Source organism: Pantoea sp. RIT-PI-b, from assembly GCF_001187905.1.
Classification (GTDB): Bacteria; Pseudomonadota; Gammaproteobacteria; order Enterobacterales; family Enterobacteriaceae; genus Pantoea; species Pantoea nemavictus.
Window position 1 is genome coordinate 1 of record NZ_LGIS01000019.1, and the last position, 49170, is coordinate 49170.

Annotated in this window: 44 protein-coding genes and 2 tRNA genes; 26 read left to right on the forward strand and 20 right to left on the reverse strand. The window is 56.5% G+C overall.

The window, feature by feature from the left end; genetic code table 11:
- Positions 1-49: 49 nt before the first annotated feature.
- Both AC790_RS12340 and AC790_RS12345 read left to right on the forward strand, forming a co-directional pair.
- Positions 50-126, forward strand: a tRNA-Asp gene (locus tag AC790_RS12340).
- Between the two features lie 8 nt (positions 127-134).
- Positions 135-210 (forward strand) — tRNA-Trp (locus tag AC790_RS12345).
- 106 nt (positions 211-316) lie between these two features.
- On the opposite strand, the gene hdfR is transcribed toward AC790_RS12345, so the two are convergent.
- A complete protein-coding gene (gene hdfR, locus AC790_RS12350; RefSeq protein ID WP_007888807.1) occupies positions 317-1138 on the reverse strand; it encodes an HTH-type transcriptional regulator HdfR in 822 nt (273 codons plus the stop codon).
- A gap of 121 nt (positions 1139-1259) precedes the next feature.
- On the opposite strand from hdfR, the gene AC790_RS12355 reads away from it, so the two are divergent.
- On the forward strand, positions 1260-1598 hold the full coding sequence (locus tag AC790_RS12355) for a DUF413 domain-containing protein (RefSeq protein ID WP_007888811.1): 339 nt from the start codon (positions 1260-1262) through the stop codon (positions 1596-1598).
- A 30-nt stretch (positions 1599-1628) separates the two neighbouring features.
- On the opposite strand, the gene AC790_RS12360 is transcribed toward AC790_RS12355, so the two are convergent.
- The gene (locus AC790_RS12360; protein WP_007888812.1) at positions 1629-3149 is read right to left on the reverse strand and encodes a YifB family Mg chelatase-like AAA ATPase; all 1521 of its coding nucleotides are present in this window, start codon (positions 3147-3149) and stop codon (positions 1629-1631) included.
- A 328-nt stretch (positions 3150-3477) separates the two neighbouring features.
- Between AC790_RS12360 and ilvL the strand changes: the two genes are divergently transcribed.
- From ilvL to ilvA, 6 genes are all read left to right on the forward strand, one after another.
- Positions 3478-3576, forward strand: coding sequence for an ilv operon leader peptide (gene ilvL, locus AC790_RS24210; RefSeq protein ID WP_071531048.1), 99 nt, complete (start codon positions 3478-3480; stop codon positions 3574-3576).
- A gap of 149 nt (positions 3577-3725) precedes the next feature.
- Positions 3726-5372, forward strand: a complete 1647-nt coding sequence (gene ilvG / locus AC790_RS12365; RefSeq protein WP_049851972.1) for an acetolactate synthase 2 catalytic subunit — start codon at positions 3726-3728, stop codon at positions 5370-5372.
- Complete coding sequence (gene ilvM, locus AC790_RS12370; protein ID WP_007888814.1) at positions 5369-5626, forward strand: acetolactate synthase 2 small subunit; 258 nt, start codon at positions 5369-5371, stop codon at positions 5624-5626. The genes ilvG and ilvM overlap by 4 nt, the downstream gene beginning before the upstream one ends.
- Before the next feature lie 19 nt (positions 5627-5645).
- Positions 5646-6575 carry a branched-chain amino acid transaminase gene (locus AC790_RS12375; RefSeq protein WP_007888821.1) on the forward strand — a complete coding sequence of 310 codons (930 nt, stop codon included), beginning with the start codon at positions 5646-5648 and terminating at the stop codon, positions 6573-6575.
- Between the two features lie 62 nt (positions 6576-6637).
- Entirely contained in the window at positions 6638-8488 is a 1851-nt protein-coding gene (ilvD, locus tag AC790_RS12380) for a dihydroxy-acid dehydratase (protein ID WP_049851973.1), read from the forward strand.
- A 3-nt stretch (positions 8489-8491) separates the two neighbouring features.
- Entirely contained in the window at positions 8492-10039 is a 1548-nt protein-coding gene (ilvA, locus tag AC790_RS12385; protein WP_007888823.1) for a threonine ammonia-lyase, biosynthetic, read from the forward strand.
- Here ilvA and ilvY read toward each other — a convergent pair whose 3' ends face one another.
- Complete coding sequence (gene ilvY, locus AC790_RS12390) at positions 10040-10921, reverse strand: HTH-type transcriptional activator IlvY (protein ID WP_007888824.1); 882 nt, start codon at positions 10919-10921, stop codon at positions 10040-10042.
- Positions 10922-11082: 161 nt separating this feature from the next.
- Between ilvY and ilvC the strand changes: the two genes are divergently transcribed.
- A complete protein-coding gene (ilvC, locus tag AC790_RS12395) occupies positions 11083-12558 on the forward strand; it encodes a ketol-acid reductoisomerase (protein WP_007888825.1) in 1476 nt (491 codons plus the stop codon).
- Positions 12559-12813: 255 nt separating this feature from the next.
- Here ilvC and AC790_RS12400 read toward each other — a convergent pair whose 3' ends face one another.
- From AC790_RS12400 to AC790_RS12410, 3 genes are all read right to left on the reverse strand, one after another.
- Entirely contained in the window at positions 12814-14148 is a 1335-nt protein-coding gene (locus tag AC790_RS12400; protein ID WP_049851974.1) for an MFS transporter, read from the reverse strand.
- A 289-nt stretch (positions 14149-14437) separates the two neighbouring features.
- Positions 14438-15445: an inner membrane protein YhjD gene (yhjD, locus tag AC790_RS12405; RefSeq protein WP_007888827.1), complete on the reverse strand. Its 1008-nt coding sequence runs from the start codon at positions 15443-15445 to the stop codon at positions 14438-14440.
- A 45-nt stretch (positions 15446-15490) separates the two neighbouring features.
- Positions 15491-16390 carry a LysR family transcriptional regulator gene (locus AC790_RS12410; RefSeq protein ID WP_007888829.1) on the reverse strand — a complete coding sequence of 300 codons (900 nt, stop codon included), beginning with the start codon at positions 16388-16390 and terminating at the stop codon, positions 15491-15493.
- A gap of 115 nt (positions 16391-16505) precedes the next feature.
- On the opposite strand from AC790_RS12410, the gene AC790_RS12415 reads away from it, so the two are divergent.
- Positions 16506-17264 carry an SDR family NAD(P)-dependent oxidoreductase gene (locus AC790_RS12415; protein ID WP_049851975.1) on the forward strand — a complete coding sequence of 253 codons (759 nt, stop codon included), beginning with the start codon at positions 16506-16508 and terminating at the stop codon, positions 17262-17264.
- Between the two features lie 69 nt (positions 17265-17333).
- Here AC790_RS12415 and AC790_RS12420 read toward each other — a convergent pair whose 3' ends face one another.
- Positions 17334-18182 carry a PhzF family phenazine biosynthesis protein gene (locus AC790_RS12420; protein ID WP_049851976.1) on the reverse strand — a complete coding sequence of 283 codons (849 nt, stop codon included), beginning with the start codon at positions 18180-18182 and terminating at the stop codon, positions 17334-17336.
- A 113-nt stretch (positions 18183-18295) separates the two neighbouring features.
- On the opposite strand from AC790_RS12420, the gene AC790_RS12425 reads away from it, so the two are divergent.
- Positions 18296-18919 (forward strand): glutathione S-transferase family protein, encoded by a 624-nt coding sequence (locus AC790_RS12425; RefSeq protein WP_007891926.1) that lies wholly within the window; start codon positions 18296-18298, stop codon positions 18917-18919.
- On the opposite strand, the gene AC790_RS12430 is transcribed toward AC790_RS12425, so the two are convergent.
- Positions 18886-20376, reverse strand: a complete 1491-nt coding sequence (locus AC790_RS12430; RefSeq protein ID WP_007891925.1) for a PLP-dependent aminotransferase family protein — start codon at positions 20374-20376, stop codon at positions 18886-18888. The two genes, AC790_RS12425 and AC790_RS12430, sit on opposite strands and share 34 nt — an antisense overlap.
- Before the next feature lie 136 nt (positions 20377-20512).
- Here AC790_RS12430 and AC790_RS12435 point away from each other — a divergent pair, with 136 nt between their 5' ends.
- Entirely contained in the window at positions 20513-21100 is a 588-nt protein-coding gene (locus tag AC790_RS12435) for a LysE family translocator (protein WP_007891924.1), read from the forward strand.
- A gap of 65 nt (positions 21101-21165) precedes the next feature.
- On the opposite strand, the gene AC790_RS12440 is transcribed toward AC790_RS12435, so the two are convergent.
- The 4 genes from AC790_RS12440 to AC790_RS12455 all read right to left on the reverse strand — a co-directional run bounded on the left by AC790_RS12440 (position 21166) and on the right by AC790_RS12455 (position 24350).
- A complete protein-coding gene (locus tag AC790_RS12440; RefSeq protein WP_049851977.1) occupies positions 21166-21531 on the reverse strand; it encodes a type II toxin-antitoxin system HigA family antitoxin in 366 nt (121 codons plus the stop codon).
- The gene (locus AC790_RS12445) at positions 21531-21833 is read right to left on the reverse strand and encodes a type II toxin-antitoxin system HigB family toxin (RefSeq protein WP_036621935.1); all 303 of its coding nucleotides are present in this window, start codon (positions 21831-21833) and stop codon (positions 21531-21533) included. The genes AC790_RS12440 and AC790_RS12445 overlap by 1 nt, the downstream gene beginning before the upstream one ends.
- Before the next feature lie 131 nt (positions 21834-21964).
- Positions 21965-23575, reverse strand: coding sequence for a malate dehydrogenase (quinone) (mqo, locus tag AC790_RS12450; RefSeq protein ID WP_007891899.1), 1611 nt, complete (start codon positions 23573-23575; stop codon positions 21965-21967).
- A gap of 535 nt (positions 23576-24110) precedes the next feature.
- Complete coding sequence (locus AC790_RS12455) at positions 24111-24350, reverse strand: DUF1158 domain-containing protein (RefSeq protein WP_007891898.1); 240 nt, start codon at positions 24348-24350, stop codon at positions 24111-24113.
- A 285-nt stretch (positions 24351-24635) separates the two neighbouring features.
- Between AC790_RS12455 and mntP the strand changes: the two genes are divergently transcribed.
- The 10 genes from mntP (at position 24636) to AC790_RS12505 (ending at position 36210) form a co-directional block, all read left to right on the forward strand.
- Entirely contained in the window at positions 24636-25208 is a 573-nt protein-coding gene (gene mntP / locus AC790_RS12460; protein WP_007891897.1) for a manganese efflux pump MntP, read from the forward strand.
- A gap of 520 nt (positions 25209-25728) precedes the next feature.
- A complete protein-coding gene (gene dgcN, locus AC790_RS12465) occupies positions 25729-26736 on the forward strand; it encodes an N-acetyltransferase DgcN (RefSeq protein WP_007891896.1) in 1008 nt (335 codons plus the stop codon).
- Between the two features lies 1 nt (position 26737).
- A complete protein-coding gene (gene dgcA / locus AC790_RS12470) occupies positions 26738-27703 on the forward strand; it encodes an N-acetyl-D-Glu racemase DgcA (protein WP_049851978.1) in 966 nt (321 codons plus the stop codon).
- Between the two features lie 18 nt (positions 27704-27721).
- Positions 27722-29584 (forward strand): ABC transporter ATP-binding protein, encoded by a 1863-nt coding sequence (locus AC790_RS12475; protein WP_049851979.1) that lies wholly within the window; start codon positions 27722-27724, stop codon positions 29582-29584.
- A 21-nt stretch (positions 29585-29605) separates the two neighbouring features.
- Positions 29606-31147 carry a glutathione ABC transporter substrate-binding protein gene (locus tag AC790_RS12480; protein ID WP_049851980.1) on the forward strand — a complete coding sequence of 514 codons (1542 nt, stop codon included), beginning with the start codon at positions 29606-29608 and terminating at the stop codon, positions 31145-31147.
- Positions 31148-31422: 275 nt separating this feature from the next.
- Entirely contained in the window at positions 31423-32352 is a 930-nt protein-coding gene (locus AC790_RS12485; RefSeq protein ID WP_007891892.1) for an ABC transporter permease, read from the forward strand.
- The gene (locus tag AC790_RS12490) at positions 32352-33236 is read left to right on the forward strand and encodes an ABC transporter permease subunit (RefSeq protein WP_007891891.1); all 885 of its coding nucleotides are present in this window, start codon (positions 32352-32354) and stop codon (positions 33234-33236) included. Before AC790_RS12485 ends, AC790_RS12490 begins: the two co-directional genes overlap by 1 nt.
- A 2-nt stretch (positions 33237-33238) precedes the next feature.
- Positions 33239-34297, forward strand: a complete 1059-nt coding sequence (locus AC790_RS12495; protein WP_049851981.1) for a P1 family peptidase — start codon at positions 33239-33241, stop codon at positions 34295-34297.
- 103 nt (positions 34298-34400) lie between these two features.
- The gene (locus tag AC790_RS12500; protein WP_049851982.1) at positions 34401-35222 is read left to right on the forward strand and encodes a M55 family metallopeptidase; all 822 of its coding nucleotides are present in this window, start codon (positions 34401-34403) and stop codon (positions 35220-35222) included.
- 151 nt (positions 35223-35373) lie between these two features.
- Positions 35374-36210: a fumarylacetoacetate hydrolase family protein gene (locus tag AC790_RS12505; protein ID WP_007891888.1), complete on the forward strand. Its 837-nt coding sequence runs from the start codon at positions 35374-35376 to the stop codon at positions 36208-36210.
- A 68-nt stretch (positions 36211-36278) separates the two neighbouring features.
- On the opposite strand, the gene AC790_RS12510 is transcribed toward AC790_RS12505, so the two are convergent.
- The 6 genes from AC790_RS12510 to AC790_RS12535 form a co-directional block, all read right to left on the reverse strand.
- Positions 36279-37790, reverse strand: a complete 1512-nt coding sequence (locus AC790_RS12510) for a serine hydrolase (RefSeq protein WP_049851983.1) — start codon at positions 37788-37790, stop codon at positions 36279-36281.
- On the reverse strand, positions 37787-38527 hold the full coding sequence (locus AC790_RS12515; RefSeq protein ID WP_049851984.1) for an ABC transporter ATP-binding protein: 741 nt from the start codon (positions 38525-38527) through the stop codon (positions 37787-37789). Before AC790_RS12515 ends, AC790_RS12510 begins: the two co-directional genes overlap by 4 nt.
- 100 nt (positions 38528-38627) lie before the next feature.
- Positions 38628-39455: an ABC transporter ATP-binding protein gene (locus AC790_RS12520; RefSeq protein WP_049851985.1), complete on the reverse strand. Its 828-nt coding sequence runs from the start codon at positions 39453-39455 to the stop codon at positions 38628-38630.
- The gene (locus AC790_RS12525; protein WP_049851986.1) at positions 39456-40355 is read right to left on the reverse strand and encodes an ABC transporter permease; all 900 of its coding nucleotides are present in this window, start codon (positions 40353-40355) and stop codon (positions 39456-39458) included.
- A complete protein-coding gene (locus tag AC790_RS12530) occupies positions 40352-41362 on the reverse strand; it encodes an ABC transporter permease (protein WP_007893733.1) in 1011 nt (336 codons plus the stop codon). The genes AC790_RS12525 and AC790_RS12530 overlap by 4 nt, the downstream gene beginning before the upstream one ends.
- Positions 41362-42957, reverse strand: a complete 1596-nt coding sequence (locus tag AC790_RS12535) for an ABC transporter substrate-binding protein (protein ID WP_007893736.1) — start codon at positions 42955-42957, stop codon at positions 41362-41364. Before AC790_RS12535 ends, AC790_RS12530 begins: the two co-directional genes overlap by 1 nt.
- A gap of 198 nt (positions 42958-43155) precedes the next feature.
- On the opposite strand from AC790_RS12535, the gene AC790_RS12540 reads away from it, so the two are divergent.
- Positions 43156-44211, forward strand: coding sequence for a dipeptidase (locus AC790_RS12540; protein WP_049851991.1), 1056 nt, complete (start codon positions 43156-43158; stop codon positions 44209-44211).
- A gap of 2 nt (positions 44212-44213) precedes the next feature.
- Entirely contained in the window at positions 44214-45128 is a 915-nt protein-coding gene (locus AC790_RS12545; protein ID WP_049851987.1) for a LysR family transcriptional regulator, read from the forward strand.
- A gap of 96 nt (positions 45129-45224) precedes the next feature.
- Here AC790_RS12545 and AC790_RS12550 read toward each other — a convergent pair whose 3' ends face one another.
- Together AC790_RS12550 and AC790_RS12555 are read right to left on the reverse strand one after the other, a co-directional pair.
- Positions 45225-46577, reverse strand: coding sequence for an MFS transporter (locus tag AC790_RS12550; protein WP_049851988.1), 1353 nt, complete (start codon positions 46575-46577; stop codon positions 45225-45227).
- Between the two features lie 174 nt (positions 46578-46751).
- Positions 46752-47654 (reverse strand): GntR family transcriptional regulator, encoded by a 903-nt coding sequence (locus AC790_RS12555; RefSeq protein WP_049851989.1) that lies wholly within the window; start codon positions 47652-47654, stop codon positions 46752-46754.
- A 135-nt stretch (positions 47655-47789) separates the two neighbouring features.
- On the opposite strand from AC790_RS12555, the gene AC790_RS12560 reads away from it, so the two are divergent.
- Positions 47790-48818: a zinc-binding alcohol dehydrogenase family protein gene (locus tag AC790_RS12560; protein WP_049851990.1), complete on the forward strand. Its 1029-nt coding sequence runs from the start codon at positions 47790-47792 to the stop codon at positions 48816-48818.
- Positions 48819-49170 lie beyond the last annotated feature (352 nt).

The window sequence follows — 49170 nt, forward strand, 5'->3', positions numbered from 1 at the left end:
CGAAACACCTGAAATCAGAACGATTTTCTGATGTCAGTACAGAATCGGTGGAGCGGTAGTTCAGTTGGTTAGAATACCTGCCTGTCACGCAGGGGGTCGCGGGTTCGAGCCCCGTCCGTTCCGCCACCCTAATTAGGGGCGTAGTTCAATTGGTAGAGCACCGGTCTCCAAAACCGGGTGTTGGGGGTTCGAGTCCCTCCGCCCCTGCCAGAAAATAATCCTTTGCTTCGGCAAAGGATTTTTTTTGTCCAAAATTTAGCAGTGAAATGAGTTTGAGTTTCACTGTGATCCACTCAAACTCTCCTCATTTATTATCTTATGGTGCCAATACCGGATATTTAAGCAGCTGGCGGATGTGACTCTGCTGATCGCTATTCTGCAGCCACACCGCATATAACGGTCGCACAGCGACTGGTGTATCTGGAATAACCATCAAATCACTATAAATTCCGTGCCAGAAATCAGGTAAAAATGCACACGCACCCGTGGTATGCAGTAATTCACGCGTAACATGTGCTGATGTGGTGGTTAATACTGGAACATCATCGCTGGATAGATAACTTTCATGTTGATGAAAATCCGCGCCCCATTCCAGCTTAATGTAATCATACTTTTCACGCTTCTCAGTTTTCCGCGCTCGGAATAGTGCGAGCGAGATATGGCCAATCTGCTGACTGGTTAACTCATCCATCTTTGGTGCTTCGGTGGTAATCAACAAGTCCAACTGACGTTCATGTAATTGCTTAACCAATAGATGTCGTTGGGCAATCCGTGCTTCAAGATGAAGGCTCTCTCTGTTCTCATAAAGTGTTTGTAACCAAGGAGTTAAATAGGCTTCCCAAAGGGATGCGCTGCCTCCTATTGAAAGCTCGTGATGCTGCTGTGTGTGCGAAACTTCCTTTTTAGCCATCAACCACGTACTCATCAAGCTTTCGGCATAGGGTAATAAACGCTCACCTGCCGAAGTCAGCCGGATGTTATTACGGTGACGAGTAAAAAGATTAACGCCCAGCTGATTCTCCAGCTGACGAATGCGAAAACTAACGGCAGATTGCGTGAGGTAAAGCGCTTCAGCAGCACGCCCGAAATGACGCGTTCTGCTCACTTCGAGGAAAGTTTTCAGTAATTCCGTATCCACTGCATTCTCCCAAAAATTGTTTGTCGTACTGATTTAAATGTTTTGTTTTACACTCTGTCAAGCCTATCTAATACTCCGCGCCATAAATAGCACGGCCATATGAGAGTCAGGAGCGTGTAAAATGGCGGATAGCTTCGCAACAACGAATCGTTTCTTTGATAACAAACATTACCCACGTGGTTTTTCGCGTCATGGTGATTTCACCATTAAAGAAGCTCAGCTTCTGGAGCGCCACGGTTACGCCTTTAATGAACTGGATCTCGCTAAGCGTGAACCCACTACAGAAGAAGAGCGTTCATTTTTAGAAGTATGTCGTGGTCTTCGTGAGCCGCAAACGGAAGCTGAACGCGTATGGTCGAAATATACCGCACGTATCAAGCGTCCTAAGCGTTTCCACACGTTGTCTGGCGGGAAGCCGCAGATGGACACCGTGGAAGATTTCAGCGATAGCGATGATTAAGAATAGCGGGGCTTAAATAAGCCCCGTTTTTTATTCCAGATTTTTATGTAGATAGATCATTAAACGGTCAATGCTGCGATAACCCACCGCTTCCTGCAAATGATCCCGCTGAATCGACTCTTCACCTGCTAAGTCAGCAATTGTTCTCGCCACTTTTAGAATCCGCTGCCATGCACGCACTGAAAGTCCCAACGAATTCAATACCCCTTCCAGCCATTCAGCATCCTGCTGCTTTAACGGGCACCAGCGTAAAATCTCTGGGTTAGAGAGGTGGGCATTCACCTTGCCACTACGCGCTGTTTGGATCTCACGGGCCACAAGGACGCGACTCAAAACCTCAGCGCTGCTTTCGCTGACCTGATGTTTCTTACTTAACGATCCGCTCGGGAGAAGAGGGACTTCCAGCGAGAGATCAAAGCGGTCAAGAAAAGGTCCTGAAAGGCGATTGAGATAGCGCAAGACCTGTTGTGGAGAAGAGCGATTGTGGTTGCCCTGATAATGCCCGGTGGGGCTAGGATTCATTGCACCAATTAATTGAAAGCGCGCTGGATAGGTCACTTTAGCGCGGGTACGCGAAATGGCAATCTCACCTGACTCAATGGGTTCGCGTAACGCATCCAGCGTTTTGCGCTCAAACTCCGGCAGTTCATCAAGGAACAACACGCCGTTGTGCGCCAAGGAGATTTCTCCCGGGCGTGGTAGTGAACCGCCACCCACTAGCGCATACAATGAAGCACTGTGGTGAGGCGCTCTGAACGGCCGTTTACGCCACTGTTGATGCAGATTGCCACTGCTGACCAGACTGGCGATAGCGGCGCACTCCAGCGCTTCCTGGTCGTCTAACGGCGGCATGATTCCCGGCAGACGCGTCGCCAGCATCGTCTTACCGGTGCCCGGCGGTCCAATGAGTAATAGATTATGCCCACCCGCAGCTGTAATCTCGAGCGCCCGCCGGCCTTGATCCTGACCAATGATATCGCTGAGGTCTTGCTTCCCCTGCTCAATCGTATCGGGTTGATAGTGGGCGACAGTCAATGTTGTTTGGTTATGTAGAAAGGCGCAGATTTCGACCAGATGTTTGCCAACCAACGTCTCGCCTTGCTGAATCAATCCTACATCCTGTTGATTCTGTTCAGCTAACACCATTTGTCGGCCTGCTTGCAATGCTGCCATGGCTGCCGGAATAGCAGCCTGAACGCCACAGAGCGCGCCGTTGAGGGCTAACTCGCCCAGGAACTCATATTGCGCCAGTTTTGCGTCAGGAAGCTGCTCAGAGGCCGCCAGAATCGCGATAGCGATTGGTAGGTCATAGCGTCCGCCTTCTTTAGGGAGATCGGCAGGTGCAAGATTAATGGTGACGCGTTTCGCCGGGAAGGTGAATCCACTGTTGATAATCGCACTGCGCACCCGTTCTCTGGCTTCTTTAACCGTGGTTTCGGGCAGGCCAACCAATGTTAGGGCGGGTAAGCCATTACTGATATGTACTTCCACCGTCACCAGCGGAGCCTGCACACCCAGCGCTGCCCGCGTTAATACTTTTGATAAAGACATAACAGCTCCTTGTTGCCTTTATCATCTGTGCCCTAATGTGGTCGATCAAATACCAACGCGACATTTCCAGACCTCGACTCCTTACGTTCAGCAATAGTTGCAGTTGTTTCGCTGTAATTCGGAACCGCCTCTCATACCACAAATGAAAATTACGCCGCGTGCGTAATGAATATTTATCACAAATGTAAATAACCTTTTACTTACAATGTGATAACGGACAGGCGCCAAAGTCGCTATAAAAAAATCCCATGAAAATTATTGTCAACATCATGCTAACTATGGTAACTCTGTAGGTATTACTTCGAACAATCGAAAAAACAAATTACACATGAAAGCCCTTCTACAAGTGATTAGCCTAGTCGTGATTAGCGTGGTGGTGATTATTATCCCACCGTGCGGGGCATCGCTTGGAGAAAGAAAGGCTTAAAAATCAAGTCTGGAATTCCAAAAACCCCCGCACCGAAAGGTCCGGGGGTTTTTTTTTAACCAGATGAAATATCAGCGAATCAGCGAGGAACAGATTATGAGCAGTAGCATAAAATTCTGTTGTTCCCCAAGGAATACAGGAGAATAACCATGACAGGTGCACAGTGGGTAGTTCAGGCTTTACGCGCGCAGGGTGTCGATACAGTGTTTGGCTATCCTGGCGGCGCAATCATGCCAGTGTACGACGCGCTCTACGATGGCGGCGTGGAACACCTACTGTGCCGTCATGAGCAAGGTGCGGTGATGGCGGCAATTGGTTATGCCCGCGCAACCGGTAAGACTGGCGTATGTATTGCGACTTCGGGCCCAGGTGCCACCAACCTGATTACAGGGCTGGCGGATGCGATGATGGATTCAATCCCAGTTGTGGCGATTACCGGTCAGGTCTCTTCCGCCTTCATCGGCACCGACGCCTTCCAGGAAATCGATGTTCTCGGTTTGTCATTAGCCTGCACCAAGCACAGTTTCCTCGTTGAATCCCTTGATGATTTACCTTCTGTCATGGCCGAAGCCTTCGCCATTGCACAGTCTGGTCGCCCTGGCCCGGTGCTGGTCGATATCCCGAAAGACATTCAGGTCGCCAATGGCGAACTGACGCCGCACCTGCTGCCAGTGGAAGAAGAAGTGAGCCATTCCGCGCAACATATCGCGGAGGCGCGAGCCTTAATGGCGCAGTCCCACAAACCGATGTTGTATATCGGTGGTGGCGTAGGAATGGCGCAGGCGGTTCCAGCACTGCGCGCCATGGCGCAGGAAACGGGTATTCCGATGGTTTCCACCCTGAAAGGTCTCGGCAGCGCGGATGCCAGCAGCGATCTTTATCTGGGTATGCTGGGCATGCACGGCACCAAAGCCGCCAACCTCGCCGTGCAATCCTGTGATTTGCTGATTGCAGTGGGCGCGCGCTTTGACGACCGCGTCACCGGCAAGCTGGATACTTTTGCACCTCATGCCAGCGTCATTCACATCGATATCGATCCTGCCGAGCTGAACAAACTGCGTCGTGCACATGTCTCGTTGCAGGGCGATATGAATCAGGTGTTGCCTGCGCTCAGTATGCCGCTGCAGATTGATGGCTGGCGCAAAGAAGTGAGCGCGATGAAAAGCGAATTCGACTGGCGTTATGATCATCCAGGCGAAGCGATTTACGCGCCGTTGCTGCTGAAGCAGTTGTCCGATCGTAAAGCAGATAGCGCCGTGGTGACCACCGATGTGGGCCAGCACCAGATGTGGGCCGCTCAGCACATGAGCTTCACCGCCCCCGAAAACTTCATTACCTCTAGCGGCCTCGGCACCATGGGCTTTGGTCTGCCGGCGGCGATCGGTGCGCAAGTGGCGCGTCCTAAAGATACGGTAATCTGCGTGTCCGGCGATGGCTCAATCATGATGAACATTCAGGAGCTGGGCACCATCAAGCGCGGCAAGTTACCGGTGAAAATCCTGCTGTTGGATAACCAACGTCTGGGCATGGTGCGCCAGTGGCAGCAACTGTTCTTTGATGGTCGCTATAGCGAGACCATTCTTACCGATAATCCCGATTTCCTTACGCTGGCCAGCGCCTTTGATATTCCGGGCCAGCGCATTAGCCGTAAAGATCAGGTCGACGCCGCCCTCGATGCTCTGCTGAACAGTGAAGGTCCTTACTTCCTGCATGTTTCGATAGATGAGCATGAAAACGTCTGGCCATTGGTACCACCGGGTGCCAGCAACGCAAACATGATGGAGAGAACCGCATGAATCAGCATCAATTGTCTATCGAAGCCCGCTTTCGTCCTGAAATATTGGAGCGCATTTTGCGTGTCGTGCGTCACCGCGGCTTCCAGGTGTGTGCGATGAATATGGCCTCCGCGGTCAATGCCGGGAACATTAATATCGAAATGACCGTTGCCAGCCAACGCTCTGTCGATTTACTGTCTTCGCAGTTAAGCAAACTTATGGATGTCGCTTGCGTCGAGATCCAACAACAGACAACACAACAAATCCGCGCTTAGTCGCCAAAGGAAAAAAGCAATGAGTACGAAGAAAGCAGACTTTATTTGGTTCAATGGGGAGATGGTTAAGTGGGAAGACGCCAAGGTTAGCGTGATGTCTCATGCACTGCATTACGGTACTTCTGTGTTTGAAGGCGTGCGTTGCTACGACTCACACAAAGGCCCAGTGGTGTTCCGTCACCGTGAGCACATGAAGCGTCTGCATGAATCCGCCAAAATTTATCGTTTCCCGATTAAAGCCAGCGTTGATGAACTGATGGAAGCGTGCCGCGAAGTGATCCGCGTGAACAAACTGAAAAGCGCTTATATCCGTCCGCTGGCCTTTGTGGGTGACGTGGGTCTGGGTGTGAACCCGCCAGATGGCTACACCACCGATGTAATCATCGCCGCCTTCCCATGGGGTGCTTACCTGGGCGCTGAAGCGCTGGAAAACGGCATCGACGCGATGGTTTCTTCGTGGAACCGCGTGGCACCAAACACCTTGCCGACCGCCGCAAAAGCGGGTGGTAACTATCTCTCCTCGCTGCTGGTGGGTAGCGAAGCACGTCGCCACGGCTATCAGGAAGGTATCGCCCTCGACACCAACGGCTATATTTCAGAAGGTGCTGGCGAAAACTTGTTCGAAGTGAAAGATGGCATTCTGTTCACGCCACCGTTCACCTCTTCAGCGCTGCCGGGCATCACGCGTGACGCCATCATCAAGCTGGCGCAAGACATGGGTATCGAAGTGCGTGAGCAGGTGCTGTCGCGCGAATCGCTGTATCTGGCAGACGAAGTGTTCATGTCTGGTACTGCAGCGGAGATCACTCCGGTGCGCAGCGTCGACGGCATTCAGGTCGGCGAAGGTAAACGTGGTCCGGTCACCGGTCGTATCCAGAAGGCATTCTTTGGTCTGTTTACTGGCGAGACGGAAGACAAGTGGGGCTGGTTGGATCCGGTTAACGCATAACGCGCTTTTTTGCGGGTGTCAGATGACGCCCGCAACCTTATTATTACTGGAGTAAATAGAGCATGCCTAAGTACCGTTCCGCCACCACCACCCATGGACGTAACATGGCCGGTGCCCGTGCCCTGTGGCGCGCGACAGGAATGACCGACGACGATTTCGGCAAGCCGATTATCGCCGTGGTCAACTCATTCACCCAATTCGTACCGGGCCACGTGCACCTGCGCGATCTAGGCAAACTGGTTGCCGAGGAGATCGAAGCAGCAGGCGGTGTGGCTAAAGAGTTCAACACCATTGCGGTGGATGATGGTATCGCCATGGGTCATGGCGGCATGCTGTATTCACTGCCTTCACGTGAGCTAATTGCCGATTCTGTGGAGTACATGGTTAACGCGCACTGCGCCGACGCCATGGTCTGTATCTCCAACTGCGACAAAATCACCCCGGGCATGCTGATGGCGGCACTGCGCCTCAACATTCCGGTGATCTTTGTCTCTGGCGGCCCGATGGAAGCCGGTAAAACCAAACTGTCCGATCAAATCATCAAGCTGGATCTGGTGGACGCAATGATTCAGGGTGCCAACCCGAACGTCAGCGATGCCGACAGCGATCAGATCGAACGTTCCGCTTGTCCAACCTGCGGTTCCTGTTCCGGGATGTTCACCGCCAACTCCATGAACTGTCTGACTGAAGCGCTGGGCTTGTCGCAGCCGGGTAACGGTTCACTGTTGGCAACGCACGCCGATCGTAAAGAGCTGTTCATTAATGCCGGTAAGCGCATCGTTAGCCTGACCAAACGCTATTACGAGCAGGATGATGAGAACATGCTGCCGCGTAACATCGCCACCAAGGCGGCGTTCGAGAATGCGATGACGCTGGATATCGCTATGGGCGGTTCCACCAATACCGTTCTGCACCTGCTGGCAGCAGCGCTGGAAGGCGAAATCGACTTCAATATCTCTGATATCGATCGCTTGTCTCGTAAAGTGCCTCAGCTGTGTAAAGTGGCGCCAAGTACGCCGAAATATCATATGGAAGATGTGCACCGCGCGGGTGGCGTTATCGCCATTCTCGGTGAGCTGGATCGTGCCGGTCTGATCGACACCAGCGCGCGCAACATTCTGCAGCAGAGCATGCGTGAAACCCTCGATCAGTACGACATCATGCTGACCAAAGATCAGGCCGTGAAGGATATGTTCCGCGCCGGTCCTGCCGGTATTCGTACCACCAAGGCATTTTCGCAGAATTGCCGTTGGGACACGCTGGATGACGATCGCAGCGAAGGCTGTATTCGTACGCGCGAGCACGCTTACTCACAAGATGGCGGCTTGGCAGTCCTTTACGGCAATATTGCAGAAGATGGCTGTATCGTAAAAACCGCCGGCGTAGACAAAGAGATCCTCACCTTTACAGGCCCGGCCAAAGTGTACGAAAGCCAGGACGATGCGGTTGAAGCGATTCTTGGCGGCAAAGTGGTGGCCGGTGACGTGGTGGTTATCCGCTACGAAGGGCCGAAAGGCGGGCCGGGCATGCAGGAAATGCTCTATCCAACCACCTATCTCAAATCGATGGGCCTCGGCAAAAGCTGTGCATTGATCACCGATGGTCGTTTCTCTGGTGGCACCTCCGGTTTGTCGATTGGTCACGCCTCTCCGGAAGCGGCGAGCGGCGGCACCATTGCGCTGGTGAAAGATGGCGACATGATTGAAATCGATATCCCGAACCGTGGCATCAAACTGGCGGTGCCGGATAACGAATTGCATGCCCGTCGTGAAGAAGAGCAGGCGCGTGGCGAAGCGGCCTATACGCCGCACGGCCGTGTGCGTGAAGTCTCCTTTGCCCTGCGCGCCTATGCATCACTCGCGACCAGCGCTGACAAAGGCGCGGTGCGCGATAAGTCCAAGCTGGGAGGCTAACCGATGGCTGAGTCTCAACCGCTACCCGCGTCGCCAAACGGCGCGGAATATTTGCGCGCCGTGCTGCGCTCACCGGTGTATGAAATTGCCCAGGTGACGCCGCTGCAGAAAATGGAAAAAATATCATCGCGTCTTGGCAACACCATTTTGGTGAAGCGTGAAGATCGTCAGCCGGTGCACAGCTTCAAGCTGCGCGGGGCGTACGCGATGATAGCCGGGCTGAATGAAGAGCAAAAAGCGCGCGGCGTGGTCACGGCTTCGGCCGGTAACCACGCGCAGGGCGTGGCGCTCTCGGCCAGCACGCTTGGCATCAAATCACTGATTGTGATGCCGTTGGCCACGGCAGACATCAAGGTTGATGCAGTACGCGCATTTGGCGGTGAGGCTTATCTGTTTGGGGCCAATTTCGACGAGGCAAAAGCCAAGGCGATCGAGCTGTCTGAACAGCAGGGTTACACCTTTGTACCGCCGTTTGACCATCCGGCGGTCATCGCCGGACAGGGCACATTGGCGATGGAACTGCTGCAACAGGATGCGCATCTCGATCGCGTCTTCGTGCCGGTTGGCGGCGGCGGTCTAGCGGCGGGCGTTGCCGTGTTGATCAAGCAGCTGATGCCACAAATCAAAGTGATCGCCGTGGAGTCGGAAGATTCAGCCTGCCTAAAGGCGGCGCTGGAGGCCGGTGAGCCGGTAGATTTGCCGCGCGTCGGCTTGTTTGCCGAGGGCGTGGCGGTCAAACGCATTGGTGATGAAACCTTCCGCCTGTGTCGTGAATATCTCGACGACATCATCACGGTGGATAGCGATGCGATTTGTGCGGCAGTAAAAGACCTGTTCGAAGATGTGCGCGCGGTAGCGGAACCTTCGGGTGCGCTGGCGCTGGCGGGTATGAAGAAGTATATCCAGCAGCATGACATCAAAGGCGAGCGCCTGGCACACGTACTGTCAGGTGCTAACGTCAACTTCCACGGCTTGCGCTATGTCTCTGAGCGTTGCGAACTGGGTGAACAGCGTGAAGCGCTGCTGGCGGTGACGATTCCAGAGCAGCAAGGCAGTTTCCTTAAGTTTTGCCAAACCATCGGCGGACGTTCGATCACCGAGTTCAACTATCGCTACGCGGATGCGGATAACGCCTGCATTTTCGTCGGCGTGCGCTTGACGCGCGGGCTGGAGGAGCGCAGTGAGATCATCAGCCAGCTGAATGAAGCCGGTTATCGTGTGGTGGATCTCTCGGATGATGAGATGGCTAAGCTGCACGTGCGCTACATGGTGGGCGGACGTCCATCGAAGCCGCTGCGCGAACGCCTGTTTAGCTTTGAATTCCCGGAAGCACCGGGCGCGCTGCTGAAGTTCCTGCAGACGCTCGGCGCACACTGGAATATCTCGCTGTTCCACTATCGCAGTCACGGCACCGATTACGGCCGGGTACTGGCGGCCTTTGAAGCTAACGAGCAAGAGCCGGATTTCGAAACCCATCTCACCGCGTTGGGTTACGAATGGCACGACGAAGCGAACAACCCGGCGTTTCGTTTCTTCCTCGCCGGGCAATAATCATAGCTGGTGCCAGAACGCATTGATAAGCGGCTCCCCGAGCCGCTTTTTTTGTACGCACACGCCAAGCTCCAGCGGCGCGACAGATTCCACATTCTCCAGCGTTAACACGCGATTGCGCACCGGTTCCGGACTGTTCTCCAGCACCACATCCGGCAGCAGCGCAATGCCACAACCCAGCGCCACCATCGAGACAATCGCCTCGTGTCCCGAAACCGTGGCGTAAATCTGCGGATTGGGGATGCGCTGGCGGCGGAACCATAAATCAATACCGCGGCGCGCAGGCCCTTGTTCCGGCAGGATAAACGGAATTTGCGCCCAATCAGGCTCGTCCTGCGTTGCCTGGCTGCGCACCGGACAAGGCAGCGCCGGGGCAATCAGCACCAGCGGGATCAGCCCCAGTGGCGTAAAATCTATGCTGGCGGGCAGCGATTCGGGACGACCGGCAATGGCGAGATCGGCATCACCGGACTGCACCATCTCAATCGCATCGGCGGCGTCACCGGTGGTGAGTTTGATCTCTACCTGCGGATGTTCGGCGCGGAAGCGGTCGAGAATCGGCGGCAGATGGCTGTATGCGGCCGTCACCGAGCAGAACAGGCGCAGCTCGCCGCTCAGTGACGGGCCGTTTAGATCCATCACATGGCGCAGCTGCTGATATTGCAGCAACGTCTGCTGCGCAAACTGGCGCAGGCGCTCACCGGCTTCGGTCAGCGTGACGGTGCGGTTATCACGCAGGAACAGCGCGTGACCGACATCCTCTTCCAGGCGCTGAATCTGGCGTGAAAGGGTCGATGGGCTGACGTGCATGGCGCGTGCGGTGCGGCCAAAGTGGCAGCTTTCAGCCAGATGAAGGAAGAGCTTCAGGTCTCGTAAATCCATGCGCGTATCGCCTCAACGTTGTGTTGCAAATTTTGCAATGTGACCTTGCTAATATATCAATTTAAGCAACGGATTTCCTGTCATATGATGGGGTCATTCGCGGCGTAGTTCACATCGCCGTTACTGAACAAAAACAAACACAACATCTAACCGGAGTACCCATGGCTAATTACTTCAACACACTGAATTTGCGCAACCAGTTAGCGCAGCTGGGCAAATGTCGTTTCATGTCACGCGACGAATTCGCTGATGGCGCTAGCTTCCTGAAAGGCAAGAAAGTGGTCATCGTTGGCTGTGGTGCTCAGGGTCTGAACCAGGGCCTGAACATGCGTGATTCTGGCCTCGACGTGGCCTATGCCCTGCGTGCTGAAGCGATTGCTGAGAAGCGTGCCTCTTTCCGCAAAGCGACCGATAACGGTTTCAAAGTCGGCACTTACGAAGATCTGATCCCGCAGGCCGATCTGGTAGTAAACCTGACGCCAGACAAACAGCACTCAGCGGTAGTTCAGGCCGTTCAGCCGTTGATGAAAGATGGCGCTGCGCTGGGTTACTCGCACGGTTTCAACATCGTTGAAGTGGGCGAAACCATTCGTAAAGACATCACCGTAGTTATGGTGGCGCCGAAGTGCCCAGGTACGGAAGTGCGTGAAGAGTACAAGCGCGGTTTCGGTGTGCCGACGCTGATCGCGGTTCACCCGGAGAACGATCCAAAAGGCGAAGGCATGGCGATTGCGAAAGCCTGGGCTGCAGCCACCGGCGGCGACCGTGCTGGCGTGCTGGAATCTTCTTTCGTTGCAGAAGTGAAATCTGACCTGATGGGTGAGCAGACTATCCTGTGCGGTATGCTGCAGGCCGGTTCTCTGCTGTGCTTCGACAAGCTGGTGGCTGAAGGTCACGACGCGGCTTATACCGAAAAACTGATTCAGTTCGGCTGGGAAACCATCACCGAATCACTGAAGTTCGGCGGCATCACGCTGATGATGGATCGCCTGTCTAACCCGGCGAAAATCCGCGCTTACGCGCTGTCTGAGCAGCTGAAAACCATCATGGCGCCGCTGTTCCAGAAGCACATGGATGACATCATCTCTGGCGAATTCTCCTCAGGCATGATGGCGGACTGGGCTAACGACGACAAAAACCTGCTGACCTGGCGTGAAGAGACCGGCGCAACGGCATTCGAAAACGCGCCGCAGTTTGAGGGCAAAATCGAAGAGCAGGAGTACTACGACAAAGGTGTTGTAATGGTTGCGATGGTGAAAGCAGGCGTTGAGCTGGCCTTCGAAACCATGGTTGATGCGGGCATCATCGAAGAGTCGGCTTACTACGAATCACTGCACGAGCTGCCGCTGATTGCCAACACCATCGCCCGTAAGCGTCTGTATGAAATGAACGTGGTTATCTCTGATACCGCAGAATACGGTAACTACCTGTTCTCCTTCGCCGCGGTTCCATTGCTGAAAGAGTTCATGACCACGCTGCAGCCGGGCGATCTGGGCAAAGCGATTGAAGGCACGCAGGTTGATAACGCACAGCTGCGCGACGTCAACGAAGCCGTACGTCAGCATCCAATCGAATCAGTAGGCCGCAAACTGCGTGGCTACATGACCGACATGAAACGTATCGCTGTCGCTGGCTAAGCCACGCGCGACACAGTTTTCAGCAGAATGAAGAAACCCCGGCTTGCCGGGGTTTTTTTTAATTAGTGCTCGCTGTTGCTCTATGTATGTACTCGCTGTCCCCCATCCCGGCCCCTCCTCGGTCCTCCCCCATGAATGGGGGAGGAAGATGCTGCCATATGTTAGTTCTGAAGCTGCATGTGGCAGCGTCTCCTTCCCCCGCTTGCGGGGAGGGGGACAGCAAGCACATACGAACCAGAGTACAGCACCGCTCAATCACACCGCTTCATACAGCGTCTGATTGCGCGTCTCTTTACAAGCAATCAGCGCGATCAGCGTCAACACCGCCATTGAAGCCAAATAGAAACCCACCGCCTGCAAACCGTAGTTCGCATTCAACCAGGTGGCGATATACGGCGCCACGGATGCACCAAGAATCGACGACAAGTTGTAAGAGAAAGACGCGCCGGTATAGCGCACTTCAGTCGGGAACAACTCCGGCAGCAGCGCGCCCATTGGACCAAACGTCAGCCCCATAATGCTTAAGCCCAGGATCAGGAAGCCCATCACCAGCACCTGAGAACCGGAACCCAGCAGCATTGGGAACATCAGTGCGAAGGCGATAATCATCAGCGTAATGGTGATCATGGTTTTACGACGGCCAAAGCGATCGGCCATCAGACCGGCAATCGGTACCATCACACCAAAACCAATCACCGCCACCATCAGCATCCACAGGAAGCTGTTACGCGAATAGCCAAGGCCGGCCGGCGCGGGCGCAGTACCGTAGCTCATTGAGTAGACGGTCATAATATAGAACAAGGTATAGGTGGCCAGCATGATGAAGGTGCCAAGAATCGTCGCTGTCATATGCTTGCTCAGCAGCGTGCCAATCGGCATTTTCACCTGCTTATTCTCTTTCTGCACTTTGGCGAACACCGGGCTTTCATGCAGCGAAACGCGTACATACAGACCAATCAACACCAGCACCGCAGAGAGAATAAACGGCACGCGCCAGCCCCAGTTCATGAACTGCTCATCGGTCAGCAGCCAGGAAAGCAGCAGGAAAGTACCGTTAGCGAAGAAGAAGCCAATCGGCGCGCCAAGCTGTGGGAACGAACCATAAAGCGCGCGTTTCTTCGCCGGCGCATTCTCGGTAGCCAGCAGGGCTGCACCGCCCCATTCTCCGCCCAGGCCAAGACCCTGACCAAAACGTGCCAGCGCCAGCAGCAGCGGAGCAGCCACACCAATCGTTTGATAGCTCGGCAGCAAACCAATCAGCACCGTAGAAACGCCCATAGTCAGCAGCGATGCGACCAGTGTGGCTTTACGACCGACGCGGTCGCCAAAGTGGCCAAATACGGCAGAACCAATTGGACGCGCAACAAAGGCGATAGCGAAGGTCGCCAGCGACTGTAGCGTGGCGACGGTAGGATCGCCCTGCGGGAAGAAGATGTGCGGGAAAATAATCACCGCGGCGGTGGCATAGATATAGAAATCGAAGAACTCAATGGCAGTGCCGACCAGCGATGCCACAACCACTTTGCCACGTGAATTAACCGGCGTTTCGTCGTGTTTTTTGTCGAGTGTTTCTGTGATGGAGGCTTGCATAAGTGTTTCTTAATTGTAAATGTAGACAGAGAATCTTACGCACCTGGTTTGCGGCATTCAATGGCGAAAAACCGCGTCAGACCGGGCTTTTTCGCCGAATAAGTGGATAATTTCTGAGTTGCAGCGATCAATGGCGGATGGGAACGGGAAGTGTCACTTTTTTGGCGGGAATCTCTGCAAAAGGGCCAAATTAAAGTGACCCTTCAGCGTTTCCTGCTGGTTTTTGCGGAAAAAATAGCCAGCAGGAAACATTTTTAGCTAGTAGGGCATTTGTAACAATCCCGTCTGCTTATTTTGCCTGATGCGGCTGCGGCATCTCTTTATCATCTTTGTATTTCGCAGTAGCGATCCACGCCGCGCAGAACAGCGTCAAACGCGCAAAGAAGTAGAAAAACGCCATCAAGCCAAGCACCGAACCAAAAGCCGCGCCAGACGGCGAGGTTGCCAGCTTCGGCAGCGTCAGCGTCATAACAAACTTGATCACCTCAAAGCCAATCGCCGCCAGCAGCGTGCCGCGGAACAGCGCTTTTTTACGTGGCTTGTGGCGCGGCAAAATCCAGAAGATCCACAGGAACAGCAGATAGTTAGCGAAGATGGAGATCGACAGCGCAATCACCGTCATCGCCGGACGCAGCCACTCAATATCCTCTAGCCCCAGCGCATTAACGATGGCCGCCTGCGCCGCACCGGCAATCGAGGTCAGCGACAGCGTAATCACCAGCGCAAACATCAAACCGAGCAGCGACAGCAGATCGCGCGCGTACTTCTTCCAAAACTTCTCCTGATCGTCTGGCTTACGTTCCCAGACGTCGCGCGACTGGGCACGCACCGCTTCACGCAGATTGCCCATCCAGTTAATGCCGGAGTAAAGCGCCAGCAGCAAACCGGTTATTCCCACCGTAGCACGCTGCTGAATCGCGGTATTCACCGTGTTCTTCAGCGTAGTTGCCAGCGTCGGATCGCTGATGCTGTTAACGATTTTGTTGATCAACTCGGTGAGCAAATCCTGATTCGACGCCAGCACAAAGCCGACCGCCGCAAAGGAGACCATCAAAATCGGTATCAGGGAGAGAAATGAGAAGTAAGTGATGGCTGCACCAAACTGGCTGCCGAGGCGATCGTTAAAGCGCTCCAGCGCGCGCATAAAGTGCGCCACCGCCGGAATCGCCTGAAACCAGGCGGCGAAGCGCGACACATTTTGGATTGAGCCATCCACGGTTTTATTGCCGGTTTTAATATCAATCAGCGGCTTGGTTTCTGCCTCAGCCGCTGTCTCTTTAGGGGTTTTGTCCGTCATAGACGATAGTTATCCTGTTCACTGCGAAAATACAATTATAGCGTCTTATGTCACATACTCTTGTAGGACTTGGCTGAGCCACTCCATAAACACCCGCACGCGGCGCGCCACGTTACGGCGATGCGGATAAAGCAGCGAGATCGGCATCGGTTTAGCCGGGAAGTGATGCAGCACTTCAACCAGCTTTCCTGATTCCAGCAGCGGCTGTACGCCAATCGCCGGCACCTGAATAATGCCGAGCCCGGCCATACACGCGGCGCGATAGGTTTCAGTACTGTTTACCGTCACCACGCCACCGGTTTGAATGTAATGACACTGTTTGCCATCGAAATACTCAAAACCTTGCGAAGGCTGCCCAAGCTGCTGGCTGTAATGCACCATCGCGTGTTGCGACAGATCTTCCAGCCGCACCGGCATGCCGAAACGGGAAAGGTAGTCGGCACTGGCGCAGTTAATCAAGGCGTGCGAGCCAATTTTTCGCGCAATCAGGCCGGAATCTTTCAGCTCACCCACGCGTACCACGCAGTCAAAGCCTTCACGAATCACATCCACCTGGCGGTCGCTGCTGCTCAGCTCAATTTCGAGCCCAGGATAGTGCTGCAAAAACTCCGGCAGACGCGGCAACACAAAGCCGGTCGCCATCGCCACCGACATATCCACCCGCAGCTTGCCGCTTAAGGTGCCGGGATCGTGCTGGAACAGGCTGTCCATGTCGTCGAGCATCGACAACAAATCGAGACAGCGATCGTAATAGACCAAACCATCCTGCGTCAGATGCACGCGGCGCGTGGTGCGATGCAGCAAGCGCGTACCCATTTGATTTTCCAGCGCCTGAAGCTGGCGCGATACGCTGCCTTTCGGTAAACCCAGACTTTCTGCCGCGCGGGTAAAACTGCCCATTTCGGCCACCCGCACAAACACCTGCATTGCGTGAATTTTATCCATGTTGTGCACCGATTGTTGTTGTTAGTGAAACAGTGCTGCGTATTCCTCTGCGTTTATAGATCAATTATTCGCGAATATCCTTATCCGGTGTTCAATTTTCCAACTGGAGCGAAACATGAGTCATAAAATTGCATTGATTACCGGCGGAAATCGCGGTTTAGGTAAGAATGGGGCGCTGAAACTGGCCGCCAAAGGCACCGATATCCTGTTTACCTATCGCGGTCATGCGGATGAAGCACAGGCGGTGGTGCAAGAGATTGAAGCGCTGGGCGCGCGTGCGGTGGCGCTGCAGCTGGATGTTGGCGACACCGGTAAGTTCGATGACTTCGTGGCGCAGGTGAAAGAGGCGCTGCAAAAAACCTGGCAACGCGACAACTTTGATTATTTAGTGAACAACGCCGGCCACGGTCACTACAAGCTCTTTGCCGAGACCACAGAGGATGAGTTTGATGCGCTGGTGAATGTGCACTTCAAAGGGCCGTTCTTCCTGACGCAAAAACTGTTGCCGCTAATCATCGATGGTGGACGCATCCTGAATATCTCCAGCGGCTTAACCCGATTGACGCTGCCAGGTTCGGGCACTTACGCCGCAATCAAAGGGGCGATGGAGGTGTTAACCCGTTATCAGGCGAAGGAGCTGGGCGAGCGCCATATTCGCGTCAACATTCTGGCACCTGGCGCGATTGAAACTGACTTTGGCGGCGGTCGCGTGCGTGATACCAAAGATCTCAACGATCATATTGCCTCGGTTACCGCGCTGGGCCGTGTCGGCTTGCCAGATGATATCGGTGATGCGATTAGCGCGATTCTCAGCGATGAAACCGGCTGGATTACCGCACAACGCATTGAAGCCTCAGGCGGCCAGGCACTGTAATCCGTAGGGTCGCCATTCATGGCGACCTCATTAAACAGCGACGCCAGCAGGTTGCCATAAATGGCAACCTTACAACGTAATCGTCCCGTCAATCACCGTCACGGTTTGGCCACCAATCCAGATCGCTTCATGCGTAAAACTCACCTGAATCCGACCTTCACGCTGAATCGCGCTGCCCTGACGCGCCCGGTAATCTTGCGTTTGGCCCTGTGCCGCCAGGTAGCGCGCCAGACAGGCATTGGCGCTACCGGTGACCGGATCTTCGGTCAAACTGCCGTTCTCAACCAGCAACGCGCGCACTTCATACTGCTCATTCTCACCCGAGGGCAGCGCGCCAAAAATCGCAGTGCCGTTAACGTCGGCATGTTGATGTAAACGGTGTAAATCAGAGGCTGACGGCACCACATCCAGCACCGCCTGCGCGCTGCTCAGCGGAATCAGCAGCCAGCGAATGCCCATATCGACGATGGTCGGCGTCTGGCTGAGATCGAAAGCTTCGCTGTTTAACGCACTGCTCATCAACGCATCGCTGAAGGGCGTTAAGGTGGCTGCGGGCGCAGCAAAAGCCAGCGCGCCATCATCGCTGATTTTCACCTCCACCAGACCAACGCCGCACTCCTGCACGATTTTGCCCGGCGTTTTCAGCGGCCAACCAGCTTCCAGCAGCGCATGCGCGGTGCCGAGCGTAGGATGACCGGCAAACGGCAGTTCGCCTTCAACGGTAAAAATACGCACGCGGTAATCCGCCGCCTGATCCTGTGGCGGCAGCACAAAGGTGGTTTCCGATAGGTTGGTCCAGCGCGCAATCGCTGCCAGCTGCGCATCACTCAATCCCTGTGCATCCATGATCACCGCCAGCGGATTACCTTTAAACGCCGATGAGGTAAACACATCCACTTGTTTAAATGCGACCTTCATTGTCACTCCTTCCTCGTTGAGGTTGTCTGAAATCCAGATTTACATCCTGCCGATTGCGAAAGATCAGCATCAGGGCTATGAATAGATTAAGAATTCTGCAATCGGAGTCTGCAATGTTAAAAGTTCTTGGCCGTACTTCTTCAATTAATGTGCGAAAAGTTCTGTGGCTGTGCGCAGAACTGGATATCGCGTATGAATCTGAACCCTGGGGCGACGATCCGCAATCGCTGCACTCAGCAGAATTTATGGCGCTCAATCCCAACGCGATGGTCCCGGTGATGATCGAGGACGATTTCGTGTTGTGGGAATCCAACACCATTTTGCGCTATCTGGCGAACAGCAACGGCGGCGACTGGCTCTATCCCGAAAATCCGCGCGCGCGGGCACCGGTTGATCAGTGGATGGATTGGCAAGCCACCGAACTGAACACGTCCTGGCGCTACGCGTTTATGTCGCTGGTACGCAACTCGCCAGCGCACCAGGATCCGCGCTTGCTGGCCGCTGCCGTCAAAGGCTGGTCGCACACCATGAACATTCTTAACCAGCATTTGGAAAAAACCGGGCGCTACGTCGCAGGCCGTAATTTCTCGCTGGCGGATATTCCGGTTGGGCTGGCGGTGAATCGCTGGTTCGAAACACCGCTGGAGCATCCTCACTTCCCGGCGGTGCAAACCTATTACGAGCGCCTGACCGAGCGCGAGCCTTACACCACCTGGGGCCGCAACGGCAAACCCTGATCCTGTCCCGGCGCGAGGCCTGTCATCTCACAGGCCAGCGCGCCGGTGCGCTGCAGTGCCCAGGTGTAACGCTCATCAAACGGATAGCAGCAGGAGAGGCGCAACGCGTGCGTATAGCGATCGCTCAGCGAGTAGAGCGCGCCCGGCGTCACACAAATGTGCTCCTGAAGCAGACGGTGAAACATCTCCACGGTATCGACTTTGCCCGGCAGTTCTACCCAGAAAACAAACCCGCCGCGCGGCAGGGTAGCGCGCGTGCCCTGCGGAAAGTGGCGCGCCAGAATGCCGCGTGCCGCATCCAGATTCGCCGCATAGCGGCGACGCAGCGTACGCAGATGATGATCGTAACCGCCGCTTGCCAGGAATTCGGCCAGCGTTTCGCTCAGCAAACGTGACTCCGCCATCGATGAAACCGCTTTGAGGTGAGCGATGGCGTGATGAAAACGTCCGGCGGCGGTCCAGCCGACGCGAAAATCGGGCGCCACGGTTTTGGTAAAGCTGGTGCAGTAAATCACCCAGCCGTCACTATCAAAGGCCTTCACCGGCGGTGACAGCGGCCACTCAAACTGCAATTCGTCATACAAACCATCTTCCAGCAGCGGAACGTGGTAAGTATTCACTAACTTCGCCAGGCGCTTTTTGTTCTCCAGCGGCATCACATAGCCCAGCGGGTTCTGTGCGCCCGGCATGGCGATCACTGCCTGAATACGTTTCTCCTGCAGCAGCATCTCCAGCGCATCGAGCGACAACCCTTGCTGCGGATCGGTGGGGATTTCCAGCGCCTTCAGTCCCAACGAGGCCAGCAGCGGGAACAGGAAAAAATAGGTCGGCGATTCCAGACCGATGCAGTCGCCAGGTTTGGTCACCGCACGCAGCGCCAGCTGCAACGCTTCCATGCAGCCGTGGGTAAGGGTGATCGCTTGTGGCGGCAGGTTGATGCCATTATGCAGCGCGCGCCGTGCAATCTCCTCCCGTAAGCGCTCACTACCAGGCGGCAGCGCATAGCGTCCGATAATGTCGGGATTCTGTCGTAAAATCGATGCGGTAATGCGCCCGATACGCGCCGCAGGATAGAAGGTGCCATCCTGCGGACAGGCCAGCGAGATATTGGTGTACTCCGGATTATTTTGCGCGGCGAACACCTGCTCAATCAGTTCCAGCTTTTGCGCACTGGGATCGTTAATTTTGGGAGGTAACGGTTTTACCGCGCGCGTCACGGCGGGCAGCACGCCACGCACGTAATAGCCGGATTGCGGACGTGATTCGATCAGGCCACGATCTTCAAGCACTTGCCACGCATTAAGCACCGTATTGATACTAACCTGATGCGATTGCGCCACGCGGCGAATCGCCGGCAGCCGCTTGCCCGGCTTCAGGGTGCCCTGATGAATCGACTCGGCAAAGCTATCGACCAACTGCTGATACAGCGTTTGGCCGGAAGAAAGGGGAAGGGACACAAAAGCCTCCGCGCGCGATGGATACAATTCATATTTGAGACAACTGTATCCATCACAATAGTCATTTTGTGTCTCTGTTTCCATTGCAGCGTACGCATTAGCATGAAGGCATCATTGATTGTTAAGGAAGTACGCCATGCTCGATCCCTCATTTTTCAGCTATGTCACCGTTATGTCGATCACTCCCGGCCCGAACAACCTGCTGCTGGCGACTTCCGGCGTCAACTTTGGCTTCAAACGCACGCTGCCGATGCTATTTGGCATTCTACTGGGTTGTGCGATTCAGATGCTGCTGGCGAGTATGGCGCTCGATGTGTTGTTGCACTGGATGGGCGCGATTCGCCTGCCGCTGACAGTGGTCGGATGCAGTTATCTGCTGTGGCTTTCGTGGAAGATATTCCGCGCCGGCGCACCGCAGCTACGCGAACGCCCGCGCCCCATGACGTTAATTGGCGGCATCTGTTTCCAGGCGGTGAACCCAAAAGCGTGGTTGATGGTGACGAATGTGGCGCTGATATACGCCAACAGCAACGGCGTGCTAACCGTGTTACTGGGATTCGCGGCGCTGAATCTGCCGTGCATCTTGATTTGGGCTGCATTGGGCGACCGCCTACGCAGCCATCTGCAGGTAGCGTGGAAACGTCAGGCGTTTAACAGTTTGATGGCATTGTCGCTGGTGGCCACCACCGGTTGGATGCTGTACGACGCAGTGTTGTTGAGTTAACCATTACGATGCGCATGGCGGTGCACCGTAATGATAGGGTCGCCATTCATGGCGACCGCAACCACTCACAATCCAACCAAACTCTCCAATGGAATACCAAACTGCTTATGCAGATTACGGATCATTTCCAGTGATAAAGAACGTTTCCCATTGAGCACTTCATAAACGCGATTACGACGACCGATGGCAGGCTCCAAATCTTTGGCTGTCAGCCCTTGTTGCTCCATGCGGAATTTAATGGCTTCAATCGGATCTGCCGCCTCTATGGGATAATGCTTTTTTTCCCATGCCTCAATGCGCATGCTCATCACGATCATATAATCGCTCTCTGGCGTGCCGAGCTCAGGCACATCTTCAAAGAGCGGCGAGATAGCCTCAAGAGCGGCTTCGTAATCCTGTTCGGAATGAATGGGTTTAATGGTTAGTGTCATTAGCGTTGCTCCACCGTATTAGCGTCAATCGCGTCATATTCCCGATGTGTGCCGATAAACTTTATAAATATCAGCTTCTGTGGATACGCGATGGCCGCTATCAGTCGATAATCGTTTCCTTTGATGTTGAATACCACTCGGCTGCCTTTAAGGATGCTGGCGTGGCGGTATTGTTCCTTGATGTCTGCCGGGCTTGACCAGTCGGCCTTTTGTGCTTCATCAATCCAGGCTCTTAACGGCTGCGAAGAGTCGGGGTTCGCCGTCATAAACTCCCTTAATGACCTTACCGATATAATTCTCATGCAGCGCATCTTAATCCCGTTTTGGGACTATAACAAACCTGAATCCCAATTTGGGACATTTCTTGCGTTAGGCATAAAAAAAGAGGCCGCTTGTGCGGCCTCTCATCTTTGCAGCAAACAATGCTACCTTGTTACTTCCCCACCACATGCGCCGTTTCGCGCGCTTCATCGTTGGCGGCATCCGGTGTAACAACGGGCTCGTAATCGAGCTGCAGCACGCGGCTGGTATCTGCCAGCACTTTCTCGGTCAGCGCCACATCGCCGTTCAGCTTGCGACCCCACGATGGGATCACCATGCGGATTTTGGTCTGCCATTCCGGTGAACGCATCTGCTCTGGGAAGGCTTTCGCCATCAGCTCGAGCATAATCGGTGCCGCGGTTGATGCACCAGGCGATGCGCCGAGCAGCGCCGAAATTGTACCGTCTTCCGAGGTCACCACTTCGGTGCCCAGACGCAGGACGCCGCCCTCTTTGGCATCATTTTTGATGATCTGCACGCGCTGGCCTGCCGTCACCAAACGCCAATCTTCCTGCTGTGCCTGCGGTACGTAAGCACGTAAGGCTTCCATACGATCGCTGTCGCTTTGCAGCACCTGATCAACCAGATATTTCACCAGGTCGAAACTCTTCAGGCCAACCTGCACCATCGGTTTCAGGTTACTGCCATTCATCGCACCGAACATATCCAGCAGCGAACCTTGCTTGAGGAATTTGGTGGAGAAGGTGGCGAACGGGCCAAACAGCAGCACTTGTTTGCCATCCAGCACGCGCGTATCGACATGCGGCACCGACATCGGCGGGGCGCCGACGCTGGCTTTGCCATACACCTTCGCCATGTGCTGTTTCACCACCTCCGGATTTTCCGTCACCAGGAAAGAGCCGCCCACCGGGAAACCGGCGTAGCCTTTCACTTCCGGAATGCCCGATTTCTGCAGCAGCGGCAACGCCGCGCCGCCGGCACCAATAAACAACTGGCGCGTGGTCAGCACGCGATCTTCGCCGCTGACCAGATTATGCAGGCTTACCTGCCAGCGGCCATCGCTCAGGCGCTTGATATCACGCACTTCCTGGCGTAGACGCAGACGGAAATTGGCTTTCTTCTCTAAAGCAGCAATCAGCTGACGCGTCACTTCACCGAAGTTCACGTCGGTACCCATCTCGGTCCAGGTGGCGGCGACTTTCTGCTTGCTGTCACGCCCATTCATCACCAGCGGAATCCACTGGGTGATTTGATCGCGGTCTTCTGAATAGCTCATGCCGCGGAACAGCGTACTTTTCTGCAACGCATTGAAGCGCTTGCGCAGGAATTCAACGTTATCGTCGCCCCAGACGAAACTCATGTGCGGCGTACTGTGGATAAAGCTTTTGGGATTGCGCAGGTTGCCTTTCTGAACGTGATAAGCCCAGAACTGGCGCGAAATCTGGAACGATTCGTTAATCGCCACCGCTTTAGCGATGTCGATGCTGCCATCCGCCTTCTGCGGCGTATAGTTCAGCTCGGCCAGCGCGGCGTGGCCGGTGCCAGCGTTGTTCCAGCCATTCGAGGATTCAACCGCCACGTCATCAAGGCGTTCAACCATCTCAATCGACCAGTCAGGCTCGAGATCCTGCAGCCATGTGCCGAGGGTCGCACTCATCACGCCTGCGCCAATCAGCAGTACGTCGACGTCTTTTCGTTCCTGAAGGTTTGCGCTTTCCTTGCCAGCGGCGGCGAGCGCCAGATTTACCGCAGTAGTACTCATGAGGCGACATCTCCTCTCTCTGTTGACCTGAAGCTCAACAGGTTCGCAGGCGAAATAGCCGCGCTTCTTTCGAGCGCGTGGCGCTACTTCTCAAAGGTTAAGACTCAGGTATAAGTCATGGGGACGATAACGGTTAACTGCACGTTATGCATATGCATTCGAATATAACATTCTCGTATCGGAATTAAACGTTTGTTTATTTTTTAAAGGCGGAAATGATTCAGCATAAGAATTAATCAGCTCAACCCCGCTGCCATAAGGGATTTTTATCTCTTAATCAGACGCTTATAGTAATGTGAATGTTATGGGTTTGTGAGTGTTATTGGCGGGTGCGTTAATAGGTAGTGAGGTGCGTCACAAATTAATTATATGAATTTTAAGTGATTTACGTAAATTGACTATTTATGCGGAATTTATGTTGCGTGATATTTCGCCATGCCGTGTAAAAGTAATGTTACATTTTTGTGGTGATGAATTTAGGCGTGAGCAGGCATGCCATGCAGAAGAAAAATGCATCACCTTGCAGGAAAAGCGATCAGCGCGAGCGACGTCGCCACAGGAAGCGAATCACGAAGAACTCAATCGCGCCCAGCAGCAAAAACCACAGGCTAAAGACAATCGTATACAGCTGATTAACATCCATCAGGTGCAAACTTTCTTGCAGCTGTTTTGCCAGCTCAATGCCAAACGAGGGCGCGGGCAGCAGCAGTGCAGAGAGAAAGCCCAGCAGCAGAATGCCACCCGGGATAATCAGCGTTTCGAACGGGTTATTCATGGTCATTTTTCCAAATCAGTTAGCGCGGGCATTAGCGCATAAAATGGCGCTGGGGTGCAATCCCCGTGCCGGATCGCGCTAAGAAATTTCTTCTATTCCATTCACTTAGCGTCAAAAATAGCGAAAGTTAAGAGTTATAGCCTTTGCTATACTTAAAGCCCTGATTTTACTGTCTTTTTTTTGGTGTTTTTGCGTGTTAGACTGCGCGCACTTTTTCATTACTGAACAATAAATGCGGAGAAGTAGCGGCTTCAGGGCCTGTTCCGCGGCATTGATTGAAAACCCATGACATTTATCGCAACCCTGATTCTGGCCTTTGGTATGTCGATGGACGCTTTCGCTGCAGCACTGGGCAAAGGCGCATCATTGCATCGCCCGAATTTCAAAGAAGCGCTGCGTACGGGCTTGATCTTTGGCGTCATCGAAATGCTGACGCCGCTGATTGGCTGGGCAATTGGCCTGGCGGCCAGTCGCTATGTTATGGCATGGGATCACTGGGTCGCTTTCGGTCTGTTAAGCGTGCTGGGCGGCCGTATGATCATGGAAGGCTTCCGTCAAACGGCTGATGAGCCCTGCGAAGCGCCGCAGCGTCACGGTTTTATGGTGCTGGCATTGACCGCTGTCGCCACCAGTCTGGATGCGCTGGCGGTGGGTGTGGGTTTGGCATTTCTGCAGGTCAATATCATCATGACCGCCGTCACCATCGGCGCCGCCACCACCGTGATGGCGACCACCGGCGTGCTGGTTGGACGTTTTATCGGCCCGGTAATGGGCAAATGGGCTGAAGTGCTTGGCGGCGTGGTACTGATCAGTATTGGCTGCACCATTTTAAGCCAGCACATGGGTTGGTTTAACTAACGATGCTGCTGCCTGGTGCGCATAAATGCGCACCCTACAACTTCCACTGTGCCTGGTCGTACCTTCATGGCGACCACCGCAAACCCGCAATAAATCCCTATTCTGTGATCTACTTCAAAAATAATTGCAGTAAAAACGCTCAGACGCTATACTTTTTGCGTATTTCTTCAACAATTTTTGAATCAGGTGCTTTATGAAACGCTTTTTCCGCTACGTGTTCCGTTCTTATGTAGAAACCTTCAAACACGTACCGCCGGGTGCTCTTAATTAAGATCTCCCCAGAATACCCTCGATAATCGCGGTCAGGGATCGACCTGTGGTTATCAACTGTTTTCTTATCTCTCCAACCGCTTTCCCTGCCATTTCCCCGCTAATAGATTGATTTATCCCTTCAGCCATCACATTTAGATCTGGCTATAGCCGCAGGTTATACCCCGCTACTAAACAAGCATTCGTCACCCTTTCTTCTGCATGAAATAGTCAGCTCAGGCCCTCTAAACCGTCTGAAACGAGAAACATCATGCTGATCCCACAACCTTATTTACTCTTCCTCGGCGACGTAACCGATCCACTGGCCGCTAAAACGGCACGCGGCATTCAGGTCTGGCGACCGGAGCAGTGCGTTGGCGAAATCAAATTGCCGGGCTGCACCGTCAGCCTTGGCCTCGACGAGCTCGATATTAACGCTGCTAAAGCGCGCGGGGCCAAAACGCTGGTGCTCGGTACCGCCAATGCGGGTGGTTACCTGCCAACACACTGGCTCGACACGGTAAAAAGCGCCATTTCCGCTGGTATGAACGTTGCCAGCGGTTTACATCATCGTTTGGTGGATGAGCCTGAGCTGGTGGCATTGGCCAAAGAGTTCGGCGTGGAGCTGTTCGACCTGCGCCATATGCGTCCAAAATTGAACGTCGGCAGCGGTAAAAAGCGTACAGGTAAGCGAGTGCTTACTGTTGGCACTGACTGCTCAGTGGGCAAAATGTACACCTCGCTGGCGCTGGAAGCGGCGATGCGCGAACGCGGCATGAAAGCCGATTTCCGCGCTACCGGTCAGACCGGCATTTTAGTGGCAGGCGAAGGGATTGCGATTGATGCGGTGATTGCCGACTTCATCGCCGGTGCCGTTGAAGCGCTGTCGCCCGCCAATGACGCCGATCACTGGGATATCGTTGAAGGTCAGGGTTCGCTGTTCCATCCTTCCTATGCTGGCGTCAGCATGGGCCTGATTCACGGTGCGCAGCCGCACTGGCTGGTGATGTGCCACGAAATGGGCCGTCCGCATATGCGCCATCTGCCGCATCAGCCGATGGTCAGCCTGAAAGATTGTGTCGAAGCCAACCTGCGCGCGGCGCATGTCACCAGTGATGCCGTGCAGCTGGCCGGTTTCGCCATCAACACCTCGAACTACAGCGAAGAGGAAGCGCGCGCCTATTGTGCAGAGGTCAGCGCTGAATTCGGTGTGCCTGCCACCGATCCGGTGCGCTTCGGCATTGCGGATATCGCCGCGCTGCTGCAGGAGCGCGGCTAACATGCGGCGCATGCAGATTGAAGTGCTGGAGCTGCCGCTGGCGCGTCCGTTTGCCATCTCGCGTGGCACGCGTACGGCGGTTACGGTAATTCGCGTAACGCTGGAGCAAAACGGCTTTATTGGCCGTGGCGAATGTACGCCAACGCCGCGCTACGATGAAACGCCGGAAAGCGTCAACGCCGAGCTGGACGCGCTGCGCGCCGACATTGAAGCGGGTTTGAGCCGCCTCGATCTGCAAAGCCGTTTGTCTGCGGGTTCAGCGCGTAATGCGCTGGACTGTGCGCTGTGGCGCCTGGATGCTGCACTGGCGAAACACACGCTGTGGCAACAGTGCGAACGCCTTCAGCCGCCCTCGGTGATCACCGCCGAAACCCTCAGCCTCGATTCCATCGCGAACATGGCCGCCGCTGCTGCCGATGCGGTATCACGCGGTGCCATCCTGCTGAAAATCAAACTCAATCGCGACGAAATTCTGGAGAAAGTCGCCGCGATTCGTCAGGCCGCGCCGCGCGCCACGTTAATCATTGATGCTAACGAAGCCTGGTCAGGCGTGGATTTGCCCAGCCTGCTCAACGCGCTGGTCAGCTTTAACATTGCGATGGTCGAGCAGCCGCTGCCGGCGGGGCAGGATCAGGCGCTGCAGCGTTTTGCGCACCCGATTCCAATCTGTGCCGATGAGAGCTGCCACACGCGGGAAGACATCGCGCCGCTGCGCAATCGCTACGAAATGATCAACATCAAGTTGGATAAGTGCGGCGGTTTAACCGAAGCGCTAGCGATGGTGAAAGAGGCGCAGAAGCTGGATATGCGGCTGATGGTGGGCTGCATGCTCGGCTCATCACTGGCGATGGAGGCGGCGTTGCCGGTGGCGATTGCCGCGGAACACGTCGACCTCGATGGCCCGATCTGGTTGGCCGCTGACAGCTCGCCGTTCCTTTCTTACGCTCAAGGCCAAATCTGGCTGTAACCCGCACGCGGAGCAACGATGACGGACACTTTACTTACCCCCAACGCCGCCAGCGTTGCCGGTTCACCACCGGTGCTCGCGATTCAGGACCTCAGCGTCAGCTTTCGCGGCCGCAGCGGCGAAAATCAGGCGCTGAAGGGCATCAGTTTTAACATTCATCAGGGCGAAATTGTCGCCGTGGTGGGCGAAAGTGGCTCGGGTAAATCGGTCACCTCGCTGGCGGTGATGGGCTTACTCGCCGCCTCTGGCCGTATCGATCGCGGCAGCATGCAGTTTCGCGATCGTCAGGGCAAAGCCCATCAACTGGCCAGCCTGAATGAACCTCAGCGCCGCGCCCTGCGTGGCCGCGAGATGGCGATGATTTTTCAGGAGCCGATGACCTCGCTCAATCCGGTATTACGCGTTGGCGATCAGCTGACCGAAGCGCTGCGTGACCACCAGATTTGTGACAAAAGCCAGGCCGAGGCGCGCGCGCGCGAATTACTGCGTCAGGTGCGCATCGCCGATGTGGATCGCGTTATGAAAAGCTATCCGCATTCGCTGTCGGGCGGCATGCGCCAACGCGTGATGATTGCCCAGGCGCTGGCCTGCGATCCGCAGCTGTTAATTGCCGATGAGCCGACCACCGCGCTGGACGTTACCGTGCAGGCGCGCATTCTGCACATCCTGCGCGACCTGCAACGCGAGAAGCAGATGGCGGTGCTGTTCATCACCCATGACATGGGCGTGGTGGCCGAAATCGCCGATCGCGTGGTGGTGATGCTGCGAGGCGAAGTGGTTGAGCAGGGCACGGTCAGCGACATCTTCAATGCGCCGCAGCATCCTTATACCAAAGCGCTACTCGCCGCGGTGCCAAAGCTGGGCGATATGCGCGAACACGCGTGGCCGCAGCGTTTTCCGCTGTTGGGCAGCGAGGTCAACGATCGCAGCGAGCAGCGCACCGCGCGCTACGACGAAACGCCGCTGCTGGATGTACGCGGTCTGAAAGTGTACTACCCGATTCGCAGCGGGATTTTCTCGGCGCTGACCCACCAGGTGCACGCGGTGGAGCAGATTGATTTCAGCCTGTGGCCGGGCGAAACCCTGGCGATTGTCGGCGAAAGCGGCTGCGGTAAATCTACCACCGGTCGTGCGCTGATGCGGCTGATCAACAGCGACGCCGACAGCATCCATTTCCAGGGTAATGAAATTGCCAATCTTAAAGAGGCGCAGTTCCAGCCGCTGCGCCGTGAAATCCAGATGGTGTTCCAGGATCCCTACGCCTCGCTCAATCCACGTTTGACGGTTGGTTTCACCATTGCTGAACCGCTGCTGCTGCATGGCATGGTGAAGTCGCTGGAAGAAGCTTCGCCGCAGGTCGATGCGCTGCTAAAAAGCGTGGGATTGTTGCCGGAACATGCGCAGCGCTATCCGCACGAGTTTTCCGGTGGCCAGCGTCAACGCATCGCCATCGCACGCGCCATGGCGTTGAAACCCAAAGTGATCATCGCCGATGAAGCGGTCTCGGCGCTCGACGTGTCGATTCAGGCGCAGGTGGTCAATCTGATGATGGATCTGCAGCAGCAAACCGGCGTGGCGTGGATCTTTATCTCGCACGATATGGCGGTGGTAGAGCGCATCGCCAACCGCGTGGCGGTGATGTATCTCGGCCAGATTGTCGAGCTCGGGCCGCGCCAGTCGGTGTTTAACCAGCCACAACATCCTTATACCCAACGTCTGCTGGCCTCGGTGCCGGTAGCCGATCCCCAGAACCGTCAACCCCGCACTTTCGAAGAGAGCGAAATTCCTTCGCCGCTGCGCAAGGTGGGAGAAACGGTCATTAAACCGCGTTATCGCCAGGTTGCTCCGCAACACTGGGTCGCTGACTTTGTTTCGCGCTAACCCTCAATACCAGGAGATTTCATGAACCCGATTTTCCGCCGTACGGCGCTTGCGCTCGGATTGACCCTCTCGCTGGCCGCCGCGGCTCAGGCACAGGATCTGCGCATTTCGATGTATGCCGACATCACCGGCCTCGATCCGCACGATACCTCAGACAACGTCAGCTACTCGGTGCAGAGCGGCATCTTTGAGCGCCTGTTCCAGTTCGATGCGCAGATGAAATTGCAGCCGTGGCTGGCCACCGGTTACACCAACAATGACAGCGCCACCGAATTTACCCTGACGCTGCGTAAAGACGTCACTTTCCAGGACGGCACGCCGTTTGATGCCGAAGCGGTAAAAGCCAACCTCGATCGCCTCGCCGACCAGAAAAAAGGCCTCAAGCGCAACAGTCTGTACAAGATGATTGAGAAGGTGACGGTGCTGGCGCCGGATCAGGTAAAAATCGAGCTTAACCAATCGTTTGGTGCCTTCATCAACACGCTGGCGCATCCGTCGGCGGTGATGTGGAGCCCGGCAATCCTCAAGCAATATCCGGAAGAAGCGCAGCTGCGTCTGCATCCGGTGGGGACCGGTCCCTTCAAATTCGTCACCTGGCAGCCGGGTAAAGCGGTGACGCTGGCAAAGTATGATGGCTACTGGCAAAAGGGCTGGCCGAAGGTGGATAACGTGATCTTCTCGCCAAGTCCGGAAGATGCTACGCGCGTCGCGGCACTGAAGTCGGGCCAGGTTGATGCGATCTGGCCGCTACCGTCGGATCTGATCGCCACCGTGCAGAGTGATAGCAAACTGGCGGTCCAGCGCGATCCGAGCATTTACCTCTACTACATGGCGATCAACACCCAGCACAAACCGCTGGCCGATATACGTGTACGCCAGGCGATCAACTACGCCATCGACCGCGATCTATGGCTAAAAGTCGCCTTTGCCGGCATGGGCAAACCGGCCAGCTCGGCGATTCCTGCAGGCGTGCAGTTCTATCAGAAGCAGAGCGCGCCGAACTATCGCTATGCACCGGATGAAGCCAAAGCGCTGTTGAAAGCCGCCGGTTATCCGAACGGCCTCGACCTGAAACTGTGGGTCACCAACGCCACCGCCAGCGTGCGTGCCGCGCAGGTGCTGAAAGCGCAGCTGGCAACGGTCGGCATTCGCGCCACGGTCACGCCGATGGATTCCGGCACGCGTAACGCCAAACTATGGGGCGTGAAGGATCCGAAAGAGGCGGAATTTGACCTCTATTACGGCGGCTGGTCGACCTCAACCGGTGATGCCGACTGGGCACTGCGTCCGCTTTATGCCACCGAATCCTGGGTGCCAACCTCGTACAACGTTTCGTACTTCAGCAATGCCGAAGCCGACAAAGCGATTGCCGGTGGCTTAGCCACCGCCGATCCGGCCAAACGTGGCGAGGCGTACGCTGAAGCGCAGAAAGTGTTGTGGAAAGAGGCACCGGTGGCTTTCCTCGGCACGCCAGACAATCTGGTTGGCAAGCGCAGCACGCTGAGCGGTGTGTCGATGCTGCCGGATGGTAACTTCCTGTTTAATCAGGCGGCGTTTAAGTAAAGGTTGGGTGGGTGCGGGCTGCCCCTACGAATGTGCTTGCTGTCCCCCTCCTCGCTCCTCCCCCATAAATGGGGGAGGAAGATGCTGCCACATGTGAGTGCTGTAGCTGCAATGGGGGAGGAAGATGCTGCCACATGTGAGTGCTGTAGCTGCATGTGGCAGCGTCTCCTTCCCCCGCAAGCGGGGGAAGGCCGGGATGGGGGACAGCCAGCACGATCTGGGGCACCCAGCACAATCTGTTACACCCAGCACCATACCAAATATAAAGGAACCGCATGTTCGCATACATCATTCGCCGATTGCTGGAGATGATCCCCGTTCTGCTGGTGGTCTCGCTGCTGGTCTTCGGCTTCATCAAGCTGCTGCCTGGCGATCCGGCGCGCATCTACGCTGGGCCGGATGCGCCTTTGGCTGCGGTGGAAGCCGCGCGTCAACATCTCGGGCTCAACGATCCGCTGCCGCAGCAATATATCAACTGGATCGGCGGCCTGCTGCGCGGCGATCTTGGCGTCACTTACCGCACCCAACAGCCGGTGCTGGACGTCATCAAACAAGGCTTTATGCCGACGATGTGGCTGGCGCTGGCCGGTTTTGCCTGGTCGGTCATTCTCGGCCTGTTCCTCGGCGTCTTTGCCGCCCTGAAACGCGGTAAATGGCAGGACTGGACCTTGATGAGCGTCGCCGTCGGCGGCATCTCGATGCCGACCTTCTGGCTGGGTCTGTTGCTGATCCAGTTCGTCGCCATGCCGTTTGGCCTGTTTTCGGTCAGCGGCTTCAATCAACCCAGCGACATCGTATTACCGGCTATCACGCTCGGTTCGTCGGTGGCGGCGGTGATGGCGCGCTTCACCCGCTCGGCGTTTCTCGAAGTGGCGCAGGAAGATTACGTGCGCACCGCCAAAGCTAAAGGGCTGCGCAATCGGCTGGTGACGTGGAAACATGTGATGCGTAACGCATTGATCCCGGTGATCACCATGCTCGGCTTGCAGTTTGGTTTTCTGCTCGGCGGATCGATCGTGGTCGAAAGCGTCTTCAACTGGCCGGGATTAGGTTGGCTGTTGATCGAGTCGATCAAGGCGCAGGATCAGCCGGTGATCCAGGCGTTAGTGATGCTGTTCGTGTTTGAATTTATTGTGATTAACCTGCTGGTCGATCTGCTGTATGCCGTGGTCAACCCAGCGATTCGCCTGCGACAGGAGCCGTAATGAGTCTGCAATCTCTGCCTGCCCACGCGCAGGAGGCGATCCGTTCGCCGTGGCGTGATTTCCTGCACGCGCTGGTGCGTAATCCGCTGGCGCTGGTCTCTGGTGGTTTTGTACTGCTGCTGGTGCTGGTGGCTATTTTCGCGCCGTGGCTCGCGCCCTGGGACCCGATGGCGCCGGACTGGATGGCGCTGTCCTCGCCGCCGTCCAGCACGCACTGGATGGGCACCGACGAATTGGGCCGCGATCTCTTCAGCCGCATCATCTTTGGCGCGCGCATCTCGCTGTACGTCGGCGTGCTGTCGGTCACGCTCGGCATGGTGGTTGGCGTGCTGCTGGGGCTGCTGGCGGGCTATTATGGCCGCTGGATCGATATGCTGATCATGCGCGGCTCCGACGTGCTGTTTGCCTTTCCTGGCATGCTACTGGCGATCGCGGTGGTAGCGATTCTCGGCCCGGGGCTGAATAACGTCATCATCGCGGTGGCGATCTTCAGCGTGCCGGTATTTGCGCGTATCGTGCGTGCTTCCACCTTGTCGCTGAAGCAGGCGGCGTACGTGGAAGCGGTGCGCTGTGCCGGTGCGCCGGATCGCGTGATTCTGCTGCGCCATATTCTGCCGGGCACGCTCTCTAACGTGATTGTCTATTTCACCATGCGTATCGGCACCAGTATTCTCACTGCTGCCGGGCTGAGTTTTATCGGCCTTGGCCCGGAACCCGATGTGCCGGAGTGGGGCAATATTCTGGCGATGAGCCGCAGCATGATGATGGCCGGCTTGTGGCACGTCAGCGTGTTTCCGGGGCTGGCGATATTTATTACCGTACTGGCGTTTAACCTGCTGGGTGACGCGCTGCGCGACACGCTCGATCCCAAACTAAAGAGCTAAGCATGGACTTTCAACAACTGCAGCGCGACCTGCTGCTGCAACGCTGGCGCAGCGAGCGTCAGCTGGGACAACCGCGCACCGTTAGTGGTGCCAACAATCGCCTAAGCGATGTGCCGGGCGTGCGCGTCGGACATTACACGCTGGCCGATGGCGAGCGGCAAACCGGCGTCACCGCGATTGTGCCGCCGGGCGACAATCTGTTTACTCAGCCGCTGCCCTGTGCGGCTGCGGTGTTCAACGGTTTCGCTAAGCCGGTTGGCCTGGTGCAGGTTGAAGAGTTGGGCGTGCTGCAGACGCCGATTTTGCTCAGCAACACGCTGGCGGTGGGCACGCTATTTACCACGCTGGTGCGCGATGCCATCAGCCGCAACCACGAGTTGGGCCGCAGCTTGCCGACGGTCAATCCGCTGGCGCTGGAGTGCAACGATGGCTGGCTCAACGATATTCAGGCGCTGGCAATCACGGAAGCCATGGCGCAACAGGCACTGGATAACGCCACCGCCGATTTTGCGCGCGGCAGCGTCGGTGCCGGGCGCGGTATGAGCTGCTTCAGTTTAAAAGGTGGCATTGGCACGGCATCGCGCCTGATTCCGTCGCTCAATGCCACGCTTGGCGTATTCGTGCTGGCCAACTTTGGTGCCTTAACCGCACTGACGTTGGACGGCGTGCGCCTCGGCGAGATGATTGCGCCGCTGCTGCCGGAACTGACGCCACAGCGTGATGCCGGCTCCATCATCATTATTATGGCGACCGATGCGCCGCTTGATGCACGGCAACTCAAGCGCGTCGCCAAACGCGCCGGTGCCGGTTTAGGACGTTTGGGCAGCTATTGGGGCCACGGTTCGGGCGATATTGCTGTGGCGTTCTCCACCCAGCCGCAGCCGCAACCGCCGGAAGAATCGGCGCTGGAACCGCTGCTCGCCGCCGCTGCTGATGCCACCGAACACGCGGTGCTGGATGCCTTGCTGAGCGCCGAAGCCGTCACCGGTTTCCGCGGCCATCATCGCCCATCGTTAACCGACGTTTTGGATCGATTGGCGCTGTCGTCCCGGTCGGCATAAATGCCGCCCCTACAAAACACATGACCGGTGCAGACATATCGCTTCGTAGGGTCGCCATTCATGGCGACCGTGTTAAAAATTGCACGGAACCCAAGATAACCTCATGAAAATATTCATCTCAGCCGATATTGAAGGCATTGCGGGCGTGATGCGCCCGGAACAGTGTTCACCCGGCCACGCGGAATACCAACTGGCGCGTGGATTGATGGAACAGGAAGTCAACGCCGCTATCGATGGCGCATTTGCCGGTGGTGCCACCGAAGTGGTGGTGGCTGACAGCCACGCGCAGATGACCAACCTGCGTGCGGAAAATATCGATCCGCGTGCGCGCATGGTACAGGGCAAACCGCGCGGTTTATCAATGGTGGAAGGCATTGAGCAGCAGCCGTTTGATGGCCTGTTCTTTATTGGCTATCACAGCGCGGCGGGCGAGCCTGGCGTGCTGGCGCACACCATTAACGGCCGCGCGTTCTGGCGTATTCACATCAACGGCAAGGTGATGGGCGAAAGCGACATTTATGCGGCAGCGGCGGCTGAACAGGGCACGCCGCTGTGGCTGGTGAGCGGTGACGATCAGCTTAAAGGCTGGATGGCTGAACACTATCCATCGGTGGATTACGTCTGCGTGAAACGCGCGATTTCGCACACCTGCGCGGAATCTATCAGTCCGCAGGCGGCGCAAAACGCCATTCGCGTAGCGGCGACCGCCGCCGTGCAGCGTAAACGGCAGGTCAGCACCACGCGCCTGAGCGCGCCTTATGAGATGCAGCTACAGGCCAGCAAACCGGTGCTGGCGGATCTGTTCAGTCTGATTCCCGGCGTGACGCACATCGACGCGGTTACCGTCGGCTATCGCGCGGATGATATGAATACACTGATTAGCCTGCTGAGCGCCTTCTCCTATCTGGCGAGCACGCAGTCGTAATCCGGTGCGCATTAATGCGCACCCTACGACGTTGCCACCTGCAACACGTAGGGGCGCCATTTATGGCGACCGCTAAATCAGCAGGTCGGTCCGCATTTCCTGCTGAATTTTGCTAACCTGCGCGCAATTTATATATAACAACGAGGCAGTCATGCAGCTCTGCAGTTTTTATCTTATTGACCAGCAAAGAAAAAGTTACGGTATTGTGCAGCAAGAGGGCGTGATTGATATCGGCGCGCGCCTCGGCGCTGACTGTCCGGATCTGAAAACTTTGCTACAACGCGGCGCGTTGAGCGATCTCGATGCCTACCTTTCACAGCCAGTTGATCATCCGTTTAGCGCTATTCGCTTCCTGCCGGTGGTGGAAAATCCTGGCAAAGTGTTCTGCGTTGGCATGAACTACGCCGATAAACGCAAAGAGTTTGCCGAGACGATTGAAGCGCCAACGCTGTTTGTACGTTTCGCAGATTCGCTGGCGGCACATGAACAGCCGCTGCTGAAACCGGCCACCACGCAAGAGTTTGATTACGAAGGCGAACTGGCGGTGATCATCGGTAAAGCCGCTTATCAGGTGAAGGCCGCCGATGCGCTGCAGCACGTTGCTGGCTACAGCTGCTTTATGGACGCCACGGTACGCGATATGCAGTTTACCTGGTTCACCGCCGGCAAAAACTGGCAGCAAACCGGTGGATTCGGCCCGTGGATGACCACCGCCGACGAGATCCCCGATCCGCAGCAGCTGGCGATTAAAACCTGGCTCAATCAGCGCGAAGTGCAGAACGATACCACCGCCAGCATGGTGCATCCGGTGGCGAAGATCATTGAGTACATTTCAGCGTTCAGCCCGCTGTCGCCGGGCGATGTGATCATCACCGGCTCTCCGGGCGGCGTCGGTAAAAAACGCACGCCACCGCTGTTTATGTTCCCCGGCGATGAGATTGAAGTGGAAATCGAGAAAATCGGACGATTGCGTCACCGTGTGGCCTGAATGCGCAATAAATTGCGCCGCTACCAATACGTGCACATACCGTAGCGGCGCGATTCATCGCGCGGTGTTTAACGCCTAAACTTCACCACGCGGCTGCGGTTCAACATTAACCGCAGCGAATCGCCTTCACGCGTAATCACAAAACACTTCTCCCACGGCCCATCCTGCGCGGTGGCCAGTACGCGATCGCCGCCCAGCGACTGCAACCGGGCACGAATGGCTGCCGGGCCGATGCCCATAATTAGGCTGTCGTCCTCAATCACCAACTCGCTGCGCCACTGCGGCGCCAACCAGCGGCCTTGCAGATTATCGAGGCTGGCCCGATCGGCCTGCACCGGCAAAAAACGCCGCGCGGCATGGCCAATTTCACCCACAATCGCCGCGCCATCATGGCGTAACTGCATCGGAAAGGTGCTGGAGAGCGATACCGCATCGCCATGCGCATCGTCACGCCACAACGTTTCACCGGCGCCGAGCCAGGTGGCCGTCACGCCGTTGATCTCCAGCCAGTCGGCCGCGTTTTCCGCCACGTACAGCCCCGGCGTTAAATCGTGTCCTTTCTCCGGCAATTCGCGCTTAAGCAGCGCCGCCATCACGCGCAACACGCTTTCCGAGGTGGTGACATCTTCGCGATTGGCGACCAGCGCCACGCCAAGTTTTAACTCCGGATGCAGCAGGAAATAGCTCTTATAGCCGGCATGCGAACCGCCGTGGCCAAACAGCGTCTGGCTGCCAAGCGTCGAGCTGGTGATGCCCAAACCGTAACCGCTGGTGCGGCCATCGTTGAGATTGCGCGGCGCAGTCAGGCGCTGCAGCACGCCCGCGCCCGGTCCGCTATCGGCCAGCAGGCTTTGCAGCCAGCGCGTCAAATGGTTCAGGCTGCCGGTCACGCTACCCGAAGCAGAAAGATGTAAACCGGCGCTGGCAAGCTGCCAGCGTGCGCCGTTTTGCCAGTAACCCGGCACTAAACCTGGCACGACATCAAACCAGCTTTCCGGCGCAATCAGGTTGATATCTAGCGGATCGCAGAGGTACTGCTGCAGCAGATCGTTGAAGCCCACGCCTTTGGCTTTTAACGCTTCTTCCACCAGCCGATAGCCGGTGTTGGTGTATGAGATTTCGCTGCCGGGCGCATAGTTGAGCTCGCCTTCACGCGCGATAAAATCCAACAGGTCGGCGGCGCTCGTCGCGTTGTACACCGACAATCCCAGCAGCGATAAGGTTTCGCGCACGTCCGGCAAGCCGCTGCTCATATCCAGCGCCTGACCAACGGTAATCTGCCCGTTGGCGCCGCTGAGCTGCGGCAGATGCTGCGCCAGCGTGTCATCAAGCTGCAGATAGCGGCGGCCGGGTCCCGTCACTAAAGCGGCAAAGATATGTTTGGTGATGGAAGCGAAACGCACCACGCTGTCGGCGCTAAACGGCGTTTGCTGCGCCAAATCGGCCAAGCCGGCGCAGTGGGTTGAGTGAATCTGCTGCGCATCAAACAGCACGATTGCGCCGCCCGGTGCGCCAGGCTGTTGCCAGCTTTCAGTGATCTGTTGTGCGACCTGCGCGGCGTGTTGCCAGTTAGCGGTCATGCCGGTTCCTCCAGCGTCATGCTGAGATCGAAAAGTTGGGCGGTATGTGGATGCTGGATGCGCCGCGCACGCAAATCGTCGGCGCTCAGCTGCTCCACCATCTCACCATTCTGCATCACGCCAATGCGCTGACACAGGTGCGTTACCACCGCGAGGTTATGCGTCACCATAATGTAGGTGAGTTTGCGCTCGCTGCGTAGATCGCTGAGTAAATTGAGAATTTCGGCCTGCACCGACACATCCAGCGCTGAAGTCGGCTCATCCAGCAGCAGCACTTCCGGTTCGGCGATCAGTGCGCGGGCAATCGCTACGCGCTGACGCTGACCACCCGACAGCTGATGCGGATAGCGAAAACGTACTGCCGCCGGTAAACCGACTTCGCTTAATGCCTGGCTGATGCGCTGTTCGGCGCGATCGAGCTGATGCACCAGCAGCGGTTCGTGCAGGATACGATCGATGGTTTGACGCGGATGCAGCGAACCAAACGGATCCTGAAACACCATTTGCACCTGACGATAGAAGGCGCGGCTGCGTTTGGCGCTGAGCTGCATGCCGCCAAACAGCATGCTGCCTTGCCAGTCAGCATTCAGCCCGGCGAGGGCGCGCAGAATAGTGGATTTGCCCGAGCCGCTTTCACCGACCAGGCCAAAGCTTTCGCCGTTACCCACCGCAAAGCTGACGTCTTTCACCGCTGTGTGCGCACCGAAGTTGATGCGCAGGTTATCGATTTGAATCATGGTTTGCTCCCAGCGGGCATTGAAACGGTCGGCATGAATGCCGACCCTACAAAAACGCGCTGAACGGTCGTAGGGTCGCCATTCATGGCGACCTGGCCAATTATTCCTGCCATGCGGCATCGCGCTGCAATACGGGCAAACGCTCACGCGGATGACGCAACGATGGCAAACAGGCCAGCAAACCGCGCGTATACGGATGTTGCGCCTGCTGCAGTTGCCCGGCATCTAACAGCTCGACGATGCGACCGGCGTACATCACCGCCACGCGATCGCAGAAGTGCGACACCAGCGGCAGATCGTGGCTAATCAGGATCAGCCCCATGCCGCGCGCTGACACCAGCTCGTCAATCAGCTTGAGGATCTCGGCTTGCACCGTGGCATCCAGCGCGCTGGTGGGTTCATCGGCGATCAGCAGTTCCGGATCGGGCGCCAGCATCATGGCAATCATCACGCGCTGCCCCATGCCGCCAGACACTTCATGCGGATAGCGTTTCGCCACGGCGGCCGGATCGCGAATCTTCACCTGTTCCAGCAGCGCAATCGCTGCCTGCATCGCTGCTTTATGGCTGCCGCCTTTGTGCTCGCGCCAGGCTTCGGCAATCTGCTGGCCAATGGTCATCACCGGATTGAGCGAATATTTCGGGTCCTGCAGGATAAAACCGACGCGCTTGCCGCGAATTTTACGCAGCACTTTTTCGCTGGCACCGCGCAGATCGATGCCATCAAAGCGCAGTACGTCGGCGCTGACCTCGGCATTGCCCGGCAGCAACTGCATCAGGCTGCGCGCGGTCAACGATTTGCCAGAGCCACTTTCGCCAACGATGGCGAACTTCTCGCGGCCTACGCTAAAACTCACGCCGCGCACCGCTTCAAAGGTCTCGGTGCGTGAACGGAAGGCGATGCGCAGATTTTCAATTTCCACCAACATTTAGCGCTCCTTAGGATCCAGCACGTCGCGCAGACCGTCGCCGAGAAAGTTGAACGCCAGCGACGTCAGGAAAATCGCGATACAGGGCATTAAGGGCACCCACCATTCGCTGAACAGGAAGCGACGCGCAGTGGCGATCATCGTGCCCCATTCCGGTGAGGGCGGCTGCGCGCCCATGCCGAGAAAGCCCAGGCTGGCGGCGGTAATGATGATGGAACTCATATCCAGCGTGATGCGTACAATCAGGCTCGGCACGCACAGCGGCATGATATGGCGCAGAATGATGCGCAGCGGCGAGGCGCCGGTCAGACGGCTGGCAGCGATAAAGTCGCTGTGGCGGAACTGCAGGGTTTCGGCGCGCGCCAGGCGCGCATACGGCGGCCACGAGGTGAGGGCAATCGCCAGAATCGCACTCTCCACGCCCGGTTTCAGTGCGGCAACAAAGGCCAGCGCCAAAATCAAACGCGGGAAGGCGAGGAAGATATCGGTGATGCGCATCAGTGCTTTATCGATGAAGCCGCCGGCGTAACCGGCGATGCAGCCAATCAGCAGGCCGAGCGGCGCGGTGAGCAGCACCACAGCGATTACCATGCCGAGCGTGGTGCGGCCGCCGTAGATAATACGCGTCCAGACATCGCGCCCCAGCTCATCGGTGCCGAGCCAGTGCGCGGCAGAAGGCGCAGCGAGGCGGTTTTCCAGATGCTGCGCGCCGGGATCGAATGACGTCAGCCACGGCGCAAACAGCGCCAGAAACAGCATCACGCTAATCACCAGCAGGCCGGCCATCGCCAGGGAATTGCTGCGCAGGCTCAGCCACAGGCGATAACGCCGGCCCCACACCGCCTGGCGACGGTTGGCTGGCGTGTCGTCGAGCAGCCAGTCACGAGAGAAGAAGATCATTTTACGCGCGGGTCCCAAAGTCGATAAAGAAGGTCAGCCAGCTGGTTGAGCAGCACATACACGGTGCCGACCAGCAACGTTGCGCCAACCACCGGATTCATGTCGGCGTTCATCAATGAGGTGGTGAGATATTGGCCGAGGCCAGGCCAGGCGAAGACGTTTTCCGTCACCACCGCGCCTTCGAGCAAGCCGGCGTAGGTCAGCGCCAGCACCGTCACCAGCTGCACCGCCACGGTGGGAAACGCATGGCGCCAGATGACCCGGCGTGACGACAACCCTTTGGCGCGCGCAGTGATCACGAACTCGCCGCTCAACGCGTTGAGCATAAAGGTGCGCGTCATACGCGTGATGTAGGCCATGCTGAAATAGGCCAGGATCAGCACCGGCTGCGCCATGTGCGCCAGCGCATCCCAGAAGGCGTCAACTTCACCCGCCAGCAGCGAGTCGATGGTGAGGAAACCGGTAACCTGCGGCACCATATCCTGCCAGATGATGTCCTGCCGTCCGGGGCCGGGCGCAATGCCGAGCACCGCGTAGAACACCAGCAGGCTCAGCAGCGCCAGCACGAACACCGGCAGCGAATGGCCAGCAAGACAGATCACGCGAATGGTTTGGTCGATCCACGAACTCTGGCGCACCGCCGCCCACACGCCGAGCGGAATGCCAATCAGCGCCGCGATGATGATGGCGGCCGTTGCCAGCTCCATGGTGGCAGGGAAGAAGCGCGCGATATCGGTGCTCACCGGATTGGAGGTGAGGATCGATTTACCGAGATCGCCATGCAGCAGTTGATTGAGGTAGTGACCAAACTGCACGTAAAGGGGCTGATCCAGCCCCATTTCCACCCGCACGCGCTCCACGACCGATTGCGGTGCGTTATCGCCGACCGCCGCCAGCACCGGATCGGTGGGCATGACGCGGCCGATGAAAAAGGTCAAAACCGACAGGCCAAACAGCGTCAGCACCAGGCTTCCCAGGGTGCTGACGATTCTCTTCAGTAACGGCATCAGGCTTTTTTCACCTGCGCATACGGCCACTGCTCCAGCACGGTCATGTGTACATCAGCCAGCGCTTTGCTGGTGGCCACATTTTTGGTCTTCTGCATCATAAAAATGAACGGGCTCTTCTCGCGGCCTAGCTGCTGAATCTGCTGATAGAGCGCGATACGCTTCGCCGGATCCGGCTCATGCAGCGCCTGCTCGGTCAGTTTGTTGAACGCTTCATCTGACCAGCTGCAGCGCCATGCCAGGGTACGCGCACGCGCGTTATCGCTGTTATCGGTGTTGACGCAGAAGGCTTCGGTATTGGAGTTGGGATCAAAGTAATCGGCGCCCCACACGGTCAACGCCAGCTGATGCTGACGCGCACGCATTTTGGTCAGCACCTGACGGTTTTCGGCGGCAATCAATGACACTTTGATGCCAATCGCGCCCAGCTGGGTTTGAATTGCCTGCGCAATGTCCGGATACGGCTGCATCGAGTAGTGATCGAGGGTGATTTCGAAGCCGTCCGGATAACCGGCTTCGGCCAGCAGCGCTTTGGCTTTTGCCAGATCTTTGTGGAATGGCGTATCGTCCAGCGCCGCCGGGAAACCGCTCGGCAGGAAACTCTGATGGGTGACAAAACTCATCGACAGAATGTTTTTCTGAATGCTGTCGTAATCCAGTGCCCACTTCAGCGCCTGCCACACCTGCGGCTTTTTCAGGTACTGATTATTGGTGTTGCACGACATCAGCATGATGGCCGACAACGATTGATTCACCAGCGCCACGCTGCTGTCGTTTTTCACCTGCAGCAACTGTTCGGTGGTGAGGTCATACGCCGCATCGACATCGCCTTTTTTCAGCATCAGCGCCTGCGCCGCCGGGTCAGCGATATGTTTGAGGATCACGCGTTTGATTTTGCTCTGCGCGGCATATTGCGGGCTGAGTTCCAGAATCACCGTTTCGCTGGCATTCCAGGTGCGCAGGGTGAAAGCCCCGGATCCGGCGCTGTGCTGCTTCAGCCAGCCGTTGCCAAAATCGTTGTTCTGCTGATTCGCCAGGCAGGCTTTCTTCGACACGATGCTGCCAACGGTGGCGGATAGGCAATACAGCAGGAAGGTTTCTGCCGCTGGCGCACCGAGTTTCATCTCCACGGTGTGTGCATCTTTGGCGGTGACCCGCTGCGTCACGTTGTCTTTGGTAAAGCCGAACTGGTTGATAATAAACGCCGGGCTCTTATCCAGCTTGACGATACGTTCAATCGAGAACGCCACATCTTCCGCGGTGAGCGGCGAACCATCGGCGAACTTCGCTGCCGGATCGAGATGGAAGGTATAAGTGCCGTTATCGCTGCTGACGTCCCAGCTTTGCGCCAGCTGACCAATCACTTTGTCGGCTTGTTGCGGATCGGGCGTGACTAAACGTTGATACAGGTTGCCGCAGATCTGGCCGCCGGTGGCTTCGAAGCTTTCGTGCGGATCGAGGCTGGTGATGTTATCGAGCTGCATCGCGATGACCAGCATGCTGGGTGGCGTGGCGGCAAAGGTGGAATTCAGGCTGAGGTAGGAAACAACAGGTACAGCAGTGCATCCTGCAAGAAAACGTCTTCTGGTAACCATGTAAACTCCCAACTGATTGATAATTAAAATAAAAAATTGTTATTTGATTGTTTTTTGTCTTGACTTTCCTCCTGTGCGGGAGGATTAATACCGGCTCTAAGCCTTTTGTTTCACGCGTCGATGCTCGCCCTTTTTTGGTGCAATTTGCTCCGCCAGCAGGCAGTACCGCGCTTTGCCACGAACTGGGAACTGACCAACATGTCTGACTCGATTACCCTCGATATTCCGGTCTTTGACGGCCATAACGATGTGCTGAATAAGCTGTGGCAGCACCATCAGCCGGACGCGGTTAATGTCTTTTTCACTGGCAGCAAAAGCGGCCAAATGGACTTCCCGCGTATCCGTCAGGGAAATATGTTAGGTGGCATTTTCGCCACCTGGGTGCCGTCCCATCCTCTGATTGCAAGAAGTGCGCCAGACCTCGCAGATTTTCCTCAGGAAATTATCAATTCAGCGCGTGACGCCACCTTTTCCATGCTGGCGCTGCTGCTGCGTATTGAGCAGGCATCTAACGGGCAGGTGAAGATTTGCCGCAGCGTGCGCGATATCCGCCACTGCATGGAAAACAAGGTGTTAGCGGTGGTGATGCACGTGGAAGGGGCGGAAGCGCTGGATAGCAACGGCGAGCTGCTGGATATCTTGTACGCCAGCGGGTTACGCACGCTGGGGCCGCTGTGGAGTCGTCCGAATCAGTTCGGCGACGGCGTGCCGTTCCTCTATCCCTCGTTGCCGGATGTCGGCAACGGTCTGACGGCAGCGGGCAAGCAGCTGGTGCGTGACTGTAATCGCCGCCGCATCATGGTCGATCTGTCGCATATGGATGAGAAAGGCTTCTGGCACACCGCAGAGATCAGCGATGCACCGCTGGTGGCGAGCCACTCCAACGCGCATGTGCTAAGCGCGCAGTCGCGTAATCTCACCGATCGTCAGCTGGCAGCGATTGCCGAAACCAACGGCTTTGTCGGGGTTAACTTTGCAGTGCCATTCCTGCGTGAAGATGGCGATCGCCATGCGCCAACCGGCGTTGATGCCATCGTGCGTCATGTTGAGTATCTGCTGGAAAAAGTGGGGGAAGATGGCGTCGGATTTGGTTCGGATCTCGATGGCGCAACCATGCCGGGCGACCTGAAAGATGTAGCCGGATTCCCGCTGCTGGTGCAGGCGCTGGCGGCGCGCGGCTATTCGCGCGCGCTGCTGGAGAAGATTTGCCACGGCAACTGGCTGCGCGTACTTGAAGCCACCTGGGGCGAATAATCATGCGGCTGCGGCATATTGAAGTGTTTCAGGCAATAGTGCAGACCGGCAGCATCAGTGCGGCGGCGCGCCTGCTTAATGTGTCGCAGCCGAATGTCAGCCGGGTGCTGAATCACGCCGAGCAGCAGCTCGGTTTTGCGCTGTTTGAACGGCGCGCGCAGGGCATGATCGTCACCGCAGAAGGGCGGCGCTTACTGCCGGAAGTGGAAGATATCTACCAACGTTTACAGGCAATTACCCAACTAACCGAACAGCTGCGGCGCGGCGAAGGCCAAACGGTGCGCGTCGGGGCTGCACACGCGTTTGGTCAGATGGTACTGGCGCCGGCGCTGGTGAACTGGCGGCAGCAGGCAGCGTCAGTCAGCGTCGAGTTGGTTACCGAGCACTTCAGCACCTTATGCCGCATGATCATGGAGAATCAGCTCGATTTCGCGCTGGTGTTCGGCCAGCAGGTTGAAGCCGATTTACTGGCAGAGCCGCTGTTTCAGTCATCGATGGTAGCGTTGCTGCCGCGCGATCACACGCATCATGAGCCGGTAACGCTGGAGTGGCTGTGCGCCAATAATCTACTGATGATGCAGAATCAGGATCCGCTCGGCCGGGTGCTGCACCGCGCGCTGCGTGATAAGGGGCTGAATCCTGCGGTATCGCTGTCGATCAAAACCTATTCGGTGATTGCCGATATGGTGCTGGCGGGCGGCGGCGTGGGGATTGTCGATCTGTTTACCGCCTGCCGTTATGCCAACCAGCTCAAGCTGCTGCCGGTGGCGCAGCCACTGCCGTTTGAAGTGATGCTAATCAGTCGCCGCGATCAGCCGCAGTCGCAATCGACGCTGCAGCTGAAACAGGTGATTCGTAACAAGCTGTGGGAGATAGCGCGCCAGTGTGAATCGCAGTTTTTCACCCGGCCAGAGTAAGGTTTTTCATGGTAATAGCGGTGCGCATGAATGCGCACCCTACGCCGGTTTCGTAAGGTCGCCATTCATGGCGACCATCCTGCCTCCGGCTCTGAATCAAATCCCATCCGTAATCGGTTTACGCACCAGCAGCAAATAGGCCAGCGCACCCACCACCGTGACGGCGGCGCAAATCATCAATGCCAGGCTAAATGACTTGGTGGTATCCAGCACCCAGCCGGTAATCACCGGCGCGAACGAGGCGAAGACAAAGCTGGCGAAGTTCTGGATGCTGCCGACTGACGCCGTCATGCGCGCCGTAACGTTGGCGTGAATCAAACCCCAGCAGGACGTCCCGGCAAAGTGGATGCAGAACAGCGCCATACCAATTAGCGTCACCGCGCTGGTGGTGTCCGTGGCGCGAGTCACAAACGCGGTAAACGCGGCGGACAGCAACATGCCGCTGACGATGGAAATTTTACGCACCTTCACCGCATCATGACCACGACGTACCAGCGCATCGACCACATAACCGTTCAGCAGCATGCCCGCCGCGCCGAACAGGAACGGAATCGCCGCCAATAAACCGGTGCTTTTCAAATCCAGGTTGTAAGTCGATTGCAGGTAGCCCGGCAGCCAGGCGATATACAGCCATGCGGTGTAGTTTATGCCGCTGAAGCCAATCATCATGCCCCACATGGTGCGCTGCTTGAACAGCCCACGCCACTCGGCAAAACTCAGCGGCTCCTTGCGTGATGCCACGCTGCCCGCCTGCAGATAGTGAATCTCTTCACCGCTCAGTGTGTTGTTATCGCGGTCGCGATACATCAGATACCAGCCAACAGCGAGGAACATGCCCAGCACGCCGATGGTGATAAACATGCCGCGCCAGCCCATTACCATCATCATTGCCGCCAGAATCGGTGGCGCGATGGATAAACCAATCATCGAGGCAGCATTAAACATGCCCATCGGCATGCCGCGATCTTTGATGTTGAACCAATCGTTAATCACCTTCACGCCACACGGATTCATTGGCGCTTCACCGATACCCAATCCGATACGCACCAAAATAAACTGGGTGAAGTTATGCACTAAACCGGCAGCCGCCTGGAACAGCGACCAGAAGAACATGCCAATCGCCAGCATGATGCGCGGCCCTTTGCGATCCAGCAGCGCGCCGCAGGGGAGCTGCGCTAAGCCGTAAGCCAGTGAGAACGCCGAGAGCAGTAAACCAATTTCGGTCGCGGATAAACCCAGCTCGCCGCGAATCGTCATGTTGGCGACGGAGAGTGAACTGCGGTCAAGATAGTTAATCATGGCGGCAAACAGCAGCAGCAACATGGCGGTAATTTGAATCTTTTTGAGGCGCGGCGAGCGCACCACGTCACTGCGTGCCGGGATAAAATCTTGCCCGTCTGCAGCGGGTTGTGGCGCGTTTTCGCGGCCACGAGCCGAAGTATTTTCCATTGCGACCTCCCGGATCTGGGTACTTATCGTTATGCGTTGGTATGGGATCCTGTGGCAGCGAAACGGTGCTGCCCCAACGGATTGACTTCGAGACTAGAAGCATTCAGATCGGGATGTTGCGGAGTTGTTTCAGATTCGTGCGGGAGCTAATGCTTTGTGGTTTTTAATCGGTTTTTAATTGTACTGGCGGATCGATCGGATCATCGAGGTTTTGGCGGTGCCGAGATGGTTGTGCAGGGCGCACAGCGCTTCCACATCCTGGCGGCTAATCAGCGCGGTGAGAATCGCCATATGCTCCTCAAGTGCCACAATATTGCGCTGCTTAAGATCGGTTTCATCCCACTGATAATGCGAGTGAAAAATCACTGAAATGATCTCCAGCGATTGATTAAAAAACGGATTGTTGGCGGCCGAGAGAATCAGCGTGTGCATCTCTTTATCCAGCGCGGCGAAGTGGCGGTAATTGCTGGCGATGGTGTCGCGCATCGAACGGTGGCGATCGAGCAGGTCACGCGCCTGCATCCAGCGCTCATCCTGCGAAGGGAGATTGAGGAAGCGAGTGAGCGCGTGGGTTTCCAGCATTTCGCGCAGCTCAAACAGGTTTTCGGCATAAGTCTGATCAAACTTCTTCATGCGCCATTGGCCGCGTTTGACCGGCTCCAGCAGGTCATAGCGCATAAAACGCAGCAGAAATTCGCGCACCACAATCGGACTGACTTTCACCTGCTGCGCCAGCTGCAGCTCGCTAAAGGTGTCGCCCGGCATCAGTTGGCGCTGATTAATCAGATTGAAAAAGGTCTGTTCGAACTGTAGCGCCTGCTGATCGATCGGCGGCGTCAGGGCGTTAAAACCGTCTTCATCGCTGGGATCGCGCACAATCACGTAGGTTTCATCCACCTTCTCCAGCACGCCGCGCTCATGCAGATGCTGCAGCGTGTGGCGCACCGTGGTGCGGCTGATGTTGAACATTTCGGCCAGCGCCGCCTGCGGTGGCAGCGGCGAACGGATATGCCGTTTAGCAATGCCCTCCAGCATTTGGTTAATGACGTTTTGGCGAAGGTTCTGGCTGCGGCTCATGCGCGTCTCCGGTTTTTTATCTATTAAAAACCATACAAAGCCCAAAAAAAGCGCCTGGCTTCACACTTCCCCTAACGCAAAAAGTCGTCGTCGGCGATTTTCGCCATAACTGCGACAACAGCACAGGAGAAGCCAATGACAACAATGAAAACGCTGGTAGTCGCCGAGCCGCGCCAGATGGTGTGGCAGCAGCGCGCGAAACCGACGCCCGCCGCCCATGATGTTCTGATTAAACCGATCGCCGCCGGGATTTGCGGCACCGATATTCATGCCTGGGCCGGCAATCAGCCGTTCTTCAGCTATCCACGCGTGTTGGGACATGAGCTGTGCGGCGAAGTGGTGGAACTCGGCAGCGCGGTCAGCGGTTTCCGGCTGGGCCAGCGCGTGGCGCTGATTCCCTATGTGGCCTGCCAGCAGTGCGATGCCTGTCTGAGCGGCAAAACCAACTGCTGTGAAAAAATCTCGGTGATTGGCGTGCATCAGGATGGCGGATTTTGCGAATTCCTTAGCGTGCCTGCCAGCAATTTGCTGGCGGTGGATGAGGTTGATCCGGAAGCCGCGGCGCTGATTGAACCCTTTGCCATCAGCGCTCATGCGGTACGCCGTGCAGCGGTGGCGGCGGATGAGCAGGTGCTGGTGGTCGGCGCTGGGCCGATTGGGCTCGGCGTGGCGGCAATTGCCGCAGCGGCTGGCGCTAATGTGGTGGTGGCGGATACCAGCGAACAGCGGCGTGCACACGTGGCGCAGAAGCTGGGTTTGGCGACAGTAAATCCGTTAGAAGAGGATTTTGAAACGCAGCTGAAAGCGGAGTTTGGCGGACGCTTAGCCGCCAAAGTGATCGATGCTACCGGCAGCCCGGCGGCAATGAACGGTGCGGTAAAACTGATTCGTCACGGCGGCACCATCGTGTTTGTTGGCCTGCATAAAGGGGATTTGGTGATTCCCGACATTGAGTTCCATAAAAAGGAGACCACCTTGATGGGCAGCCGCAACGCCACGCTGGAAGATTTCGCTAAAGTCGGCGAACTGATGGCGAACGGGCAGCTTCGTGCCGATATGATGCTGAATCGTCACTATGATTTCTCCACGCTGGCGGAGACCTTTGAATCTGAAGTTATCAATAATCGCGAACTGATTAAGGGCGTGATTCACTTCGAGCGTTAATCTCTTCCTCCAGCATGTTCGGTCGCCATAAATGGCGTAATGCCGATCAGTTAAGTGCTGAGCGACTTTCGTTCGCCATCGGCTGAGGCAGTTTCATCTACGCCGTGCGGCGGCCGAGCAGAGGACGCCTGGCCGCGCCCTCTGCCCCCCCGGGCCCTGCGCCCGCCCACCCCGCCGCTTCGCGGTGCCTTCACTCAATCGCGATTCCTGACGGACCGGCGGCGATTCGCTCCTGCTCAGCGCCGCCTCTCGCCGCATCCCTGCGGCTCGCCCTGGAATCCCTCACTCGCTCAGCGGGCTGGGATGTCGCCTCAACACCCGCGCTGCAGCATCAATGCCTATCCCTGAAACA

Bases quoted from the DNA above. Each gene is read 5' to 3' on its own strand.
- AC790_RS12355 (WP_007888811.1), top strand. From the start codon at position 1,260: ATGGCGGATAGCTTCGCAACAACGAATCGTTTCTTTGATAACAAACAT.
- AC790_RS12410 (WP_007888829.1), bottom strand. From the start codon at position 16,390: ATGGATAAAATTCACGCAATGCAGGTGTTTGTGCGGGTGGCCGAAATG.
- AC790_RS12360 (WP_007888812.1), bottom strand. From the start codon at position 3,149: ATGTCTTTATCAAAAGTATTAACGCGGGCAGCGCTGGGTGTGCAGGCT.
- AC790_RS12445 (WP_036621935.1), bottom strand. From the start codon at position 21,833: ATGAGAATTATATCGGTAAGGTCATTAAGGGAGTTTATGACGGCGAAC.
- AC790_RS12455 (WP_007891898.1), bottom strand. From the start codon at position 24,350: ATGAATAACCCGTTCGAAACGCTGATTATCCCGGGTGGCATTCTGCTG.
- AC790_RS12510 (WP_049851983.1), bottom strand. From the start codon at position 37,790: ATGACCGCTAACTGGCAACACGCCGCGCAGGTCGCACAACAGATCACT.
- AC790_RS12545 (WP_049851987.1), top strand. From the start codon at position 44,214: ATGCGGCTGCGGCATATTGAAGTGTTTCAGGCAATAGTGCAGACCGGC.
- AC790_RS12555 (WP_049851989.1), bottom strand. From the start codon at position 47,654: ATGAGCCGCAGCCAGAACCTTCGCCAAAACGTCATTAACCAAATGCTG.
- AC790_RS12535 (WP_007893736.1), bottom strand. From the start codon at position 42,957: ATGGTTACCAGAAGACGTTTTCTTGCAGGATGCACTGCTGTACCTGTT.
- AC790_RS12435 (WP_007891924.1), top strand. From the start codon at position 20,513: ATGCTCGATCCCTCATTTTTCAGCTATGTCACCGTTATGTCGATCACT.
- AC790_RS12440 (WP_049851977.1), bottom strand. From the start codon at position 21,531: ATGACACTAACCATTAAACCCATTCATTCCGAACAGGATTACGAAGCC.
- ilvM (WP_007888814.1), top strand. From the start codon at position 5,369: ATGAATCAGCATCAATTGTCTATCGAAGCCCGCTTTCGTCCTGAAATA.
- AC790_RS12415 (WP_049851975.1), top strand. From the start codon at position 16,506: ATGAGTCATAAAATTGCATTGATTACCGGCGGAAATCGCGGTTTAGGT.
- AC790_RS12475 (WP_049851979.1), top strand. From the start codon at position 27,722: ATGACGGACACTTTACTTACCCCCAACGCCGCCAGCGTTGCCGGTTCA.
- ilvL (WP_071531048.1), top strand. From the start codon at position 3,478: ATGAAAGCCCTTCTACAAGTGATTAGCCTAGTCGTGATTAGCGTGGTG.
- ilvY (WP_007888824.1), bottom strand. From the start codon at position 10,921: ATGGATTTACGAGACCTGAAGCTCTTCCTTCATCTGGCTGAAAGCTGC.
- yhjD (WP_007888827.1), bottom strand. From the start codon at position 15,445: ATGACGGACAAAACCCCTAAAGAGACAGCGGCTGAGGCAGAAACCAAG.
- AC790_RS12540 (WP_049851991.1), top strand. From the start codon at position 43,156: ATGTCTGACTCGATTACCCTCGATATTCCGGTCTTTGACGGCCATAAC.
- AC790_RS12485 (WP_007891892.1), top strand. From the start codon at position 31,423: ATGTTCGCATACATCATTCGCCGATTGCTGGAGATGATCCCCGTTCTG.
- AC790_RS12505 (WP_007891888.1), top strand. From the start codon at position 35,374: ATGCAGCTCTGCAGTTTTTATCTTATTGACCAGCAAAGAAAAAGTTAC.
- AC790_RS12495 (WP_049851981.1), top strand. From the start codon at position 33,239: ATGGACTTTCAACAACTGCAGCGCGACCTGCTGCTGCAACGCTGGCGC.
- ilvC (WP_007888825.1), top strand. From the start codon at position 11,083: ATGGCTAATTACTTCAACACACTGAATTTGCGCAACCAGTTAGCGCAG.
- AC790_RS12425 (WP_007891926.1), top strand. From the start codon at position 18,296: ATGTTAAAAGTTCTTGGCCGTACTTCTTCAATTAATGTGCGAAAAGTT.
- mntP (WP_007891897.1), top strand. From the start codon at position 24,636: ATGACATTTATCGCAACCCTGATTCTGGCCTTTGGTATGTCGATGGAC.
- AC790_RS12530 (WP_007893733.1), bottom strand. From the start codon at position 41,362: ATGCCGTTACTGAAGAGAATCGTCAGCACCCTGGGAAGCCTGGTGCTG.
- mqo (WP_007891899.1), bottom strand. From the start codon at position 23,575: ATGAGTACTACTGCGGTAAATCTGGCGCTCGCCGCCGCTGGCAAGGAA.
- AC790_RS12550 (WP_049851988.1), bottom strand. From the start codon at position 46,577: ATGGAAAATACTTCGGCTCGTGGCCGCGAAAACGCGCCACAACCCGCT.
- ilvD (WP_049851973.1), top strand. From the start codon at position 6,638: ATGCCTAAGTACCGTTCCGCCACCACCACCCATGGACGTAACATGGCC.
- AC790_RS12480 (WP_049851980.1), top strand. From the start codon at position 29,606: ATGAACCCGATTTTCCGCCGTACGGCGCTTGCGCTCGGATTGACCCTC.
- dgcA (WP_049851978.1), top strand. From the start codon at position 26,738: ATGCGGCGCATGCAGATTGAAGTGCTGGAGCTGCCGCTGGCGCGTCCG.
- AC790_RS12560 (WP_049851990.1), top strand. From the start codon at position 47,790: ATGACAACAATGAAAACGCTGGTAGTCGCCGAGCCGCGCCAGATGGTG.
- AC790_RS12520 (WP_049851985.1), bottom strand. From the start codon at position 39,455: ATGTTGGTGGAAATTGAAAATCTGCGCATCGCCTTCCGTTCACGCACC.
- ilvA (WP_007888823.1), top strand. From the start codon at position 8,492: ATGGCTGAGTCTCAACCGCTACCCGCGTCGCCAAACGGCGCGGAATAT.
- AC790_RS12515 (WP_049851984.1), bottom strand. From the start codon at position 38,527: ATGATTCAAATCGATAACCTGCGCATCAACTTCGGTGCGCACACAGCG.
- AC790_RS12490 (WP_007891891.1), top strand. From the start codon at position 32,352: ATGAGTCTGCAATCTCTGCCTGCCCACGCGCAGGAGGCGATCCGTTCG.
- AC790_RS12400 (WP_049851974.1), bottom strand. From the start codon at position 14,148: ATGCAAGCCTCCATCACAGAAACACTCGACAAAAAACACGACGAAACG.
- ilvG (WP_049851972.1), top strand. From the start codon at position 3,726: ATGACAGGTGCACAGTGGGTAGTTCAGGCTTTACGCGCGCAGGGTGTC.
- dgcN (WP_007891896.1), top strand. From the start codon at position 25,729: ATGCTGATCCCACAACCTTATTTACTCTTCCTCGGCGACGTAACCGAT.
- AC790_RS12375 (WP_007888821.1), top strand. From the start codon at position 5,646: ATGAGTACGAAGAAAGCAGACTTTATTTGGTTCAATGGGGAGATGGTT.
- AC790_RS12525 (WP_049851986.1), bottom strand. From the start codon at position 40,355: ATGATCTTCTTCTCTCGTGACTGGCTGCTCGACGACACGCCAGCCAAC.
- AC790_RS12500 (WP_049851982.1), top strand. From the start codon at position 34,401: ATGAAAATATTCATCTCAGCCGATATTGAAGGCATTGCGGGCGTGATG.
- AC790_RS12420 (WP_049851976.1), bottom strand. From the start codon at position 18,182: ATGAAGGTCGCATTTAAACAAGTGGATGTGTTTACCTCATCGGCGTTT.